Annotated in this window: 43 protein-coding genes and 3 tRNA genes (1 of these 46 running past the window's edge); 21 read left to right on the forward strand and 25 right to left on the reverse strand. The window is 61.7% G+C overall.

Translation table 11 applies throughout. The features are described from left to right. Positions 1-287 precede the first annotated feature (287 nt). Complete coding sequence (locus CSZ94_RS13505) at positions 288-1,220, forward strand: hypothetical protein (RefSeq protein ID WP_146009803.1); 933 nt, start codon at positions 288-290, stop codon at positions 1,218-1,220. Between the two features lie 136 nt (positions 1,221-1,356). On the opposite strand, the gene purL is transcribed toward CSZ94_RS13505, so the two are convergent. Continuing rightward, a complete protein-coding gene (gene purL, locus CSZ94_RS13510) occupies positions 1,357-5,394 on the reverse strand; it encodes a phosphoribosylformylglycinamidine synthase (protein WP_102121975.1) in 4,038 nt (1,345 codons plus the stop codon). Between the two features lie 201 nt (positions 5,395-5,595). Continuing rightward, a complete protein-coding gene (locus tag CSZ94_RS13515) occupies positions 5,596-6,663 on the reverse strand; it encodes a GGDEF domain-containing protein (protein ID WP_146009804.1) in 1,068 nt (355 codons plus the stop codon). 348 nt (positions 6,664-7,011) lie between these two features. On the opposite strand from CSZ94_RS13515, the gene CSZ94_RS13520 reads away from it, so the two are divergent. Then, positions 7,012-8,637, forward strand: a complete 1,626-nt coding sequence (locus tag CSZ94_RS13520; RefSeq protein WP_102121977.1) for a tetratricopeptide repeat protein — start codon at positions 7,012-7,014, stop codon at positions 8,635-8,637. A 348-nt stretch (positions 8,638-8,985) separates the two neighbouring features. On the opposite strand, the gene CSZ94_RS13525 is transcribed toward CSZ94_RS13520, so the two are convergent. After that, positions 8,986-9,288, reverse strand: coding sequence for an HNH endonuclease (locus CSZ94_RS13525; protein WP_102122007.1), 303 nt, complete (start codon positions 9,286-9,288; stop codon positions 8,986-8,988). Positions 9,289-9,545: 257 nt separating this feature from the next. Between CSZ94_RS13525 and CSZ94_RS13530 the strand changes: the two genes are divergently transcribed. Together CSZ94_RS13530 and CSZ94_RS13535 are read left to right on the forward strand one after the other, a co-directional pair. Next, a complete protein-coding gene (locus CSZ94_RS13530) occupies positions 9,546-10,091 on the forward strand; it encodes a LysE family translocator (protein ID WP_258000970.1) in 546 nt (181 codons plus the stop codon). A 10-nt stretch (positions 10,092-10,101) separates the two neighbouring features. Beyond that, on the forward strand, positions 10,102-11,571 hold the full coding sequence (locus CSZ94_RS13535) for an aminotransferase-like domain-containing protein (protein WP_102121979.1): 1,470 nt from the start codon (positions 10,102-10,104) through the stop codon (positions 11,569-11,571). Between the two features lie 145 nt (positions 11,572-11,716). On the opposite strand, the gene CSZ94_RS13540 is transcribed toward CSZ94_RS13535, so the two are convergent. Then, positions 11,717-12,763, reverse strand: coding sequence for an NAD(P)-dependent alcohol dehydrogenase (locus CSZ94_RS13540; RefSeq protein WP_102121980.1), 1,047 nt, complete (start codon positions 12,761-12,763; stop codon positions 11,717-11,719). A 176-nt stretch (positions 12,764-12,939) separates the two neighbouring features. Between CSZ94_RS13540 and CSZ94_RS13545 the strand changes: the two genes are divergently transcribed. Then, positions 12,940-13,887, forward strand: a complete 948-nt coding sequence (locus CSZ94_RS13545) for an AraC family transcriptional regulator (protein WP_180977460.1) — start codon at positions 12,940-12,942, stop codon at positions 13,885-13,887. Here CSZ94_RS13545 and CSZ94_RS13550 read toward each other — a convergent pair. Then, entirely contained in the window at positions 13,869-17,453 is a 3,585-nt protein-coding gene (locus tag CSZ94_RS13550; RefSeq protein WP_102121981.1) for a hydantoinase B/oxoprolinase family protein, read from the reverse strand. The two genes, CSZ94_RS13545 and CSZ94_RS13550, sit on opposite strands and share 19 nt — an antisense overlap. Positions 17,454-17,583: 130 nt before the next feature. Here CSZ94_RS13550 and CSZ94_RS13555 point away from each other — a divergent pair, with 130 nt between their 5' ends. After that, positions 17,584-19,128 carry an NAD(P)H-hydrate dehydratase gene (locus CSZ94_RS13555; protein ID WP_102121982.1) on the forward strand — a complete coding sequence of 515 codons (1,545 nt, stop codon included), beginning with the start codon at positions 17,584-17,586 and terminating at the stop codon, positions 19,126-19,128. Between the two features lie 8 nt (positions 19,129-19,136). On the opposite strand, the gene CSZ94_RS13560 is transcribed toward CSZ94_RS13555, so the two are convergent. Further along, entirely contained in the window at positions 19,137-19,910 is a 774-nt protein-coding gene (locus CSZ94_RS13560; protein WP_374703581.1) for an ABC transporter ATP-binding protein, read from the reverse strand. Here CSZ94_RS13560 and CSZ94_RS13565 point away from each other — a divergent pair. Next, complete coding sequence (locus tag CSZ94_RS13565) at positions 19,909-20,598, forward strand: arylesterase (protein WP_102121983.1); 690 nt, start codon at positions 19,909-19,911, stop codon at positions 20,596-20,598. The genes CSZ94_RS13560 and CSZ94_RS13565 overlap by 2 nt on opposite strands. Before the next feature lie 80 nt (positions 20,599-20,678). Here the strand turns inward: CSZ94_RS13565 and CSZ94_RS13570 are convergent, their stop codons facing one another. From CSZ94_RS13570 to CSZ94_RS13620, 11 genes are all read right to left on the reverse strand, one after another. Beyond that, a complete protein-coding gene (locus tag CSZ94_RS13570; RefSeq protein WP_180977461.1) occupies positions 20,679-22,601 on the reverse strand; it encodes a SurA N-terminal domain-containing protein in 1,923 nt (640 codons plus the stop codon). A 422-nt stretch (positions 22,602-23,023) separates the two neighbouring features. Continuing rightward, positions 23,024-23,100 (reverse strand) — tRNA-Asp (locus tag CSZ94_RS13575). A 17-nt stretch (positions 23,101-23,117) separates the two neighbouring features. Beyond that, positions 23,118-23,194, reverse strand: a tRNA-Asp gene (locus CSZ94_RS13580). A 125-nt stretch (positions 23,195-23,319) separates the two neighbouring features. Further along, positions 23,320-23,592, reverse strand: coding sequence for an HU family DNA-binding protein (locus CSZ94_RS13585; RefSeq protein ID WP_010398442.1), 273 nt, complete (start codon positions 23,590-23,592; stop codon positions 23,320-23,322). Between the two features lie 204 nt (positions 23,593-23,796). Beyond that, positions 23,797-26,208 carry an endopeptidase La gene (gene lon / locus CSZ94_RS13590; protein ID WP_102121985.1) on the reverse strand — a complete coding sequence of 804 codons (2,412 nt, stop codon included), beginning with the start codon at positions 26,206-26,208 and terminating at the stop codon, positions 23,797-23,799. A 273-nt stretch (positions 26,209-26,481) separates the two neighbouring features. Continuing rightward, positions 26,482-27,750, reverse strand: a complete 1,269-nt coding sequence (gene clpX / locus CSZ94_RS13595; protein ID WP_010398446.1) for an ATP-dependent Clp protease ATP-binding subunit ClpX — start codon at positions 27,748-27,750, stop codon at positions 26,482-26,484. A 199-nt stretch (positions 27,751-27,949) separates the two neighbouring features. Next, a complete protein-coding gene (gene clpP / locus CSZ94_RS13600) occupies positions 27,950-28,567 on the reverse strand; it encodes an ATP-dependent Clp endopeptidase proteolytic subunit ClpP (RefSeq protein ID WP_373629889.1) in 618 nt (205 codons plus the stop codon). A gap of 83 nt (positions 28,568-28,650) precedes the next feature. Then, positions 28,651-29,991 (reverse strand): trigger factor, encoded by a 1,341-nt coding sequence (tig, locus tag CSZ94_RS13605; protein WP_102122010.1) that lies wholly within the window; start codon positions 29,989-29,991, stop codon positions 28,651-28,653. A gap of 715 nt (positions 29,992-30,706) precedes the next feature. Next, a tRNA-Leu gene (locus tag CSZ94_RS13610) sits at positions 30,707-30,789 on the reverse strand. A gap of 185 nt (positions 30,790-30,974) precedes the next feature. Then, complete coding sequence (locus tag CSZ94_RS13615; protein WP_102121986.1) at positions 30,975-34,073, reverse strand: efflux RND transporter permease subunit; 3,099 nt, start codon at positions 34,071-34,073, stop codon at positions 30,975-30,977. Beyond that, complete coding sequence (locus tag CSZ94_RS13620) at positions 34,070-35,230, reverse strand: efflux RND transporter periplasmic adaptor subunit (protein ID WP_102121987.1); 1,161 nt, start codon at positions 35,228-35,230, stop codon at positions 34,070-34,072. Before CSZ94_RS13620 ends, CSZ94_RS13615 begins: the two co-directional genes overlap by 4 nt. A 292-nt stretch (positions 35,231-35,522) precedes the next feature. Here CSZ94_RS13620 and hpnC point away from each other — a divergent pair, with 292 nt between their 5' ends. From hpnC to CSZ94_RS13650, 6 genes are all read left to right on the forward strand, one after another. Beyond that, positions 35,523-36,404, forward strand: coding sequence for a squalene synthase HpnC (hpnC, locus tag CSZ94_RS13625; RefSeq protein ID WP_102121988.1), 882 nt, complete (start codon positions 35,523-35,525; stop codon positions 36,402-36,404). 46 nt (positions 36,405-36,450) lie between these two features. Then, on the forward strand, positions 36,451-37,284 hold the full coding sequence (gene hpnD, locus CSZ94_RS13630) for a presqualene diphosphate synthase HpnD (protein WP_102121989.1): 834 nt from the start codon (positions 36,451-36,453) through the stop codon (positions 37,282-37,284). A 7-nt stretch (positions 37,285-37,291) separates the two neighbouring features. Next, a complete protein-coding gene (gene hpnE, locus CSZ94_RS13635) occupies positions 37,292-38,656 on the forward strand; it encodes a hydroxysqualene dehydroxylase HpnE (RefSeq protein ID WP_308410562.1) in 1,365 nt (454 codons plus the stop codon). Between the two features lie 130 nt (positions 38,657-38,786). Next, a complete protein-coding gene (locus tag CSZ94_RS28020; protein WP_180977462.1) occupies positions 38,787-38,942 on the forward strand; it encodes a hypothetical protein in 156 nt (51 codons plus the stop codon). 19 nt (positions 38,943-38,961) lie between these two features. Then, complete coding sequence (locus tag CSZ94_RS13645) at positions 38,962-39,753, forward strand: DUF1700 domain-containing protein (protein WP_258000968.1); 792 nt, start codon at positions 38,962-38,964, stop codon at positions 39,751-39,753. 10 nt (positions 39,754-39,763) lie between these two features. Next, complete coding sequence (locus tag CSZ94_RS13650) at positions 39,764-40,570, forward strand: head GIN domain-containing protein (protein WP_102121992.1); 807 nt, start codon at positions 39,764-39,766, stop codon at positions 40,568-40,570. On the opposite strand, the gene CSZ94_RS13655 is transcribed toward CSZ94_RS13650, so the two are convergent. Next, positions 40,567-41,820, reverse strand: a complete 1,254-nt coding sequence (locus tag CSZ94_RS13655; protein ID WP_102121993.1) for a TIGR03862 family flavoprotein — start codon at positions 41,818-41,820, stop codon at positions 40,567-40,569. The genes CSZ94_RS13650 and CSZ94_RS13655 overlap by 4 nt on opposite strands. A gap of 165 nt (positions 41,821-41,985) precedes the next feature. Between CSZ94_RS13655 and CSZ94_RS13660 the strand changes: the two genes are divergently transcribed. Next, the gene (locus tag CSZ94_RS13660) at positions 41,986-42,219 is read left to right on the forward strand and encodes a hypothetical protein (RefSeq protein ID WP_102121994.1); all 234 of its coding nucleotides are present in this window, start codon (positions 41,986-41,988) and stop codon (positions 42,217-42,219) included. 42 nt (positions 42,220-42,261) lie between these two features. On the opposite strand, the gene moaD is transcribed toward CSZ94_RS13660, so the two are convergent. Genes moaD through thrC form a run of 3 tightly spaced genes read right to left on the reverse strand, consistent with a single transcriptional unit; the run spans position 42,262 to position 45,264 of the window. Beyond that, positions 42,262-42,516: a molybdopterin converting factor subunit 1 gene (moaD, locus tag CSZ94_RS13665; protein ID WP_102121995.1), complete on the reverse strand. Its 255-nt coding sequence runs from the start codon at positions 42,514-42,516 to the stop codon at positions 42,262-42,264. Positions 42,517-42,526: 10 nt separating this feature from the next. Beyond that, positions 42,527-43,753, reverse strand: coding sequence for a molybdopterin molybdotransferase MoeA (locus tag CSZ94_RS13670; RefSeq protein ID WP_102121996.1), 1,227 nt, complete (start codon positions 43,751-43,753; stop codon positions 42,527-42,529). 14 nt (positions 43,754-43,767) lie between these two features. After that, on the reverse strand, positions 43,768-45,264 hold the full coding sequence (gene thrC / locus CSZ94_RS13675; protein ID WP_102121997.1) for a threonine synthase: 1,497 nt from the start codon (positions 45,262-45,264) through the stop codon (positions 43,768-43,770). Between the two features lie 287 nt (positions 45,265-45,551). Here thrC and CSZ94_RS13680 point away from each other — a divergent pair, with 287 nt between their 5' ends. After that, positions 45,552-46,292: an AAA family ATPase gene (locus CSZ94_RS13680; RefSeq protein ID WP_180977463.1), complete on the forward strand. Its 741-nt coding sequence runs from the start codon at positions 45,552-45,554 to the stop codon at positions 46,290-46,292. 135 nt (positions 46,293-46,427) lie between these two features. On the opposite strand, the gene CSZ94_RS13685 is transcribed toward CSZ94_RS13680, so the two are convergent. The 3 genes from CSZ94_RS13685 to kbl are packed head-to-tail and all read right to left on the reverse strand — an operon-like array spanning position 46,428 to position 50,101. Next, on the reverse strand, positions 46,428-47,840 hold the full coding sequence (locus CSZ94_RS13685; RefSeq protein ID WP_102121998.1) for an L-serine ammonia-lyase: 1,413 nt from the start codon (positions 47,838-47,840) through the stop codon (positions 46,428-46,430). A gap of 48 nt (positions 47,841-47,888) precedes the next feature. After that, entirely contained in the window at positions 47,889-48,854 is a 966-nt protein-coding gene (locus tag CSZ94_RS13690; RefSeq protein ID WP_102121999.1) for an NAD-dependent epimerase/dehydratase family protein, read from the reverse strand. A gap of 20 nt (positions 48,855-48,874) precedes the next feature. Continuing rightward, on the reverse strand, positions 48,875-50,101 hold the full coding sequence (gene kbl, locus CSZ94_RS13695; protein WP_102122000.1) for a glycine C-acetyltransferase: 1,227 nt from the start codon (positions 50,099-50,101) through the stop codon (positions 48,875-48,877). 219 nt (positions 50,102-50,320) lie between these two features. Here kbl and CSZ94_RS13700 point away from each other — a divergent pair, with 219 nt between their 5' ends. From CSZ94_RS13700 to CSZ94_RS13725, 6 genes are all read left to right on the forward strand, one after another. Then, positions 50,321-50,896, forward strand: a complete 576-nt coding sequence (locus CSZ94_RS13700; RefSeq protein ID WP_034751403.1) for a helix-turn-helix domain-containing protein — start codon at positions 50,321-50,323, stop codon at positions 50,894-50,896. 172 nt (positions 50,897-51,068) lie between these two features. Further along, a complete protein-coding gene (locus CSZ94_RS13705; RefSeq protein WP_102122001.1) occupies positions 51,069-51,995 on the forward strand; it encodes an STM4015 family protein in 927 nt (308 codons plus the stop codon). 13 nt (positions 51,996-52,008) lie between these two features. Further along, the gene (locus CSZ94_RS13710; RefSeq protein ID WP_102122002.1) at positions 52,009-53,097 is read left to right on the forward strand and encodes an STM4014 family protein; all 1,089 of its coding nucleotides are present in this window, start codon (positions 52,009-52,011) and stop codon (positions 53,095-53,097) included. Then, positions 53,090-53,938 (forward strand): STM4013/SEN3800 family hydrolase, encoded by an 849-nt coding sequence (locus CSZ94_RS13715; protein ID WP_102122003.1) that lies wholly within the window; start codon positions 53,090-53,092, stop codon positions 53,936-53,938. Before CSZ94_RS13710 ends, CSZ94_RS13715 begins: the two co-directional genes overlap by 8 nt. Further along, complete coding sequence (locus CSZ94_RS13720) at positions 53,935-55,314, forward strand: STM4012 family radical SAM protein (RefSeq protein WP_219726004.1); 1,380 nt, start codon at positions 53,935-53,937, stop codon at positions 55,312-55,314. Before CSZ94_RS13715 ends, CSZ94_RS13720 begins: the two co-directional genes overlap by 4 nt. After that, positions 55,308-56,231: an STM4011 family radical SAM protein gene (locus CSZ94_RS13725; RefSeq protein WP_219726005.1), complete on the forward strand. Its 924-nt coding sequence runs from the start codon at positions 55,308-55,310 to the stop codon at positions 56,229-56,231. Before CSZ94_RS13720 ends, CSZ94_RS13725 begins: the two co-directional genes overlap by 7 nt. Before the next feature lie 15 nt (positions 56,232-56,246). Here the strand turns inward: CSZ94_RS13725 and CSZ94_RS13730 are convergent, their stop codons facing one another. After that, positions 56,247-57,671, reverse strand: the 3' portion of a protein-coding gene (locus CSZ94_RS13730) for a prolyl oligopeptidase family serine peptidase (RefSeq protein WP_102122015.1). It continues 705 nt past the right edge of the window; only the last 1,425 of its 2,130 coding nucleotides appear in the window; its start codon lies off the right edge, out of view; its stop codon occupies positions 56,247-56,249.

A 57,671-nucleotide genomic window follows, 5' to 3' on the forward strand; every position in this document is an offset into this window, starting at 1 on the left:
ACAAACCACGTTCACTTTCGCCGCTTACAACCTGACGCGCATGGCGACGATCTTTGGCTGGCGTTTATCGGCGGTGGTTGGATAACTCCGTCCATAGAGTACGGAAAGCGCTAAAAAATGTCAAAAAACGGCCTGAAAAGTGGCTGAAAACTGCTTTTTAGGCAAAATGCGGCTTCCAGCCCGAAAAATTCGCATGTCTGGCGACAAAATCCGAAGGACTGGGGTCCTTTTTCAACACCCTGTTAAAAAACAACTATCTACAAATTGGCTTTCCTGAAATATTCGCATTGGAGATACGCAATGAATTCAATATAATTTCCGAACAAAACAACAATAATTTCATAAATTCAATATTCTCAATATTAAATAGCAACATTACAGAAGGCAGCAATCAAACAAAACTGCAAATAGAAAACTCGCTAGGTTACTTAATTTTAAAAATAAAACTATGGCCTATCACAGAAAAAAATTCCATTGCAGCTATTGATTCACTAATAAAAATTGGCGACAACAAAGAAATTAATAGGGAATTAATATCCTGCATCAAAAGAACTACAGACTGGTTTGTAATTAATAAAATAACAACAGAAAATAAGCAAATATTTAACCTGATGAGAATTGCCTCAGAGTTTTTATCAAACGAATACTTGATTAAATACTTCAACGAATCACATATGCCGAGATTCCTAATTCCAGCGACTGAAAGCGAATGGATAAAACTATATGTTCGCTCCAGAAAATTAAAAAATGAGATAGATTTTAATAAATTTACCACAAACTTCAATAATAAAGAGCTCTACTTGTGGCTTACTCGTGGCAGCGATACGCTTGAAGCATTCGAAGTGATTTTCATTTTAAACTATCTAATAAGAAAAGAAGATGTAGAAATGGAGAGCGCAATTGAGTCGTTAGGTGACAGAATGATGCAAGACACTTCCTCTAGAAAAAGTGATTTATTACCTATCCTTACTTTCCTTTTGGAACTCAGTGAAAATAACAAAAAATACTCCAACTTATCAAATTCGATATTGGAAAAATATTTAATGAAAAAATTTTTCATTTGGGACATTGAAGATATTAGTTCTGGAGACTTAAAAAATTCAGACGTAGCGTTACTTTTTCACAGTATCTGGATTAAATTTTCCAAAATATTCACTCGCAAAGTATTCGAAAAAGAAAATATTGCAAAGATAAACAGCATTATAAGCGAACTCTCTTAATAAGATAAATTCATAAATAACTATTACCACAAGAACGAATAAAAAAACAAAAGCCGCTATCTCCCGACAGCGGCTTTCTCATTCCTCCCCCACCAGCAGCGCCTTGAACTCCAGCGCTGCCCTGCAAGCGAACTAATTACCCCACAAACTTCCGCGCATTCCTGAACATGCGCATCCAAGGCGAATCCTCGCCCCATGCTGCAGGGTGGTAGGACTGCTGCACCGAGCGGAACACCCGCTCCGCGTGCGGCATTAACACTGTGAAGCGGCCGTCTGGCGTGGTCACGGAGGTGATGCCTTCCGGCGAGCCGTTCGGGTTGTATGGGTACGCTTCGGTGGCGGCACCCTTGTTGTCGACGAAGCGCATGGCTTTGCTGACCTGGGTGATGTCGCCCGTTTGCGAGAAGTCGGCGTAGCCTTCGCCGTGCGCGATGGCGATGCCGGCTTGGGTGCCGGCCATGCCGTTGAAGAAGATCGATGGGGAGTCCATCACTTCGACCATGGCAAAGCGGCCTTCGAATTTCTCCGACTTGTTGCGCGTGAATTTGGGCCAGGCGTGGGCGCCGGGGATGATGGATTTCAGGTTGCTCATCATCTGGCAGCCGTTGCAGATACCCAGACCAAAACTGTCCGTGCGGTTGAAGAAGCGCGCGAATTGTTCCGCCAGGCTGGCGTTGAACAGAATCGTTTTCGCCCAGCCTTCGCCTGCGCCCAGCACGTCGCCGTAGGAGAAGCCGCCCACGGCGATGACGCCCTGGAAGTCGTCCAGCTTGACGCGGCCCGCAATCAGGTCGCTCATGTGCACGTCGACAGCGGTGAAGCCTGCCTGGTGCATCACGTACGCCGTTTCGATGTGCGAGTTGACGCCCTGCTCGCGCAGGATGGCAACTCGCGGACGCACGCCGGTGGCGATGAATGGCGCAGCGACGTTCTCGTTCTGGTCGAAGGTGACGATCGGCGACATGCCCGGGTCTTGCACGTCCAGCAGGCGGTCGTACTCGGCGTCGGCGCAGGCCGGATTGTCGCGCAGGCGGGCGATGCGCCAGCTCGTTTCGCTCCACAGGCGGTGCAGGGCTGCGCGCGGCTGGGTGTAAATCAGCTTGGCGTCGCGCGTGAATTCAATGACGTCGCGGTCGTTCAATTTGCCGATGATATGGCTGCAGGCGCCCAGGTTGAAGGTGCGCAGCACGTCCATGACGAGCGACTTTTCTTCCGCCCGCACCTGGATGACGGCGCCCAGCTCTTCGCTGAACAAGGCGCGCAGGGTCAGTTCGTTGCGGCGTTCCGCTACCTGGCCGGTCCAGTTCTTGGCATCGCCCCAGTCGCTGGAATGCTCGCCTTCCATGGTCAGCATGTCCAGGTTGACGGACATGCCGGTGTGGCCGGCGAAGGCCATTTCCGTCAGGGTGGCGTACAGGCCGCCGTCCGAACGGTCATGGTAGGCCAGCAGCTTGTCGTCGCTGTTCAACTTCTGGATGGCGGCGAAGAAGCCTTTCAAGTCTTCCGCGCTGTCCACGTCCGGCGTTTCATTGCCCAGCTGCCCCATGACTTGCGCCAGCGCGGAGGCGCCCAAACGGTTTTTGCCGCGACCCAGGTCGATCAGGATCAAGGACGTGTCGCCCTGGTCCGTTTTCAGCTGCGGCGTGAGCGACTTGCGCACGTCCGTCACTGGCGCGAACGAGGAGACGATCAGCGACACCGGCGAGGTGACGGATTTCGCCGCGCCCGTGCTCTCGTCTTTCCAGGTGGTGCGCATCGACAGCGAATCCTTGCCGACGGGGATGCTGATACCCAGCGCGGGGCACAGGTCCATGCCGATGGCTTTCACCGTGTCGTACAGGGCTGCGTCCTGGCCAGGCTGGCCGCAGGCGGCCATCCAGTTGGCGGATAGCTTGATGTCGGAAATGTCGGCAATCGCTGCGGCAGCGATGTTGGTAACGGCTTCGCCCACGGCCATGCGGCCCGAGGCGGCGGCGTCGATCACGGCCAGCGGCGTGCGTTCGCCCATGGCCATCGCTTCACCCAGGTAGCCTTCGAAGCTCATGGTGGTGACGGCGCAATCGGCCACCGGCACTTGCCATGGTCCCACCATCTGGTCGCGCACGGTCATGCCGCCCACGCTGCGGTCGCCGATGGTGATGAGGAAGGATTTGTCGGCTACGGTGGGCAGCAGCAGCACTTTTTGCGCTACATCCTTCAAGTCCATGCCCGTCAGGTCAATGGCCGGGAAATCGTTGGCCACGTGGACCACGTCGCGCTGCATTTTCGGCGGCTTGCCCAGCAAGACGTCCATCGGCATGTCGACCGGCTCATTGCCCAGTTCCGGGTCGATCAATTTGAGTTGACGCTCTTCGGTGGCCACGCCCACGGCGGCGAACAGGCAGCGTTCGCGTTCGCACATGGCTTTGAACAGGGGCAGGCTTTCCGGCGCGATGGCGAGAACATAGCGTTCCTGCGACTCATTGCTCCAGATTTCCTTCGGCGCCATGCCCGATTCTTCCAGCGGTACCTTGCGCAGGTCGAAAATCGCGCCGCGCTTGGCGTCGTTGGTGATTTCCGGGAACGCGTTCGACAGGCCGCCCGCACCCACGTCGTGGATCGAGATGATCGGATTATCAAGCCCCATTTGCCAGCAGGCGTTGATGACTTCCTGGGCGCGGCGTTCCATTTCCGGATTGCCGCGCTGGACGGAATCGAAGTCCAGGTCGGCCGTGTTGCTGCCGGTGGTCATCGACGAGGCGGCGCTGCCGCCCATGCCGATACGCATGCCCGGGCCACCCAGCTGCACCAGCAGGCTGCCGACGGGGATGTCGTTCTTGTGCGTGTGCTGCGCCGAGATATTGCCGATGCCGCCAGCGATCATGATTGGCTTGTGATAGCCAAATACGGCGTCTTTGTCTGCGCCGACGTTCTGTTCATACGTGCGGAAGTAGCCGCCCAATACCGGACGACCGAATTCGTTCGAGAACGCTGCGCCGCCCAGCGGGCCTTCGATCATGATTTGCAGCGGCGAAGCGATGCGCTCCGGTTTGCCATATTGATCGGCGTCAGTACGGCCAGCCAGCGGCGCCGTCACGGAAGCGGCCGTTTCCCAGCTGCGCACGGCGTCCGGCAGCGACAGATTCGAGACGGTGAAACCGGTCAGGCCTGCCTTCGGCTTGGCGCCGCGGCCCGTTGCGCCTTCGTCGCGGATCTCGCCGCCCGCGCCCGTGGAGGCGCCGGGGAATGGGGAAATGGCCGTCGGGTGGTTATGCGTTTCCACCTTCATCAGGGTGTGCGTCAGTTCGGTCGACGCCGCGTATTCGTGGTTTTCACCGCGCGGGTAGAAGCGCGACACCGTGGCGCCTTCCATGATGGACGAGTTGTCGCTGTAGGCGACGACAGTGCCCTTCGGCTGCAGTTCATGCGTGTTCTTGATCATGCCGAACAGCGACTTGGTCTGCGCCACGCCGTCGATGGTCCAGTCGGCGTTGAAGATCTTGTGGCGGCAATGCTCGCTGTTTGCCTGCGCGAACATCATCAGTTCCACGTCCGTCGGATTGCGACCGGCCTTGGTGAAGGCGGCGTCCAGGTAGTCGATTTCATCTTCCGACATCGCCAGGCCCAGTTCCGTGTTCGCCGTTTCCAGTGCGCGCTTGCCCTGCCCCAGCAAGTCGATCGATTCCAGTGGGCGCGCTTCCAGGGTGCGGAACAAGTCCTTGGCGTCGTCGGCGCTGCGCAGCACGGATTCGGTCATGCGGTCATGCAGCAGGTCGGCCACGGCTTGCACCTGCTCGTCCGTCAATTTGCCGGCGCCTATGGCGCTGCCCAGGATGCCCGATTTCAGGTTGATGCGGAAAGCGATGCCGCGTTCGACGCGCTTGATGTGCGCCATGCCGCAGTTGTGCGCGATGTCGGTGGCTTTCGAGGCCCACGGCGAAATCGTGCCGAAACGGGGGATGACGAAGAATGCTTCGGCAGCGCCTTCCGCATTGTCAGCCTGGGCCGGCTCGCCGTACGTCAGCAAGGCGCCAAGGCGCGTGCTGTCATCGTCGGTGAGAGGCGCGCAGGCATCGATGAAATGGACATAGCGTGCTTGTACGGCAACAATCGCAGGCGAGACGACTTGCAGTTGGCTTAACAGACGGTGGCTACGGAAATGGGACAGGGCATTGGAACCCGGCAGTATCAACATGATTGGAAGGTGGTTGATGCAGCGTGGCTGCGGGTTAAAGGTAGGTATGACAATATCTTTCGTACGGCAAATTTCCTTTGCGCGCATTATACCCGTTTTACCCCTGCCTTATGACCGCAACTTGCGGTTTTGCCGCCCTTTTGCCGCCCTTTTTCCCCGCACAGCGGCAGATTTTGACACGGCAGCAACACCCTCAGCTGATCATCTGGCGATCACGTAGCGGTTCTTGCCCTGGCGCTTGGCCAAGTACAGCGCTTCGTCGGCCAGCCGGTAGCTGTGGCCCAGCTCCTTGCTCCGGTCCAGCTCGGCCACGCCCACGCTGATCGACACGAACTGTGCGGCATGGAAAGCCTGGCTGACGGCCTCGACCAGGGCGCCGGCAAAGGTGCGCACGGCCTCGTGGTCGCCCGCGTAGACGACGCCGAATTCCTCGCCGCCCAGGCGGCCGCACAAATGGCCTTGCGCCTTGTCGGCGATGATGGCGGCCGTGCGCATCAGCACTTCGTCGCCCACATCGTGGCCCTGCTGGTCGTTGATGATCTTGAAATCGTCGATATCGATCATCAGGAAATGCAACATGCCGCCATGGGATGCGCCACGCATCTGCTGGGCGCGCTGCGTGAACATGCGGCGGTTATTCAGGCCCGTCAGGCTGTCCTGGAAGGCCAGCCGCGTCAATTCCAGTTTGGCGTGATAGTTGCGCAAGCGCAATAAGCTGAAGCTGACATTCAGCGCCAGGCCGAACAGCACGCTGACGGCGATCATCAATGGCACCCAGGATTGGTCGGGCAAGCCCGCGTTGACGGGGTACAGGCCGTGGCCCACGTTCCACCAGATGCCGGCCACCACGGCAAGGTAGCTGAGGCCGCCATTGAAGATGGAGGCAATCGCCAGGGTCAGGAAGACGCCCACGGGCAAGACCCAGAAGCTGGCATGCTGGACGGCGTCGGCCATGGTGCGCAGGCCAAAGGTCAGGGCCAGCACGGCGCAGGCGCCGGTAATGGTCAGCACGGGCAAGGTGGTGCAGCGGTAGCGCGCCACCAGGCTGGCCAGCATGCCTAGCAGCGCCAGCACGGCGTGCGTCAGGTTCGGATGATAGGGCTCTGGCATCAGCAGCCAGGTCAGGCAATAGGCGACGATGCCCAGCAGCTGCGTGACCAGGCCGACACGGTGCAATTCCGCAAAATAGGTATGCTGCTGTTCGCTGTTGCCGCCAAATGCAAGTGGAACGGCAACGCGCCGCAAAGTAGACAGATCAGTTACGCGCATGACGGGTATCGACACCAGAGAGGGATAAAGCGCCCGGTAAAGCCTTGCGCATGCCGTGCCGCAACATACTCGGCACGCAACAACTGTTGCATTTTTAGAATATTATCATGATAGTCAATGTATGGTCGAAAAAACACGTCGCACACCGCCGCAGCGGCCCCCGTGTCATGAAATACAACGCCGGACGGCGCCGGGCATCCCTGCCCTCGCTCTGCATGCCCGATTGCATGCATTTTGCTGGCAGTGTCGGGCGGCTTTGCAGTATGCTGATAAAAAACAATACTGCCAGGCAGATACCTATAAGAAGAGTTCCCGCAAATGACCGAACAGATGAACGAGAGCTGAACAATGCCAGAAACTAGCGACTTATCTGTCCTGATCGTCGATCCGAACCCCAGCATGCGGGGCAACCTGCACAATATGCTGAACCAGGCGGCCATCACCAAGGTGGAATATGCCGTCAATTCCGGCACGGCCATCCGCTTGCTGATGAAGAAACCGTTCGACATCATCCTGTGCGAGTACGATCTTGGTAGTGGCACGGACGGCCAGGATGGCCAGCAATTGCTGGAAGACTTGCGCCATCACAAGCTGATCGGCCTGTGGACGATCTTCATCATGCTGACCTCCGAAGCCATCCACAGCAAGGTGATCAGCGCGGCCGAACTGACCCCATCCGACTACATATTAAAACCGTTCACGGTCGACGTGCTGAGCGGACGCATCGCGCGCGCCATCGAGCGGCGTGCCATTTTCCTGCCCACGTATCAGCTGATCGACAAGGGCAACTTGCGCGAAGCCGTGAAAAGCTGCCGCACGGCCGAACTGCAGCACCCGCGCCTGGCGGCCGATTTCACCCGTTTGCGCGCCGAGCTGCACATCGCCCTCGATGAATGGAAGGAAGCGGAACAGTTGTACGCCGACATGCTGGCCTTGCGGCCCATGGCCTGGGCCCATTTGGGCCTGGCGCGCACCCTGTTCGAACAGCAGCGGCATGAAGATGCGCAGGAGGTGCTGCTGGAACTGGTGGAGACCTATCCCCGTTTCATGACCGCCTACGACCTGCTGGCGCAAAACCATGAAGCCATGGGCCAGCAGCTGCAGGCGAAGAAAATCCTCGAAGACGCGGTGGCCATTTCGCCGCACATGGTGCGCCGCTTGCGCCACCTGGGCGGCATCGCGTTTGACACGGGCGATATCGGCGCGGCCGAACGGGCCTACAAGCAGGTAGTCACCAAAGCGAAATACTCTGAATTCCGCGACCCGGAAGACCACGTCAACCTGGTCAAAACGCTGATCAAGAAGGGCGATGCGCCGCAGGCCAGCGGCGTGCTGCGCGACATGGAACGCTCGCTGCGGGGCGGCGCCAACGTGGAAGCCTGCCGCGCCATCTCGGCCGCCATGCTGCATGAGCTGTCGGGCAACGACATCGCCGCCGCCAGCGAACTGCAGCTGGCCGCCGCCGCCCTGGACACGGCGCGGGGCCTGTCGACGCAATTGAAGGTGGGGCTGGTGCAAAGCTGCCTGAAAAACAATCTGGAGCAGGCCGCCTCCGACGTCATGATGAAACTCGTCAATGAGGCGGACAGCGACGTGACGATGGAAGCGGCCGTCGACGTATTTGAAAAAGCCGGCCGCCATGATCTGGCGCAAGGCATGGGCCAGCAGATCACGCACCAGGTGCAGGAACTGATGCAGGATGCGGCCAGCAAATCGGAAAGCGGCGAGCTCAAGGGAGCCGTCTTCGTGCTGCGCCAGGCCCTGCGCAAGACCCCGGGCAACCTGCCCGTGCTGTTCGCCTCCGTCGAGGCTATCTTGCGCCAGCTCAATATGCTGGGCTGGGAAGCCCCGCTGGCCGAACAGGCGCAGCACCAGATGCAGATGATCCGCAAGATCGACCCCAGGCATCCGCAGCTGGAATCGCTCAAGCAGCAATACGCGGCGACCCAGCACAAATACGGTATCGCCAGCTGATTTGAGGGACGCACTGCAAACCTACTGCGCAGCCCATTTCCGATCCTTCGCGCAGGTCAGTCACGTAGGCCGGATTAGCGAGCGGCACGCGCTTCAAGCGGACCGCCGCTTGACTGTCCCCGAGCAAGGCGGCTCGATGCTGCCGTGTGGAACTCACTCTGCGCGCAAACGTCAGACATTACCCCCTTTTTTGAAACGGGCGGCAATGCCGGAGCGTACTGCTAAGCGGCTGTGGTGAAAGCCCGCACAGAGCCAGGATGAAGACATGAGTTACTTGGCCATGGGTTCGCTGCCACTGCAGCGTCACCATTTCCGCCAAGTTATAAACTGTTTCGAAGACGGCGATTTTCAACGCAGCAATTTATACCGTACCAGCAGCGTAGGTCCCTTGCCGCCGGGTGGCGTCAACAGTATCTCGTCACCCGGCTGCATCTCTTCATGCATCACCGTGCAACAGGTCGGCATCGAGTGGCCGCGCGCCGGATAAATGCCTACGTCGGTGTGCAGGTTCGCAGCGCGCACGTCGACACTGGTTTTGCCGGCATTGCCTGCTTCTTGCAGCAGCTTGCGCAGTGCGGTGACGAAATCCCCTTTGCTGAGCCTGGCAAGTGTCTGGTTTGCTTGCGGGCGAGCGCTTGCGTCGTTTTTCATGGCAATTTCTTTCAATGAGTACATTCCCGCCACTATATCATTTGCCCCTGGCGGCATCACGCCAAGTTTCTGAGGTTTGTCCGGGCGTGGCGGCCTGTATCGGCGCTGTAGCAGTCGTTCGACTGATACAGCATGTGCTTGTACGCGGCGCCTTGTGCCTTGTCCCTGCCGTGCCGCGCTTTTAGACTGGGGCCTTCTCCACGCTGCGACTGCCTGCCATGACCGAACTCCTGCCCCTGATGAGCTATTGCTTTGTGATGTCCGCCACGCCCGGGCCGAACAACGTCATGCTGGCCACCACCGGCGCCAATTTCGGCTATCGCGGTGCGCTGCCGGTCATCCTCGGCATCCAGGTCGGCATCTTTGTGCAGACCATGCTCATGTGCGTGGGGCTGGGCAGCGTGTTCGTCGCCTACCCGATGGCGCAGCAAATACTGCGGATCGCGGGCGCGCTATACCTGATGTTTTTGGCCTGGAAACTTGCCGGCGCCTCGGTGGCGGGAAGCAGCGCACCGAAGGCCGTGTCGTTTGCGCAGGCGGCGCTGTTTCAGGCGCTGAACCCCAAGAGCTGGCTCAAGGCAATCACCATGGCGTCGGTCTTCATGCCTGCGCAGGGCAACATGCTCGCCAGCGCGCTGCTGGTATCCGTGATCGGCACCATGGTGGGCATGCCGTGCAACGCCATGTGGGCGCTGTTCGGCGTCTCGATCCGCAGCGTGCTGAAAGCGCCGCGCAAGCAGCGCATATTCAATCTGGCGATGGGTGCCATCCTGCTGGTTCTCGCCGTGATGTTTTTACGCTAGACTTCCACCCATGTTCGCCATCGACCGCTCCTCACCCATCGCCCTGTTCAAGCAGATCGAGGCCGCATTGCGCCTGCAGATCGCGCAACGCCTCCTGCCTGGCGGGAGCAAGCTGCCGTCGATCCGCCAGCTCGCCACGCAGCTCGCGGTGAGCACCAACACCGTGGTGGTGGCGTATGACAGGCTGGTGGCCGCAGGCGTCATCGATACGCACGGCACGGCGGGCTTCTTCGTCTGCGCGCCAACTGACGCCAGCCACGCCATTCCCGACGAAGTGGCGCTGGAAGCGGGCCAGGAGCAGGAGCCCGTTTGGCTGAGCCAGCAAGTGAACGACCAGCGGCCGGGCGTGCTGCTGGCCAGCAGCGGCGCCCTGCCGCCCACCTGGCTGCAGGACGCGCTGCCGGCGGCCGCCGTGCAACGTGGCCTGGCGCGCAGCGCGGCCGGCATGGCCTCGCGCTGTCCGCCGCAAGGGCTGGCCGAACTGCGCGAACAGATCGCGCTGCTGTTGCGCGGCATCGGCATCGCTGCGGATGCCGGCCACATCCTCACCACGTTCGGTGGCACCCATGCAATCGATCTGATCTGCCGCACGTTTCTACAGCCCGGCGATACGGTGCTGGTGGAAGACCCCGGATACTTCCTGATGTTCGGCAGGCTGCGCCAGGACGGCGTGCGCCTGGTGCCCGTCAAGCGCCGCCCCGATGGCCTCGACCTGGACGAACTGGAAGCGGCCTGCCGCGTACACCGTCCGCGCCTGCTGTTCGTGCAGACGGCTTTGCACAATCCCACCGGCTGGAGCAGCAGCGCGGCGAACCTGCACAAGGTGCTGATCATGGCGCAGCAGTATGGCTTCCTGATCGCCGAAGACGACGTGCACGGCCATTTCCAGCCGGGCCACAGCACGCGGCTGGCATCGCTGTCCGGGCTGGACGGCGTGATCTACTACTCCAGCCTGTGCAAGGCGCTGAGCCCGGCCCTGCGCATGGGCTACCTGGCCGCGGCGCCCGCCCTGCTCACGCTGCTGATGCGCACCAAGATCCACGCCATCATGACTTTGCCTGCGCTGAACGAATACGTTTTGCTGGAAGTGCTCAAGGCCGGCAACCTGCGCAAGCACCTGGAGCGGCTGCAACGCAAGATCATGGTGGCGCGCAACACCTGCACGCAGCAACTGAGCGCGGCCGGCGTGCTGTTCGAGCAGCCCGGCGACGCATGCATTTTCCTGTGGGGCAGCATGCCCGAAGGGCTGGACGTGGACTTGCTGGTGCAGGACGCCTACCGCAACAAGATCCTGCTGATGCGCGGCGCCGCGTTCTCGGCCAACGACACGCCCGACCAGCATATCCGCTTCAACGTCGCCTTCAGCCAGCATCCCCGCGTGAGCGCCTACCTTGAAGAACGCCTGCGCGCAGTGGCAGGCGCGCGCTCAAGCCTGGCCCGCGCCAGCGGCGCCGACAGGCGTTCGACCACGTTTCAGTGAGGTACGTTGATAGTTTGTCAGCCGCTCTTGGGGCTTAATCCGCCCTGCGCGCCACGCGTGCCACCACCAGCTCGATCAGCTCCGCAATCAATGGCTGAAACGTACGGCGAGGCGGAGCAACAACGCCTTGGGCGTTTTTCGGATGTTACAAAGAGGCCATGTCGATGACGAAGCGATAGCGCACATCGCTCTTCACTACACGTTCAAACGCCTCATTGATATCCTGGATGCGGATGATCTCGATGTCGGAAACGATATTGTGCTTGCCGCAGAAATCCAGCATTTCCTGGGTTTCCTTGATCGAGCCGATCATGGAGCCGGACAGGCTGCGGCGCGCGCCCACCAGGCCGAAGGCGCTGATTGGCGGCACGGCGCCGTCCGGGATGCCGACGATGACCATGCTGCCATCGACTTTCAGCAGATTGATGTACTGGTTCCAGTCGATGGAGGCGCCCACCGTGCAGATGATCAGGTCAAACGTGCCGGCCAGCTTGCTGAAGGTTTCCGCGTCGTTGGTGGCGTAGTAATGGTCGGCGCCCAGGCGCAGGCCGTCTTCGCGCTTCGACAGGGTCTGGCTCAGCACCGTCACTTCGGCGCCCATGGCGTGGGCAATCTTGACGCCCATGTGGCCCAGGCCACCCATGCCCAGGATGGCGACTTGCTTGCCAGGGCCGGCCTTCCAGTGGTTCAGCGGCGAGTACAGGGTGATGCCGGCGCACAGCAGCGGCGCGGCGGCGTCCAGCGGCAGGTTGTCGGGGATCGACAGCACATAGCCTTCCTTGACGACGATGCTGTCCGAATAGCCGCCCTGCGTGGCCGTCTTGCCATCCGCTTCCAGGCCGTTGTAGGTCTGGATCAGGCCAGGCATGTATTGTTCCAGGTCCACGTTGCGCGTCTTGCAGGTAGTGCAGGAATCGACGAAGCAGCCCACGCCCACATGGTCGCCCACCTTGAACTTGCTGACGTTGGCGCCGACGGCCGTGACGACGCCGGCGATTTCATGGCCGGGCACCATGGGGAAGGCGGCGCCGCCCCATTCGTCGCGCGCCTGGTGGATGTCGGAATGGCACACGCCACAGTATTTGATCGAGATGGCCACGTCGTCTTCGCGCGGTGCGCGGCGCTCGAACGTGAACGGTTGCAGTGCGGAAGTGGGGCCCAGAGCGGCGTAGCCTTTGGCGATGGTGGTCATGAAAACTCCTGTATATATATGTGTGACGAAGGGGACGCGTGCCGCGCATGCGATTGCACAAGTGTGCCTGAGAAGCCCGCCCGCCGTTACCGCGATCCTGCAAGACCTTTGCACGATCCTCCAAATCTGCGTAAGATCAAGCCCTGCCCTTACCTACCTGACGCATACTGGCCCACATGTCTACCCTGTCCACACCACGCGCTGCGCAAGATGAAATCGCCGCCCTGATCAGCCGTCACGCGCCGCGCAATGGCGACTACACGACCGCCATCGGCAACCTCACCTTCCACCGCCAGTCCTCGGTCACCGAGTCGCTGTTCCATGCGGCGCGCCCCAGCGTGGCCATCATCGCCCAAGGGGGCAAACAGGTCACCCTGGGCACGGAAACCTTCCATTACAGCCGCATGCAGTATCTGCTGACCTCCGTCGACTTGCCCGTGCAGGTACGCGTGGTGGAAGCGAGCGTGGACCAGCCGCACCTGTGCGTGGTGCTGGGCATCGACATCGCCGACGTAGCGGCGCTGCTGGAGAGCGACAATGCGGCGCAAAAAATCCTGCCCGCCACGCGCGGCATTTCCGTCAGCGACGTCTCGCCCGAGCTGCTCGACGCCATGCTGCGCCTCGTGCGCCTGCTGGACAAACCGGAGGAGATCGCCGCGCTGGCACCGTTGATCCGCCGCGAGCTGACCTACCGCCTGCTGAACGGCCCTGTCGGCGCGCGCCTGCGCCACATGGCGCTGGCCAGCAGCCAGTCGCACCAGGTGGGGCAAGCCATCGACTGGATCAAGCACCATTACGCGCAGCCCCTGCGCATCGAGCAACTGGCCGGCATGGCGAACATGAGCATGTCGTCGCTGCACCACCACTTCAAGGCCATCACCGCCATGACGCCGATGCAGTACCAGAAGCTGCTGCGCCTGCAGGAAGCGCGGCGCTTGATGCTGGTCGAGCAGATAGACGCGGGCACGGCAGGCTACCGCGTGGGCTATGCCAGCGAATCGCAGTTCAGTCGCGAGTACAGCCGCCAGTTCGGCCGCGCGCCCATGCGCGACGTGGGCCAGGTGCGCGCGCAGCTCAGCGGTGCCAACGCCGGCGCCGGCAGAGCTTACGCCAACTTGCCGTAGCCGCCACCCCCGGGCGTCTCGATCACGAACACGTCGCCCGCCTGCATGTCGGTCTTGCCGATATGCGCCAGGTGCTCGACCGTGCCGTCCACCCGCTCCACATAATTGCGCCCCAGCGCACCCGGTGCGCCGCCGTCCATGCCGAACGGCGCAACAATCCGGTTGTTCGACAGGATCGCCGCCGTCATCGGCGCCAAAAAGCGCACCCGGCGCACGCCGCCATTGCCGCCGTGCCAGCGCCCCGCCCCGCCCGAACCTGCGCGGATGCTGTAACTGTCCAGGCGCACGGGGAAGCGCCACTCCAGGATTTCCGGGTCCGTCAGGCGCGAATTGGTCATGTTCGTCTGCACCACGTCCGTGCCATCAAAACCGGGGCCGGCGCCCGAACCGCCCGATATCGTCTCGTAGTACTGATACTTTGCGCTGCCAAACGTGAAATTGTTCATCGTCCCCTGCGACGCCGCCATGGCCCCCAGCGCGCCATACAGGGCGTTCGTGATGCAGGTCGAGGTTTCCACATTGCCCGACACGACGGAGGCCGGGTACTGCGGATTGAGCATGGAGCCGGGCGGAATGATCACGGTCAAAGGCTTCAAACAGCCCGCGTTCAGGGGAATCTCGTCGTCGACCAGGGTGCGGAACACGTACAGCACGGCGGCCATGCAGACGGCGGACGGCGCATTGAAATTGTTCGGCAGTTGGCTTGACGTCCCCGTAAAGTCGATGCTGGCGCTGCGCTGCACCACGTCGACCTTGATCGCCACCTGGATGCGCGCGCCGTTGTCCAGGTCCAGCACATAGCTGCCATCCTTCAGGGTGGTGATGACCCTGCGCACGGCTTCCTCGGCATTGTCCTGCACGTGGCCCATGTAGGCTTGCACGACGGGCAAGCCGAAATGCGCGACCATCTTATGCAGTTCTTCGGCCCCTTTCTGGTTGGCCGCCACCTGGGCGCGCAAATCGGCCAGGTTTTGCCGGGGGTTGCGGGCCGGGTAGCTGGCGCCCGCCAGCAGGGCCAGGGTCTCGTCTTCTGCTAACCGTCCCGTGGCGCCGTCGACCAGCTTGAAATTGTCGATCAACACGCCCTCTTGCTCGATGCGCGTGGAGTCGGGCGGCATGGAGCCGGGCGTGGTGCCGCCGATGTCCGCATGGTGGCCACGCGAACCGACATAGAACAGGATGGCCTCGCCCTTGTCATCGAAGACGGGAGAAATCACCGTCACGTCGGGCAAGTGCGTGCCGCCGTGATACGGATCGTTCAGCATGAAGACGTCGCCCGGCCGCATGGCGCCCGCATTGCGCGTCATGACGGTGCGGATGCTCTCGCCCATGGAACCCAGGTGCACGGGCATGTGCGGCGCATTGGCGATCAGCTGGCCTTGCGCGTCGAAGATGGCGCAACTGAAATCGAGCCGCTCCTTGATGTTGACGGAATGGGCCGTGTTCTGCAGGCGCAGTCCCATCTGCTCGGCGATCGACATGAACAGACTATTGAAAATTTCCAGCATCACGGGGTCGGCTTGCGTCGCTGTTGGCAAACCCTTGGCGCGCCGCTCCGGCAAGGCGGCGACCCTGCGCAAGATGAGATGCCCGTGCGCCGTGACATCGGCGCGCCAGCCCGGCTCGATGACGGTGGTGGCGTTGGCGTCGCTGACGATGGCCGGGCCGGTTATGCTGTCGCCGGGACGCAGCCTGTCGGCCCCATACAGGCCGCTGTCGCGCCACGCACCATCACAGTACATGGCCACCCTCTGCACGGGAAGCAGCGCGCCCGCGCGCGCCGCGTATGCCGGCATGGCTACTGCGGGCGCGTCGGATGCGCCGATGGCTTCCACGGAAATGGCTTCGACGATCAAGGCGCGCGCCGGCATCAAGAAGGAAAAGCGCTTTTTATACGCCGCTTCGAACTGCGCCTGCATGCCGGCCGCCGTATCGAACAGCACGACGAGGGCCGAATCCGTGCCCTCGTAGCGCAGGTGCACGCGCGACACGAGGGCGATGCGCTCCTGCGCCACACCCTGGCGCAGCAAGTCGCCCCGCGCCAGGTCGCCCAGGGCCGCGAAATCGCGCGCCAGGTTCACGCCCAGTGTCGCTTCGATGGTCTGTTCCCGCATGGCGCTCTGGTCGGCCAGGCCCATGCCGTAGGCCGACATCACGCCCGCCAGCGTGTGGATGAAGACCGTGCGCATGCCCAGCGCATCGGCCACCAGGCAGGCGTGCTGGCCGCCCGCGCCGCCAAAGCTGGTCAGGGTGTATTCCGTGACATCGTGCCCCCGCTGCACGGAAATCTGCTTGATGGCGTTGGCCATATTGCCCACGGCGATGGCGATATAGCCTTCGGCCACCTGCTCCGGCGTACTGCCCACCGTGCGCGCCAGCGCCGCGAACTGGGCGCGCACGCTGGCCGCGTCCAGCGCTTCATCGGCGTCGGGGCCGAAGACGCGGGGAAAGAAGGCGGGCTGCAGCTTGCCCAGCATGACGTTGCAGTCGGTGACGGCCAGCGGGCCGCCGCGCCGGTAGCTGGCGGGGCCGGGGTTGGCGCCCGCGCTGTCCGGGCCCACCTTGTAGCGGGCGCCGTCGAAATGCAGGATGGAGCCGCCGCCCGCCGCCACCGTGTGGACGCTCATCATGGGCGCGCGCATGCGCACGCCGGCGATCTGCGTCTCGAACACGCGTTCGAATTGGCCCGCGTAATGCGACACGTCCGTCGAGGTGCCGCCCATGTCGAAGCCGATGACTTTATCGAAACCGGCCAGCGCGCTGGCGCGCACCATGCCGACGATGCCGCCCGCAGGGCCGGACAAAATACTGTCCTTGCCCTGGAAGGCGCGCGCATCCGTCAAGCCGCCGTTCGATTGCATGAATTGCAGGTGCACGCCGGGCAGCTCGGCCGCCAGCTGGTCGACATAGCGGCGCAGAATCGGCGACAGATAGGCGTCGACCACCGTGGTGTCGCCGCGCGCCACCAGCTTCATCATGGGACTGACCTCGTGCGACACGGACACTTGCGTAAAACCGGCCTCGCGCGCAAGCTGCGCCACCCGCGCCTCGTGCGCGTGATAGCGGTAGCCGTGCATCAGCACGATGGCGATGGCGCGCACGCCGCGCGCATGGGCAAGTTCCAGCGCCGCGCGCGCGGCGGCCTCGTCGAGCGGGGTCACGATGTCACCGTGGGCGCCCACCCGCGCATCGATCTCGATCACGTCGCCATACAGCAGTTCCGGCAAAATGATCTGGCGCGCGAACAGCTGCGGGCGGTTCTGGTAGGCGATGCGCAAAGCGTCGCGAAAACCGCGCGTGATGGCCAGCACGGTGGGTTCGCCCTTGCGTTCGAGCAGCGCATTGGTCGCCACCGTCGTGCCCATCTTGATGGCGCCCACTTGCGCCACGGGCAGCGCCGCTTCAGGCGCAAGGCCCATCAGACGGCGCATGCCGGCCAGCGCCGCGTCGCGGTACTGGCCCGGGTTCTCCGACAGCAGCTTGCAGGTGGTCAGGCTGCCGTCAGGACGGCGCGCCACGATGTCCGTAAAGGTGCCGCCCCGGTCGATCCAGAATTGCCAGTCCATCGTCCTGCCCCCGTGCTTATGTGAGATGGCTATTGTAGCCGCCAAACAGGCGCGCGTTTCAGGCGTGTGCACCTTGCCTTTCACCCGGTTCGGCCGTATGTTGAAGGCATGCTGACTAACGGAACACCCCATGACCCTGATCGACTCTGCCGGTAACACCCTTGCGCTGTACTCCATCGCCGAACTGCGCGCCATCGAACAGGCCGCCATGCGCGACCTGCCGCAAGGGCTGCTGATGCAGCGCGCGGGCCAGGCCGCCGCCAGCGCCGCCCTGAAGCTGCTGCACGCCCAGGAAGATGCCGGCCACCGGCGCGTGCTGGTGCTGGCCGGCCCTGGCGACAACGGCGGCGATGCGCTGGAAGCGGCTGCGCACCTGGCTGGCAGCGGCACCGAGGTGCTCATATGGCTGGCGCCCGAGGCGCAAGCCACGTCGCCCGAACGCGAACAGGCGCTGAGCCGCGCGCGCAATAGCGCCGCCCGCTTCATGGACGCGACGACCTCCATGGCATCGGCCGCAGTGGGCGCAGCGCCATGGCACCTGGTCATCGATGGCCTGTTCGGCATCGGCGCGTCGCGCCCTCTGGACGGTGAATGCCGCGAAGTGGCGCAGCAGGTCAACAAGCTGGCATGCCCCGTGCTGGCGCTCGACGTGCCCAGCGGCCTGCATGCAGACACGGGCGCCATCGACGGCATCGCCATCCGCGCCACGCATACGCTCACCTTCATCGGCGACAAGCCGGGCCTGCACACGGCAAACGGCCGCGACTACGCGGGCGAGGTTGAAGTGGCGGCGCTGGCCATCGACCCCTCCCTGCTGCCGCCGGCCAAAGCCCAGCTGGGCGGCCTGCACCTGTTCGCCCGCCAGCTGCAACCACGGCGCCAGAACACGCACAAGGGCAGCTACGGCAGCGTGGCCATCATCGGCGGCGCGCAGGGCATGGCGGGCGCCCCCATCCTGGCGGCGCGCACGGCCCTGCATGCGGGCGCGGGCAGAGTGTATATCGCGTTTCCCGATGCGCCGCCCGCGTTTGACAGCGGCCAGCCGGAACTGATGTGCCGCCGCGCGCAGGACGTGGATTTCTCGGGCCTGCACTTTGCCGCCTTGGTAGCCGGGCCCGGCCTTGGCGACGACGTCGATACGGTGGAACTGCTGCAGCGCACGTTCGAGAGCGACAGCCCGCTGCTGCTGGACGCGGATGCCCTGAACCTGATGGCGGCCGAGCCGGAACTGCAATCGGCGCTGGCCGTGCGCACGGGCGCGGGCGCGACGATATTAACGCCCCATCCGCTGGAAGCGGCACGCCTGCTCGACCTGACGGTGGCCGAGGTGCAAGCCGACCGCCTGGGCGCGGCGCGCCAGCTGGCCACGCAGCTGGGCGTGATCGTGGTACTGAAGGGCTCCGGCACGGTGATCGCCGCGCCAGATGGTGGCATCGTCATCAACAACACGGGCGGCCCCGCGCTGGCCACTGCCGGCACGGGCGACGTGCTGTCCGGCCTGTGCGGAAGCCTGCTGGCGCAGGGCTGGCCGGAATGGGAAGCGGCCATCGGCGCCGTCTGGCTGCACGGCGCGGCGGCCGATGCGCTGGTGGCCGCAGGCAGCGGCCCCATTGGCCTGACGGCGGGCGAATTGATCCCGGCCATCCGCAAGCTGATCAATGCCTTGTCGGCGTAAGCACTGCGTTAGAGCAAACGTCCAGCTGAAATGGTAATCGTGCGCCCGCAACGGGCCGCGATCGAACTGTCATGCGTGACCAGCACCAGGGTCGAGCCACGTTCGCGGTTCAGCTCAAACATCAGCTGGATCACGGCCTCCCCTGTAGCCGCGTCCAGGCTACCCGTCGGCTCGTCGGCGAACAGCAGCGGCGGTTGCGTGACAAACGCGCGGGCCAGGGCCACGCGCTGCTGCTCGCCGCCGGACAGGTATTTCGGATAATGTTTCAAACGGCTGCCCAGGTTCACCCTGCCCAGCATGGCTTGCGCCTTCTCTTTCGCGTCCGGGTCGCCGCGCAATTCCAGCGGCAACATGACGTTTTCCAGCGCCGTCAGGTGGGCCAGCAACTGGAAGGACTGAAACACGAAACCAAGCTTTTCCTTGCGAAAACCGGCGCGGCCGTCTTCGTCGAGGGCGAAGATATCGGTGCCGTCGAGGATGACCTTGCCCTCGCTGGGCGTATCCAGGCCGGCCAGCAAACCCAGCAAGGTGGACTTGCCGGAACCGGAGGCGCCGACGATGGCCAGCGTCTCCGCCGTTTGCACGGTAAAATCGACTTGATGCAGGATGGTCAGCTCACCATCGGCATCGGGTACGCGCTTGGCCAGCTGGAGCACTTCGATGGCCGGCTGGGCATTTTGGCTGTTTTGGCTATTGGGTGCGGCGGGCCGCTGGGCTGCTCGCTGTGCTGCTGTCTCTGACGGGAGAAAACTGGTGGAAGTCGCTTTAGGGAATTCGGGCATGCTGATCTATCTTAAAAAATTTCGTGAACAAATAAGTGTCAAGGACAGCAGCCGCATGCGGCGGCGCGCGCTATCCCTGCTTCCTGCGGCAGCCCTGCTGCTGGTATCGAGCATGACGAACGCCTATTCTGCACCAAAAACGCTGCTGGTGCTCGGCGACAGCCTCTCGGCCGAGTATGGCCTGGCGCGAGGCACGGGCTGGGTGGCGCTGCTGGAACAGCGGCTGCAAGCGCAAAAGAACGATACGCGCATCGTCAACGCCAGCATCAGCGGCGAAACCACCAGCGGCGGACGCGCGCGCCTGCCGGCCCTGCTGACGAAACACCAGCCCGACGTCGTGCTGATCGAACTGGGCGCTAACGACGGCTTGCGCGGCTTGCCCGTGGCGGCCGCCGAAGCGAATCTGCGCGCCATGGGCGAGGCGGCCAGAAAATCGGGCGCGCAGGTGGTGCTGGTGGGCATGCGCATGCCGCCCAACTATGGCCGCGCCTATGGCGAGCAGTTTTATGGCGTATACGGCAAGCTGGCCAGGGAATGGAAGGCGCCGCTGGTGCCCTTCATGTTCGAAGGCATCGCAGACCAGCCACAGCTGTTCCAGGCCGACCGCATGCACCCGAATGCACAGGCGCATCCGACCATCCTGAAAAACATCTGGCCGCAACTGGCACCGTTGCTGAAAGCCAAGTAAGCCTGCGCCAAGCTCGTACATGCTGCAGACAAAAAAATAGCCGCTCGAAAGCGGCTATTTTTAAGCGTGGAAACTAGATCTTACGGTGCAGGCGCCGGGGCGGCTGGGGCGGTGAGCGGCTTGACGATCTTCACCTTGGCCTTGGATTTCAGGTACTCGACGTAATCGAACATTTCCTGTTGTGCCAGGATACCGCTGATCTGGTCTTTCTCTTGCTGGCGGCGCGCTGCATCGACTTGCGCCGGCTGCTGCACCTTGGCGATACGGTAGATGCCGTAGCCCAGGGCTGGCAGGTCCACGCCCACGTACGCTGGCAGCTTGCTCGTGTCAGCTTTCATGACTTGCGCGATGGCGGCACGGTTGATGCCGTCGAGCTTGCTGCGCGACACCCATTGTGCTACGCCGAAACCGCTCATATCCCCCGAGGCCTTCAAGGCGGCCAGCTTGGTTTCGCCGGCTTTCTTGGCCAGTTTTTCCGCTTCTTCCAGGGTCACGCGCTGACGGATCATCGCTTCGACTTCAGCCAGCGGACGCTTCGTGGCAGGCTTGAACTCCACCACGCGGCCGGCGATCAGCACGTTCGGCGCGACGGTGACGGCTTCCGTGTTGCGCTTGTCCTTCAAGGAATCGTTCGAGAAAATGGCGGTCAGGAACTTGGCGTTATTGAACGGTGCCTTGCCCAGTGCTGGCGACGGCGTGCGCGACAGGTTGGCGAAGGTTTCCACTTTCAGCTTCAGCTTGTCAGCCGCCGGTTTCAGGCTGTCCGATTGCTCGTAGACTGTGTTGGTGAACGTTTCGGCCATTTCCGAGTATTTCTTGGCAGCAAATTGCTTGCGCAGGTCGGCCGTGATTTCGCCGCGCACGTCATCGAGCGCCTTGACGTGCTGTGGCTTGAGCGAGGTGACGGTCAGGATGTGGTAGCCGAAATCGGAAGCGACGACATCGCTGATTTCGCCTTGCTTGAGCTTGCTTACCGCGCTCAGCAGTGGTGCCGGCAGGCCATCCTTGCCGATCACGCCCAGGTCGCCGCCTTGTTCGGCGGAGGCCGGGTCTTCCGACTTGGCCTTGGCCACGGCGGCAAAGCTGGCAGGCGTCTTGCGCACGTCAGCCAGGATGGCTTCAGCCTTGGCCTTGGCGGCTGCCTTGTCGGCGGCCGATGCGTCTTTCTTGACGGCTAGCAAAATGTGGCTGGCCTGACGCGCTTCTTGCGTCGTGTAGGCTTTCTGGTTCTTCGCGTAGTAGCCGGTCACGTCGGCGTCGGTGACGTCGACTTGCTCGCCGGCAGCGCTGTCGTCCAGCACGACGTATTCGATCTTGGCTTGTTCCGGGATCTCGAAGAACTTGCTGTTCTTATCATAGAAAGCCTTGATCATGGCGTCCGTCACTTTGACTTCCGGCACGTACTGGGCGATCGGCAGCAGCAGTTCCTGCACTTCACGCTCTTCCGAGGTGATGTCCGACAGGCGCTTGGAAACGGCGCTCGGTGCGAAGGCGGTGCCTTGCACGGCGCCGGCCAATTGCTGCAGGGCCATATCGCTGCGGCGGCGCGCATCGTACATCTGCGGCGTCATGCCTTGGGCGGCCAGCATGGACTTGTAGCGTTCCAGGTCGAATTTACCGTCCGGCAAGGTCAAGCCTGGAATTTCCAGCACTTCCTTTTGCAACACGGCATCGCTGATGACCAGGTGGCTACGGCCCACTTCGGCGGCCACGGCGCGCTCGGCGATCAGGTTGTCGAGGATGCTCTGGCGCGCTTCCGGCGTGTCAAACATTTTCTGGTCGAACTGCTCGCCCATCATCTGGCGGTAGCGGTCGATCTGCTGGCGTTGCGCCTCTTCATATTGCTGCTGCGTGACCACCTGGTCGCCGACCTTGGCGATGGTGTTCGCGCCTTCGCCGAAGCTTTGGTAGCCGCTGATACCGACCAGTGCAAAAGACGGGACGATGACCAGCATCAAGAGAAACTGCATCAAGCGTCGATGGGTACGAATAAATTCAAACATGGTCAGCCAATTCGGGATGAGTGGATCACTATAAAAAAAGGCGAACATGCGTTCGCCTTGATTTCTGCGGCGGAATGGACGGGACAGATGTCCACTTCCCCTTTAGATTCAACAACTTGGCGCTGGAACTAAAGCAGGATTCTGACGCCCAAGCCATAATCTCCTGATTCTACAATGCCCATAGCGCTATAGCAAGAGTAAATCAGGGCGCGCGCCCTGCCCCGCTGCCCCATGCTGCGCCGCCATGCCGGCAAGGCGCCAGCCTCGGGATTAAACCCGGTGAAGCTTAAAGCGGATTTAAATGACCCTGCGTTTGATTCAAAACGGCAGGCGGGAATTTCAAAATGGAAGCGCGTAGAGATAATCGGACGCATAAAAGAAAAACCCGCGCTACTTATTCAGCAGCGCGGGTTTCTATATTCTGGCGGAGCGGACGGGACTCGAACCCGCGACCCCCGACGTGACAGGCCGGTATTCTAACCAACTGAACTACCACTCCTTAAGAGCGTATTTTTTTGGCGGAGCGGACGGGACTCGAACCCGCGACCTCCGACGTGACAGGCCGGCATTCTAACCAACTGAACTACCACTCCGAAAAATACACAGTACTACTTGCATTTGCATCCAGTGTTGCGATTCGAAGAACTTCAACCCTGAAATCGCGGCACCCGGAGGCGCCGCCAAATGTTATCGGTGATTGTCACCTCACCGAAGTCCGTTAGTTTACAGCATCCTTCAAAGCTTTACCAGCTTTAAATTTTGGAACTTTTGCAGCTTCGATCGTGATCGCTTCTTTGGTACGCGGATTGCGGCCGGTACGCTCAGCGCGTTCGCTGACCGAGAAAGTGCCAAAACCAACCAGCGTCACGCTGTCGTTGTTTTTCAAAGTTTCCGTCACGCCGCCGATAACAGCGTCGAGTGCGCGCGCAGCGGCGGCTTTGGAAATGTCAGCTTTTTCAGCAATGTGGTCGATCAATTCAGTCTTGTTCACTAGCATCCCCAATTACAAAGGTATAAAACGTTTACCGTATCGTTGCGGCACTTTTGGCACCACAGCTGTCCGGCGAAAAAAATGTGCAGGCGTATTAAACAAGCCACACTGTATATGTGTCAAGCGCTTTGGGGGCGCAATTCACGTTTCAATATAAAACAAGCGCTCAAAAAGCGCTTGTTTGGGGAAAACAGGGGTAAAACGTTAGTGTTTTACTACCTCGCCAGCCGCGTCAGGCTTGGCTGCGGCGGCCGTGACAGCCTCCACGGCAGCGACTTCCACCAACGGTTCAGGCATGCGTTCAAGGGCGATTTCCAGCACTTTGTCGATCCAGCGCACAGGTACGATTTCCAGCTTGTTCTTGACGTTGTCCGGAATGTCGGCCAGGTCTTTCACATTTTGCTCTGGAATCAAGACCGTCTTGATACCGCCGCGATGGGCCGCCAGCAGCTTCTCTTTCAGGCCGCCAATCGGCAACACTTCGCCGCGCAAGGTGATCTCGCCCGTCATCGCCACGTCGGCACGCACGGGGATGCCCGTGAAGACCGACACCATGGCCACCGTCATGGCCGCGCCAGCCGAAGGACCGTCCTTCGGTGTCGCGCCTTCCGGCACGTGGATGTGGATGTCGCTCTTCTCGAACACGTCCGCCTTGATGCCCAGGCGCTGTGCCCGGCTGCGCACCACCGTGCGGGCTGCCTCGATCGACTCTTTCATGACATCGCCCAGGGTACCCGTGCGGATGATGCCGCCCTTGCCCGGCATCGACACGGCTTCGATGGTCAGCAGATCGCCGCCCACTTCCGTCCATGCCAGACCGACCACCTGGCCCACCTGGTTTTCTTTCTCTGCGACACCGAAATCATAACGGCGCACGCCGAGGAATTTATCCAGATTCTTCGAGTTGACGATGACTTTCTTGTCGGATTTCTTCAGCAGCAGCATCTTCACCACCTTGCGGCAGATCTTCGACACTTCACGCTCGAGCGAACGCACACCGGCTTCCCGCGTGTAATAGCGGATGATGTCGCGCAAGGCCGACTCGGCCACCGAGATTTCGTCTTCCTTCAAGCCATTGTTCTTGATCTGCTTCGGCAGCAGATAACGCTGCGCGATGCTGGTCTTTTCATCTTCCGTATAACCGGACAGACGGATCACTTCCATGCGGTCAAGCAAGGCTGGCGGAATATTGTAAGAGTTCGACGTGGCCACGAACATCACATCGGACAAGTCGAAATCGACTTCGATGTAATGGTCGGAGAAGGTGTGGTTCTGTTCCGGGTCCAGCACTTCCAGCAGGGCCGACGAAGGATCGCCACGGAAATCGGCGCCCATCTTGTCGACTTCATCGAGCAGGAACAAGGGATTGCGCACGCCGACTTTCGCCAGCGATTGCAAGATCTTGCCCGGCATCGAGCCGATGTAGGTGCGGCGGTGGCCGCGGATCTCGGCTTCGTCGCGCACGCCGCCCAGGGCCATGCGCACGAACTTGCGGTTCGTCGCGCGGGCGATGGACTGGCCCAGCGAGGTCTTGCCCACGCCCGGAGGACCGACGAAGCACAGGATAGGCGCTTTGAGCTTGTCGACGCGCTGTTGCACCGCGAGGTATTCCAGGATGCGTTCCTTGACCTTGTCGAGGCCGTAGTGGTCGCCTTCGAGCACTTTTTCCGCATTCGTCAGGTCGTTATTGACCTTGGATTTCTTTTTCCAAGGCAAGTTGACCAGGGTGTCGATGTAATTGCGCACGACGGTGGCTTCGGCCGACATCGGCGACATCAGCTTGAGCTTTTTCAGCTCGTTGGTGGCCTTGTCGAGCGCTTCCTTCGGCATCTTGGCCGACGCGACTTTTTTCTCCAGCTCGTCGAGGTCGGCACCATCTTCGCCCTCGCCCAGCTCTTTCTGGATCGCCTTGACTTGCTCGTTCAGATAATACTCGCGCTGCGACTTTTCCATCTGGCGCTTGACGCGACCACGGATGCGCTTTTCCACTTGCAGGATGTCGAGCTCGCCTTCGAGCTGGCCCAGCAGGTGCTCGAGGCGCTTGGCCACGCTGAAAATTTCCAGGATGACTTGTTTTTGCTCAAGTTTCAGGGGCAGATGCGCAGCCACCGTGTCGGCCAGGCGGCCGGCATCGTCGATGCCTGACAGCGATGCCAGGATTTCCGGTGGAATCTTTTTGTTCAGTTTGACGTACTGGTCGAACTGCTGCACGATCGCGCGGCGCATGGCTTCGACTTCCGACTCGTCGCCCGGCTCGGACTCGAGCGGCGTCAGGTCGGCGATGAAGTGCGTCGGCGAATCGCTGATGTGGTTGATACGGGCACGCTGCGCGCCTTCGACCAGCACCTTGACGGTGCCATCGGGCAGCTTCAGCATTTGCAGAATATTGGCGACACAGCCAATTTCATAGATATCCGAAGGGGACGGCTCGTCCTTCGCGGCTGCTTTTTGAGCGGCAAGCATGATGCTCTTGCCCTGCTCCATCGCAGCTTCCAGCGCCTTGATCGACTTTGGACGGCCAACGAACAGCGGTATCACCATATGCGGGAAAACGACGACATCCCGCAACGGCAATAACGGCAGTTGAGTTTGCTCAGTTAATTTGGAAGTTGTCATGGCGTACCTTATAGAAAGCGTGTTTACGATGTTGGCGCTCGCTGCCAAAACACAAGACCGGCGAGAATAAATAATTCTGTGAAACAAACATAGAGTCTATTTCGCAAAACACACCCGCATGACTGTAACAAATGCAGTTTTAACAGTAAAAAAGCCACGCGCAGCTAAGCGCCGCGAGTGGCTTTACGATTGAAGCCTGCACTCATTGATTTAAATTGTACTGCCATGCATTAAGGAATCAAAACCCTTTTTATGCATTTGTCTCGGCAGTTTTCAATTTTCTCCGGAGGCCTTGGCAGTCTCTTGATAAATCAACAAAGGTTTGGCGCCACTGGTGATGGTATTTTCGTCGATGACGACCTTCACCACATTTTGTTCGCTCGGCAGTTCGTACATGACGTCCAGCAAAGCATGTTCCAGGATGGAACGCAGACCACGGGCACCGGTCTTGCGCGCCAGCGCCTTCTTGGCGATCGCATGCAGGGCGGCCGGACGAATCTCCAGTTCCGCGCCTTCCATCTCGAGCAGCTTCGAATACTGCTTGATCAGCGCATTCTTCGGCTCGACGAGGATCTGGATCAGCGCCTCTTCCGTCAATTCCGCCAGGGTGGCGATGACGGGCAGACGGCCCACCAGTTCCGGGATCAGGCCGAACTTGACCAGATCTTCCGGTTCCGCTTGCAGCATCAGTTCGCTGGCCGAGCTTTGCGACTTGCTGCGCACCGTGGCCGAGAAGCCGATGCCGCTCTTTTCGGAACGGTTGGCGATCACTTTCGACAGGCCGTCAAAGGCGCCGCCGCAGATGAACATGATGTTGGTCGTGTCGATCTGCACGAAATCCTGGTTCGGATGCTTGCGGCCGCCTTGTGGCGGCACGGAAGCCATCGTGCCTTCGATGAGTTTCAGCAAGGCTTGCTGCACGCCCTCGCCCGACACGTCGCGCGTGATGGACGGATTGTCGGACTTGCGCGAAATCTTGTCGATTTCATCGATGTAGACGATGCCGCGCTGGGCTTTCTCGACGTCATAGTTGCAGCTTTGCAGCAGCTTCTGGATGATGTTTTCCACGTCTTCACCCACGTAACCGGCTTCGGTCAGGGTGGTGGCGTCGGCGATCACGAACGGCACGTTGAGCATGCGCGCCAGGGTCTGTGCCAGCAGGGTCTTGCCCGAACCGGTAGGACCGACCAGCAAGATGTTGCTCTTGGCCAGTTCAATGTCGTCTTTCTTGCCCAGGTGCTTGAGACGCTTGTAATGGTTGTACACCGCCACCGACAGGATGCGCTTGGCAGTCTGCTGGCCGATCACGTACTGATCGAGCAAGGCGGCAATTTCTTGCGGCGTCGGCAGGTCCGATTTGGTACCGGTGACCGTCTCGATGCTCGACGTTTCATCACGGATGATGTCGTTGCACAGGTCGATGCACTCGTCGCAAATGAACACGGACGGGCCGGCGATGAGTTTCTTCACCTCGTGCTGGCTTTTGCCGCAGAACGAGCAATACAGTAATTTTTCGCCGCTAGAGGATTTTTTGTCTGACATAAGGCATTTTGGTTGGAACTGCATTAACAATATTGCAAAATCGCAAGCCGGAGTGCGGTAGTTGCCCAAAAGACAGCCACCCATGGCGCAAGTCAACAACCTGCACAAGCTCCATGCTACCCGAAATAAAAGCGAAACGCCCGAACGTTTGATCGCCCGGGCGTTTACTTACAAGCTTAGCAATACCGGTAGGGGCTCGTCAAGCGCGGCTGGTCAACACTTTGTCGATCAAACCATACTCAACGGCCTCGTCGGCGGACATGAAACGGTCGCGGTCGGTATCCTTGGCGATCTGTTCGATCGACTGGCCCGTGCGCTCGGCCATGATGCCATTCAAGCGGGTACGCAGGTAAAGGATTTCCCTTGCCTGTATCTCGATGTCGGACGCCATGCCTTGCGAACCACCGGACGGTTGGTGAATCATGATGCGCGAGTTCGGCAGCGAGAAACGCTTGCCCTTGGCGCCAGCGGCCAACAGGAAAGCGCCCATCGACGCAGCCATGCCCGTGCACAGGGTCGAGACGTCCGGCTTGATGAACTGCATGGTGTCGTAGATGGCCATGCCGGCCGAGACCGAACCACCTGGCGAGTTGATATAGAGCGAGATTTCCTTCTCCGGATTTTCGCTTTCCAGGAACAGCAACTGGGCGACAACCAGGTTGGCCATCTGGTCATTGACCGGGCCGACCATGAAAATCAAGCGTTCCTTCAGCAGGCGCGAGTAAATATCATACGAGCGCTCGCCGCGACCGCTTTGTTCCACCACCATCGGCACCAGGCCGAGCATCTCTGTGTCCAGCGCTGGATTACGGTTCATACCTGTCATTTCATTTCCTTGTGAAGCAGTTAGCGGACACAGCCCCTTCCTTGCGGCGAGGCAGCATCCGGAGACCAACTGGTTTACGCTTGTGCGTTGCTTCCCATCAGTTCGTCGAAAGCAACTGCTTTCGCCGTGACTTTCGACAGGCCCAACACGTAAGTGACGACGTTTTCTTCCAATACAAGGGCTTCGATCTCACCCAGACGACGACGGTCGCTGTAGTAGTACTTCAGCACTTCGCGTGGATCTTCGTAGCTTTGGGCGAAATCTTCGATTTGCGCCTTGACTTGCTCAGGCGTTGCCTGCAAGTTGTTGTCGCCCACCAGTTGCGACAGGATCAAGCCCAGGCGTACGCGACGCTCGGCTTTTTCTGCGAACATTTCTGCTGGGAAAGGCACGTCCTTGACGTTCATGCCGCGCTGCGCCATGTCTTGGCGGGTCATTTCGGCCAGGCGCTCGGAATCCTGAGCGATCAGCGTTTTTGGCACGTCCAGCTCGGCAACTTTGATCAGCGCGTCCATGACGGCTTCCTTGTTGCGTGCTTTCACGCGGCCAGCGACTTCACGCTGCAGGTTGACTTTGATGTCTTCGCGCATTTTGGCCAGGTCGCCATCGGCAACGCCCAAGGACTTTGCGAATTCAGCATCGACTTCCGGCAGGTGCGCCCATTCCAGCTTTTGCAGGGTGATGGTGAACGAAGCGGTTTTGCCGGCCACGTCCTTGCCATGGTAGTCCTCAGGGAAGGACAATGGGAAAGTCTTGGACTCGCCCACTTTCAAGCCCAACGTCGCGGCTTCGAATTCTGGCAGCATGCGGCCTTCGCCCAGCACGAAAGCGTAGCCTTCAGCTTTGCCGCCTGGGAATTCAACGCCGTCGATGGAACCGACGAAGTCGACCGTCACGCGGTCGCCGTTGGCAGCGATCGGTTCACCGCCGTCGCCGTGTTCGCCAGCTTCGCCCTTGGTGTGGAAGTGCACGCGCTGCTTGCGCAGGATGTCGATGGTCTTGTCGATTTCGGCTTCCGACACGTCGGCTTGCACGGTGTCGATTTCAACGGCCGTCAGGTCGCCGATGGCCACTTCCGGATACACTTCGAACGTTGCATCGAAAGCCAGCTGGCCTTCGGCTGCTTCTTCTTTCGCCACGATGTTCGGGAAACCGGCCACGCGCAGATTGTTTTCGTTGGCGGCGTCGTTGAACGCGCGGCCGACTTTGTCATTCAGCACTTCCGATTCAATTTGGTAGCCGTATTGTGCTGCGACCATTTTCAACGGCACTTTGCCCGGACGGAAGCCCGGTGCCTTAGCCGTACGGGCTTGCACTTTCAGGCGCTTCTCAACTTCCGTGCGGACGTCCGTCAGCGGGAAGGAGATCGTGATACGACGTTCGAGTTTGCCCAAGGTTTCGACTGCAGTTGCCATGTAAAAAATCGTCCAAAAAATAAACACTGTTGGTGCGAGAAAAGAAGACCCGACCCCTTGCGCCATTACTGGCGGCAAGACATGGGTCCAGCTTCACTCGCTCGCATATTCATCTGTAAAAGCACTGGAAAACAGGACGATGGACCTGGTCTACCCGGCTGAGGGAAAACCCGCACCAGGCACCAAACAATCCGCCGCTTCCAGTACTGCGACAGGGCTCCGAGCGTCCAGCCTTGCTTTCAAGTAAATGCAAGGCCGGCCATCATTCGGTAAAGCGTGGCATTATAACAAAGGACTTCGGGAAAGTGGCTGGCTTTGCAGCCCGGCCACAGAGGATGCCAGCGGCAGCGAACGAATCGCTACAGCCTGGGTTGCCCTGTCTTTACTCTTGCCCCGGCATTCTTTATTTCGCCAGAGACAGGCTTTCCAGCCTGCTTCGTTCATTAGTATATGCGAACTGTCGCTCCGTCCGAAACAAAGAAATGCGCTCACAGCGAAGATTTCAGGCAAAAAGCCTTTGATATACCTCAATTTGGCCATTTTTCAGGCAAATCTCCGTCCGCGACCTGTCCTGGCACCCGATCTGCGGCGAAAAACAGCGCGCAGACAGACATCCGGGCCGACGAAAAAAGCAAAAGAAAAACAGCGAAGACGCCTGCAAGGAGGCTGAGAACAACTTGATGGTGCTGCACATCCGGGCTGGAACAACCCGGATTGGTGCGGATGGGGAGACTCGAACTCCCAAGCCGAAGCACTGGCTTCTAAGACCAGCGTGTCTACCAATTCCACCACATCCGCATTTTGTACTATTTACTGCAGGCTACACACCTGCCGTCCCTGATTTTAACAACTCGGGAACGATCTGGCTACCTTGGACTTGTCGAGCAAGCCCGGAGCAAGCCCTCGCCAAAGCAAAGGCGGCATTCTACTGGATTTCCCAGAGGAATGCCGCCTTTTTTATATCAGCTGGCTAACACTGATCGTCAAGCAGCATCCTTGTCCAGCGCCACCGGCTTCCTGACCCGGAACCAGGCCGCATACAGGGCGGGCAGGAACAGCAGGGTCAAGGCCGTCGCGAGGATCAATCCGCCCATGATGGCGACTGCCATCGGTCCCCAGAATACGGAGCGCGACAAGGGAATCATGGCCAGCGCGGCGGCGGCCGCCGTCAGCACGATGGGGCGGCAGCGGCGCACGGCCGAGTCGATGATGGCATCCCAGGGAGCCGAGCCATCGTTGATGTCTTGCTCGATCTGGTCGACGAGGATCACCGAGTTGCGGATGATCATGCCGAACAGCGCGATGATGCCCAGGTTGGCCACGAAACCCAGCGGGCGGTGCAGCAGCAGCAAGGCAAACGCGGCGCCCGCCACGCCCAGCGGCCCCGTCAGGAACACCAGCAGGGAGCGCGAGAAACTGTGCAGCTGCAGCATCAGCAAGGTGAAGATGATGAAGATGGCCAGCGGCAAGTTGGTCGCGATCGACGCTTCCGCCTCGCCGCTGTCGGCCGCCACGCCCTTCACGGTGATGCGGTAGCCGGCCGGCATCTTGGCGCGCAAGGCGTCCAGTTGCGGCGCCAGCTGCGTCGAGACAGTGGCGCCCTGGATGCCGTCGACCACGTCCGATTGCACGGTAATGGCCCATTCACGCTTGTCGCGCCAGACTACGCCCGGTTCCCACACGAAATGTGCGCGGGCCAGTTGCGAGATGGGCACGGACTTGCCCGTTGCCGTGGGAATATTCGTGTCATTCAGCACGGAAATCGTCGCCCGTTCGGCCAAAGGCTGGCGCACCTGGATATCGATCAGCTTGTTGTCTTCGCGGAACTGGCCAATGACCGTGCCCGACAGAATTGTATTGGCCGCCTGCATCACCGTTTTCGAGGTGACGCCCAGCGCGCGCATCTTGTCCTGGTCCAGGTCCAGGCGCAGCACTTTCACCGATTCATTCCAGTTATCATTGACGCCCAGGGTGCTCGGATTGGCGCGCATGATGTCCTTGATCTGGTCGGCGATGGCGCGCACACCCGCCACTTCGGCCCCCGTGACACGGAATTGCACGGGATACGGCACCGGCGGCCCGTTCGGCAACAGTTTTACCCTGCCCCGCACTTCCGGAAAATCCTTCTTGAAGACATCGATGATCTTCTGGCGCAATTGCTCGCGGTCCGCCAGGCTTTTCGGCAAGATCACCACTTGCGACACATTGGTCTGCGGGAAGATCTGGTCCAGCGGCAAGTAGAAACGGGGGCTGCCCGTACCCACGTAGCTGGTGACGCTATCCACGCCGTCGAGCTTGCTGACGAACGCCTCGAATTTCTTCACCTGCTTTTCATTCGCAGCAAAGGTCGTGCCCTCGGGCGACCACAGCTCCACCATCAGTTCCGGACGGCTGGAATCAGGGAAGAATTGCTTCTCGATAAAGTTAAAGCCATAAATGCCCAGCGCAAAGATGGCCAGCGTGGCGGCGATCGTCGTCTTGCGCCATTCCACGCACCAGGTGACGGCGCGGCGGAAGCGGCGGAAGTTCGGCGTATCGAACAATTCATGGTCGTTATGCGCGTGCGGTTTTACTTTCAGCAAGACGTAGCCGATGTAGGGCGTAAAGACGATGGCCACCACCCAGGAAATGATCAGGGCCAGCGCATTGACGGAGAACAAGGAGAACGTGTATTCGCCGGCGGTCGACTTGGCCAGCCCGATGGGCAAGAAACCCGCCACCGTGATCAGGGTGCCCGTCAGCATGGGCATGGCCGTCGACGTGTAGGCGAACGTGGCCGCATCGAAACGCGACATGCCCTCTTCCATCTTGCGCACCATCATCTCGACGGCAATGATGGCGTCATCGACCAGCAAGCCCAGCGCGATGATCAGGGCGCCCAGCGAGATCTTGTGCAAGTCGATGTCGAGCAGACGCATGAACAGGAAGGTGACGGCCAGCACCAGCGGGATGGTCAGCGCCACCACCAGGCCCGGCCGCACGTCGATGCGCAGCGGTTTCGTGTGCAAGCCCAGCGCGACAAAGCTGACGGCCAGTACGATCAAAATGGCTTCGACCAACGTGTGCACGAATTCGCCCACGGAAGCGGACACGGCTTCAGGCTGGTTCGACACGCGCTGCAACTCTATGCCGACCGGCAATTCTTTCTTCATGCGCGTCACCGTCGCTTGCAAGGCCTTGCCCATGTCGATGATGTTGCCGCCCTTTTCCATCGACACGCCCAAGCCGATCACTTCCTTGCCATTGAAACGCATCTTGTCCTTGGGCGGATCGATAAATTCGCGTTTCACGGTGGAAAAGTCGCCCAGGCGGAAGGTCGTGCCGTTGGCGCGCAGCTCCAGGTTTTCCAGGTCCTTGACGGTCACCATGGCGCCCGTCACGCGTACTTGCAGGTTATCCGTGGGCGTCACCAGCACGCCCGTGGCGTTGATGCTGTTTTGCTCGGACAATTGCTGCACGATGGCGTCGAAAGGAATGCCCAATTGGGCGAATTTCTTGTGCGAAAAGATGATATTGATCTTTTCGTCTTGCACGCCGAACAGCCCCACCTTCGATACTTGCCCCACGGCCAGCAGCTCCTGGCGCACCTTGTCCGCGTAATCCTTCATTTCCGCGTAGGTAAAACCGTCGCCGGACAGGGCAAAGATGGAGCCATAGGTGTCGCCGAACTCGTCATTGAAGAACGGGCCCACGACGCCGGCCGGCAAGGTGCCCTTGATGTCGCCGATCTTCTTGCGCACCTGGTACCAGGCGGCCGCCGTTTCCTTGGGCGGCGCCGATTCGCGCAGTTCCAGCAAGATCAAGGTTTCACCGGGCTTCGAATAACTGGTGATTTCATTGATGTAGGGTGTTTCCTGCAGCTTCTTTTCCAGCTTGTCCGTCACCTGCTCGGCCATCTGCAGCGCCGTGGCGCCCGGCCAGTACGCTTGCAGCACCATGGCGCGGAAGGTAAACGGGGGATCTTCATCCTGGCCCAGGCTGGCATAGCTGAGCATGCCGCCGATCAGCAGCACGGCCATCAGGTAGCGCGTCAGCGGGATATGTTCGAGGGCCCAGCGCGACAGATTGAAACCGCCCTTCATTTGGCAGCACCCGCGCTGACGGCGGCAGCGGCAACATCGGGCTTGCTGGCCAGCTCGGCGCCAAGGATGGACACTTTCTGGCCAGGCTTGAGCAAGTTGACGCCGGCCGTGACCACCGTCTGCCCCGCTTTCACGCCCGAGGTCAGCAGCAGCTCATTGCCCGCCACGCCGCCCACCGTCACCGGCACCAGCTTCACGGCGCCGTTTTCCACCACCCACACGGAGCTTTGCGACTTTTCATTGAACAGGGCCGTCAGCGGCACCTTGATCTGCGGCGTGGCCGTCTGCGAGGCAAACTGCACCACGGCCGTCATGCCCAGGCGCGCTTGCGGGGCGTCCGGGATGCTGACCTTGGCCAGGTAGGTGCGCGTGGCGGCATCGGCCACGGGCGACACTTCACGTATCTTGCCCGGCAAGCCCTGCTTCGGGTCGGCCCACAGGCGCACCACCACATCCTTGACGCCGCGCAAGGTGTCCACCTTGTCTTCGGAAATACCGATCACGACTTCCTTTTCGCCGCTCCTGGCCACTTGCACCACGGGCGTGCCAGGCGCCACCACCTGCCCCACTTCGGCCTCGATGCGCGTGACGACGCCATCGACGTCGGCCAGCAAACTGGCATAAGCGGACTGGTTCGCCTGACCCCGGTACAGGGCCTGGGCCGCTTCCACATTCGCCTGCGCCGCCTTGTATGTGGCATCCTTGCCATCGAGCACAGCCTGGCTGACGAAATTTTTCTCGCGCAAATCCTGGTAGCGCTTCAGTTCGGCGCGCGCCAGGTCGCGGTTCGTTTCCGCGCTGACCAGCGAGGCCTTGGCCTGCGCCTGCGACAGCTGCAAGTCGGCCGGATCGAGCTGCATCAGCACTTGCCCTTTTTTTACGCTGGCGCCGACGTCGACCTTGCGCGCGACGATCTTGCCGCCCACGCGGAAACCCAGCTGCGACACCACGCGGGGCACGACTTCGCCCGCCAGTTCGGCACTCACCTCAACATTGCTGCTAGACAACACCATCGCGCGCACGGGCCGCACGTCTTCCACTTTGACGGCAGGTTTGGAACAGGCCGCCAAACTCAGCGCCAGGGCGGCGGCGATCAGCCGCAGGGCGGGCAGTGCAGGTGCGCCAGTCTCACGGCGCAGGGTTTTCAGGGCAAACAAGGTATTTTCCTTTACTATGCGGGCTGTTAGATTTTTGCGTGAGGAAACTTTTCGCTTGCTAAGTGATGCTAGCCAAACTTTTTCGCACGCGATATCCTTAAATTTGTGACAATATCAGCTTGGTCATGACAGGGAGTGATTTTCCCTAATGACTTTCTGGTTATTAATTATAATCGTGCGTAAAAGCTTTTAGTGACTTTTGCGTCATTAATCTTGAGACATACAACGTCCGGCCACATTCCAGCGTTTGGGGGGGGGGGCCGCACAAACGCAAGACTAGAGAAGCGTGTTCATGCCTGTAGACCATTACGAAAATTTTCCTGTTGCATCATTCCTGCTGCCGCGCCGCCTGGTGCCCGCCGTCGAAGCCATCTATGCCTTCGCCCGCAGCGCCGACGACCTGGCCGACGAAGGCGACGCCACGCCGGCCGCACGCCTGGCTGCCTTGCACGCCTATGAAGAGGCGCTGGGCCGGATCGCCCGCCACGAAGGCCATGCCGGTGAGAACGCCACCATGTTCGAACGCCTGGCCGCCGTCATCGCCAAGCACCAGCTGCCGCTGAAGCCATTCCACGATTTATTGTCCGCCTTCAAGCAGGATGTGCAAACGACGCGCTACGCCAGTTACGACGACCTGCTCGATTACTGTGCCCGCTCCGCCAACCCCGTGGGACTGCTGATGCTGCACCTGTACGGTGCGGCCGATGAACAGAATGTACGCGATTCCGATGCGATATGTTCAGCTTTGCAACTAATTAATTTCCTGCAAGACGTCGCCATCGACCAGCAAAAAGAGCGCATCTACCTGCCGATGGACGACTTGAGCCGCTTTGCCGTCTCCGCCGCCGCCTTCGAGCGGCCCGAAGCGCACGGCAAGTGGAGCGCCATGATGCGCTTTGAAGTGGCCCGCACGCGCGCCCTGATGCTGTCGGGCGCGCCGCTGGCCCTGCGTTTGCGCGGGCGCATCGGCTGGGAACTGCGTCTCGTGGTGCAAGGGGGCTTGCGCATCCTCGAAGCCATCGAAGCCGTCAATTACGACGTGTTCCGGCGCCGCCCGAAACTGGAAAAGCGCGACTGGCTGATCATTTTCTGGCGCGCCCTGCGCATGTCGCGTAAAAGCCTGCATCAAGAGACACAAGTAAAAACGGCTTTTCCCCCGTCACCCACTCTGTAAGACGCTAGAATAGCGGCTTCGATCTGCAACCCTTGCTCTTTTGACTATGTCTCCCGACGAATACTGCCAACAAAAGGCCGCCCAGAGCGGCTCCAGCTTCTACTACAGCTTCCTGTTCCTGCCTGCCGAACGCCGCAAGGCCATCACGGCCCTGTACGCCTTCTGCCGCGAAGTCGATGACACGGTCGACGATTGCACGGACGAAGCCGTGGCACGCACCAAGCTGGTCTGGTGGCGCAAGGAAGTCAAGGCCATGTACGAGGGCAATCCCACGCATCCCGTGATGCGCGCACTGCAGCCGCACCTGGACATCTATAAGCTGGAAGAAAAGCATTTGCAGGCCATCATCGACGGCATGGAAATGGACTTGAACCAGACCCGCTACCTCGATTACCAGGCCATGAGCCGCTATTGCTGGCATGTGGCCAGCGTGGTGGGTATCTTGTCGGCCAGCATCTTTGGTACGACCCGCCCGGAAACGCTGCTGTACGCGGAAAAGCTGGGCCACGCCTTCCAACTGACCAACATCATCCGCGACGTGGGCGAAGATGCGCGCAAGGGGCGCATCTACCTGCCGATCAGCGAGTTGCAGCAATTCAATGTGACGGCGGCCGACCTGCTGAATGCGCGCCACAGCGAAAACTTTGAAAGCCTCATGCGTTTCCAGGTGGCGCGCGCGCAAAAGGCGTACGACGAAGCGTTCGCCCTCCTGCCTGCCGAAGACCGCCGCGCCCAGCGCCCTGGCCTGATCATGGCGGCCATCTACCGCACGCTGCTCAATGAAGTCGAGCGCGACGGTTATCACGTGTTGAAACAGCGCATCTCGCTCACGCCGATCCGCAAACTGTGGCTGGCCTGGAAGACCTGGGTTCGTGGCTGAGAGTAGCGTGAAGCAACACTACGCCGTCATCGGCGCCGGCTGGGCCGGTTGCGCGGCCGCCATGGAACTGGCGCGCGCCGGTCATGCCGTCACCGTGTTCGAGGCGGCGCGCATCCTGGGCGGACGGGCGCGCCGGGTCGAACGCGAAAGCACCGTGCTCGACAATGGCCAGCACATCTTGCTGGGCGCCTACACGGAAACCTTGCGCCTGATCAAACTGGCAGGACAAGACCCCAGCGAGCTGATCCTCACCCTGCCCCTGCAGATGCGCTATCCGGCCGGTTCTGGCGGCATGGATTTCATCGCGCCGCGCCTGCCCGCGCCGCTGCACCTGGCATGGGCCCTGCTGCGCGCCAAAGGTTTGCAGGGCGCCGACAAGCTGGCCCTGATGCGCTTTTCCACCGCCATGCGGACGATGGGCTGGCAGTTGTACAACGATTGCACGGTCAGCGAATTGCTGCAGCGCTTCGACCAGACGGACCGCTTGAACCGGTTGATGTGGTATCCGCTGTGCCTGGCTGCGCTAAATACCCCGCCCGAACGTGCCTCGGCGCGCGTCCTCCTCAACGTGCTGCGCGACAGCCTGGGGGCAAGCCGCCGGCGCGCCTCCGACATGCTGATCCCGAAAGCGAACCTGAGTGCCCTGTTTCCCGAGGCGGCCGCCCGCTACCTGGCCCAGCATGGCGGCACAGTGCGCACGGGCGCCAAAGTTGCCGCCTTGCAAGCCTTGCCCGATGGCCGTTGGCGGCTTGATGACGGCGTCGATGACGGCGAGCACTATGATGGCGTGATCGTCGCCACCTCGTCCGTGCAGGCGGCCAGCCTGTTGCAAGGTGTGCACGACGCACGCCTCGATGACGCTATTGCCAAAATGCAAGCTTTCACGTCGGAAGCCATCAGCACCTGCTACCTGCAATACGCTGCCCCGGTGCGCCTGGACTTGCCCCTGTACGCCCTCGTCGATGCGCCACAACGGCAGCACTGGGGCCAGTTCGTCTTCGACCGGGGCCAGCTCGACAGCAACCAGGCGGGCTTGCTGGCCGTCGTCATCAGCGCGTCCGGCCCTGCCGCCGAGCAAGGCCACGCACCGCTGGCGCAAGCCATCGCCGCCCAGTTGGCGCAGGTGCTGCAGCGTCCGGACCTGGCGCAGCCCGTCTGGACCCAGCTGATCACGGAAAAGCGCGCCACCTTTGCCTGCACGCCGGACCTGGCGCGCCCCGGCAACGCCAGCGGCGTGCCAGGCTTGCTGCTGGCGGGCGACTATACGGCCAATGCGGACCGGACGCAGGATTATCCGGCCACCATCGAGGCGGCCGTGCGCAGCGGCGTGGCGGCGGCCAGGGTCGTCACCACGGGCAAGATGGCCAAGTAGACTAGACGGTGCATCCTGCCCTGGCGTCGCTCGCCCCCGCAAAATTGCATTCTGTCGCACCGCGCTGGTGCGCCTGCCTGCGTTTGGGTACAGTCTGATCATCGACAACGGCCATGCCACGGGGAATACCATGCACACCACCTTGCACTTGAAAAACAGCTTGAAAGCCGTGGCGCTGCTCGCTTGTGTGGCGCTCGCCACCCTGATCGTCATGCAGGTACAGCAAGCGCCACATGCGCCATTGCTGCTGAGCCAAGCAAGCATGTTGCTGCCGGCCATGGGCTGAAGCGGCGGACAGGAAGAATATGATGAACAAACAAGATTATCTCGACGCGCTGCGGCGCGCACTGGCAGGCTTGCCACCGGATATGGTGGCCAAGACGCTGGACTATTACGAACAAACCTTTATCGAAGGGGCGGCGGCGGGCCGCAGCGAGCACGAGATCGCCGACGACCTGGGCGAGCCTAAAAAAATCGCCCTGACCTTGCGCAGCAGCACCCACCGCCAGGCTTTCGAACAGAAGAAAACCCCGGTCAACCTGCTGCGCCTGCTCGTCTCGCTGCTGGGACTGGCCATCTTCAACCTCTTCATGGTCGTGCCTGCCGCCGTCTACGCGGCCCTGCTGGCCACCCTGTATGCCGTCGGCCTGAGCTTTTACCTGGCCGGCATCGCCATCACGGCCAGCGGCTTGTCCGGCGCCAACGAACTGGTGCTCGATGGTCCACTGCGCCATGTCTTCATCCATGACGATAACGACGGCGAAGACGGCGAGCGGCGCGAGACGCGCATTACCATCGGCGACACGGGCATCGAAGTCGATCATCTGCCCGACCCCTCGCAGCGTGAAGCGGCCGACCCCGGGGCGCCAGGCACTTCATCGCGCATGATGGAGCGGGCCGAAGCGCTGGCCGGTGGCGGCATCCGCATTTCCACCGACATGGACCGCGATGCGCGCACCACGCAAACCGTCTTCGGCGTGGGCATGCTGCTCGGTGGCATCGCCATATTTCTGCTCAGTCTGGTGGTCACGCGCTATACCTTGATCGGCATCAAGCGCTACATCGCCATGAATGTCTCCCTGCTCAAAGGTCACTAGAAAGGCTGCCATGAAACGCTTGCTCAAAGTTGGCCTGTCCATGCTCTTGCTGGCACTGGTCCTGATCGCCATGTCGTATGCGGCGCTGCGCGCCAAGGGAATCAGCAATCCCAGCAGCGCTGCCGGCCGCGCCGTGCGCAGCGAAACGCGCCCGATTTCCGCCGATATCAACAGCATCGACCTGGCCGGCCCCATCGACCTGGTGCTGCGCCGCGGCGCCACGCCATCGATGAAGGTGAGCGGCGAGCAGCGTTTGCTGTCGAACGTCGCGACCACCGCCGATGGCACGACCCTGCATATCGGCCCGAAAGGCATGCTCTTCCACCATCGCCAGCCGCTGCAGGTGGAACTGGTGCTGCCATCGCTGGTACGCGTGGAATTACACGGCAATGGCGACAGCAAGATCACGGGATTTTCCGGCGACAGCTTCATCCTGGAATTGACGGGTTCGGGCGACGTCAGCTTCACGGGACGCTACAAGCAGGTGTCGGCCACCGTCAACGGCAGCGGCGACCTCGACATCAACGGCGGCAACAGCGACAGCGTGGTCCTGGAAATGGTGGGTTCGGGGCGCATCGCCGCCAGCGGCAACACGAAATTCCTGCGTGCTGACCTGAGCGGCTCAGGCGATATCGATGCCGAACACCTGGCGGCCGACAAGGCCAGCGTCAGCCTGCAAGGCTCGGGCACGAGCACCGCCTTCGTACGCGACGCCGCCAACCTGACCTTGCGCGGCAGCGGCGACATCCACGTCCACGGCAACCCGCGCCAGCGCGATGCACAAAAGAGCGGTTCAGGCGATATTATCTGGCATTAACTTTCAGCATTCGCTTTATCTTCCAGCCAACTGACCGCCTGCTCGCCGGCCGCCTTGCCTTGCGCCAGGCAGGCCGTCAGCAGGTAGCCGCCCGTGGGCGCTTCCCAGTCCAGCATTTCGCCGGCCACGAACACGCCCGGCATGGCCCGCAGCATGCAGCCGTCGACGCCGTCGAAAGCCACGCCGCCGGCGCTGCTGATGGCTTCATCGATGGGGCGCGCACGCTGCAAGGTAACGGGCAGCAGCTTGATGGCGTCCGCCAGCCTGGCTTCGTCGGTAAAGTCGGCCGCGTTCAGGCATTCGCGCAGCAAGCCCGATTTCACGCCCTTGATGCCCAGCCGGCTTTGCAAATGGCTGGACATCGAGCGGGAACCGCGCGGGCGCGTGACTTCCTCGAACACGCGCTCATGACTGTGGTCAGGCGCCAGGTCGAGCCAGATGGTGGTGTGGCCGTCACGCGCGATCTGCTCGCGCAGTGCGGCCGACAGCGCATAAATCAGGCCGCCTTCGAGGCCGCCCGCCGTGATGACGCACTGGCCCTGGCGCTTGACCGTCAAGCCATCGATGTCATGCGCCGTGATGGCCAGCGTGGCCAGGTGTTCGCCCGCGTAACGGCTGCTGAAATACGCGCTCCAGTCCACGTCGAAGCCGCAATTGGCCGGCGCCAAAGGCGCCACAGCCACGCCCTGCCCTTGCAGCAACGGCACCCAGGCGCCGTCGGAACCAAGGCGCGCCCAGCTGCCGCCGCCCAGCGCCAGGATCACGGCGTCGAAGGAGCGCAGGCGTTCGCCGTCCGGCGTGGCAAAGGCCAGCTGGCCATCTTGCCAGCCCGTCCAACGGTGGCGCGTGTGAAATTGCACGCCCGCTTCGCGCAAGCGGTGCAGCCAGGCGCGCAGCAAAGGCGCGGCCTTCATATCGGTGGGAAAGACGCGGTTCGAAGAGCCGACGAAGGTCTCCACGCCCAGGCCGTGCACCCAGTCGCGCACCTTTTGCGGGCCGAACTGGTCCAGCGCCGGTTTCAGGCAGTTGGCCTGCCTGGCGTAGCGCGAGACAAAGGCCTGGTAGCCTTCCGCGTGCGTGATGTTCATGCCGCCGCGCCCGGCCAGCAGAAATTTGCGGCCGACGGAGGGCATGGCGTCGAACAATTCCACCTGTGCCCCCTGGTCGGCGGCCGCCTGGGCGGCCATCAGGCCGGCGGGACCGCCGCCGATGACGGCGATGTGAAACGGAGGGGAGCTGGAATGGGTCATGGCAAGCTGGGAAGACGGTGAAAACCCCGGCATTTTAGTCGAGATTGGCCCGGATATGGCCCGCCGATGGCGATCCCGCCCAAAAATGAGGCATACTGCGCCAGGCATACTGCAACGATGAGCAGTTTCATACCACTTGACGACGCGACACGAGAGGAGCAACACATGGGCGCAGGATTCTGGATTTCCCGCTATTTGCTGGCCAGTTCGATTTTATTCATCATTCTTTCAGTGGTCGAGTACAGCAAGGGCACGACCAGCCAGGCCGATATCCTCAGTGCCCTGGCATGGTCGCTGGTGGCGTCGGCCATCTTCATCGGCTCGAAATACTGGCGCCACAAGAAAGCCATTGCCTGCGCCACGTGCAGCGGGGACAAAGCAAAAACCAAATCGTCATAAAAAAACGGCCGCTTCAGCGGCCATTTCCTTAAGTGGGCATTCTCAGCCGCCTGTCACGGGCGGGAAGAATGCCACTTCATCGCCGTCCGCAATCACGGTGCCGGCATCGCACATCACCTGATTATGCGCCATGCGCAGCGCACGACCCTGCGCCAGCGCATATTCCCAGTTGCCGCCGCGGGCGATCAGGCGATTTCTCAGCTCGCCCACCGTCAGCGGCTCGGCCACTTCCAGTACTTCCTGAGCCGTGCCCACCAGCTCGCGCACGCTGGCAAAAAAACGCAGATTGATCTTCATCGATACTTCCTTAGTACAGCAATTCGTTAAACGGGATAAAGCGCAACATGTCGCCGCGCGCAATCGACAGCCCAGGCGGACAGTCGATCAAGCCATCGCCCCACACGGTGGACGTCAGCACGCCCGAGCTCTGATTGGCGAATAGTTCCAGCTCACCGTCGTCATTGACCTTGGCGCGCAAAAACTCGTTGCGCTTGTCCGCCTTCAGGCGCTCAAACGCGGCTGGCAGCTTGTAGCTGCGCGGCGCCAGATTTCCCGCCACGCCTTGCAGTCGCAGGATGAACGGGCGCACGAACAGCAAGAACGTGACAAAGCTCGACACGGGATTGCCGGGCAAGCCGACAAAAAACGCATCCTGCACTTCGCCAAACGCCAGCGGTTTGCCCGGCTTGACGGCGATCTGCCACATGTTCAGCCGCCCTTCCGCTTCCACGGCCGGCTTGATATGGTCTTCCTCGCCCACGGACACGCCGCCCGAGGTGATGATCAAATCATTGCCCTGGGCCGCCTGGCGCAGCACGGCTTTTGTCGCTTCCAGGCTGTCGGGCACGATGCCCAGGTCCGTGATGTCGCAGCCGAGGTTTTCCAACAGACCGCGCAGGGTAAAACGGTTCGAGTTGTAGACGGCGCCCGGCGCCAGAGGTTCACCGGGCATGGCCAGCTCGTCACCCGTGAAAAACACGGCCACGCGCAGCTTGCGCAGCACGGGCACTTGCGCCAGGCCCACCGAGGCGGCCAGGCCCATTTCCTGGCTGCGCAGGCGCCGGCCCGCGCCCAGGATCTCGCCGCCGGCGCGGATATCCTCGCCCTGGCGGCGCACCCACTCGCCCGCATGCGGCACGTGATTCACCGTCACCACGCCGTCCGTCGCCGTGCACTGCTCCTGCATCACCACGCAATCGGCGCCGTCGGGGATCAAGGCGCCGGTAAAGATGCGCGCCGCCGTCCCCGGTTGCAGGGGCTGGCCCACGTGGCCGGCCGCGATACGCTGCGACACGGGCAAGCTGGCCGCGCCGCTGGCGCAATCGCGCGCGCACACGGCGTAGCCATCCATCTGCGTGTTGTCGCGCTCTGGCACGTTCAGGGTCGACGTTTGCGCGGCCGCCAGCACGCGGCCGTTGGCACGCATGGTCTCAATGTGCTCCACCTCGGTCACGGGGCGCGCCGCGCCCAGCATGAAGGCTTGCGCCTCGGCCACCGACAGCATGGGTTTGCGTGGTGCCGCCGGATCGCTCATTACAGGCCCGCTCATCACAAGCCCGTATTGGCGGCGATATACGCCTTCATCTTTTCCACGTCGGCATCCATCACGACGAACTTTTGCGGCAAGTCTTCGATGTTTTCGAAACCGGCCGGGCGCTCGGCGTCCACGCCCAGCGCATCCAGGATGGTTTCGTTGAACTTGGCTGCCAGCGCCGTTTCCAGCACGATCATCGGCACATTCGGCTCCAGGTGTTCGCGCGCCACCTTGATGCCGTCGGCCGTGTGCGTGTCGATGGTGATGCCGTAATCATCGGCCACGTCGCGGATGGTGTCGAGGCGGTCCTGGTGCGTGGATTTGCCCGACTTGAAGCCATACTTGGCCACCAGTTTGAACTCGTCGCCGTCGCTGCCCGGCTTGCCGGACAAGTCGAAGCCGCCATGCGTTTCCACTTTGGTAAATAGCGCACGCACACGGTCGCTGTCGCGGCCCACCAGGTCGTAGACGAAGCGCTCGAAATTCGACGCTTTCGAGATATCCATCGACGGGCTGCTCGTATGGTAGGTCTCGGCCGACTTGCGCACGCGGTACACGCCCGTGCGGAAGAATTCGTCGAGCACGTCATTTTCATTCGTCGCCGCCACCAGTGTCGAGATGGGCAAGCCCATCATGCGGGCGATATGGCCGGCGCAGATATTGCCAAAGTTGCCCGACGGCACCGTGAACGACACTTTTTGCTCGTTGCTGGTGGTGGCTGCCAGGTAGCCGCGGAAGTAATACACGACTTGCGCCACGACGCGCGCCCAGTTGATGGAGTTGACGGTGCCGATCTTCTGTTTCGCCTTGAACGGCAAGTCGTTCGACACGGCTTTCACCATGTCCTGGCAGTCGTCGAACACGCCTTCGACGGCGATGTTAACAATGTTCGGGTCTTGCAGGCTGAACATCTGCGCCGTCTGGAAGGCGCTCATTTTCTTGTGTGGCGAGAGCATGAAGACGCGGATGCCCTTCTTGCCGCGCATCGCGTATTCGGCCGCACTGCCCGTGTCGCCCGAGGTAGCGCCGAAGATATTGAGTTCGGCGCCCGTCTTGGCCAGCGTATATTCGAACAGGTTGCCCAGCAGCTGCATGGCCATGTCCTTGAAGGCCAGGGTCGGGCCGTTCGACAGCGCCTGCAGCATCAGGGTGGTCGATCCGCCCTTGACGAGGTTTTCTTCGAGCACGCGCAGCGGCGTGATGTCGGCCGCGTTTTCGCCGGCGCGGGCGTTCTTGTAGACTGCCTTGGTATAGGTTTTCGCCGTCAATGCCTTCAGGTCCGCGGCCGGGATATCGGTGGCGAACTTCTTCAGGATTTCGAATGCCAGGTCGGCATACGACAATGTGCGCCAGGCGTTGAGCTCGGCACCAGTGACTTGCGGGTAATGTTCTGGGAGATACAGTCCGCCATCGGGGGCCAGGCCGCCCAGAAGGATGTCGGAGAATTGCTGCAAAGATGACTGTTGCGACTGCAATGGCGCTGTATCAGCGCGGGTAGACACGTAATGCATAGATTTGAAGAGTCCAGTTGAGCTGAGAGCGGTTGATCATGAATGGCAGCGGATATTATAGTGCCAGCCGCTCCCCAAGGCGAATCACATGCGTACGCAGCGGGCCCGGCCCCCGCGCCTGTTGTCAAACAGCAGCGCCTGGCAGAGCTGAAACCATTGCACTTTGGCATTTTTTTATGGTGAGATCAACGCCCCTCGTCAAGGTGCGTCCGCAGACTGGCGTGCGCGCCTGATTTGCGCCACACTGGTACTTGTCGGCCGAATTGCGGCCATTCATGGAACAGGCCATGTCGCTGAGTAAAAAACCGTATCTGCAAAGCGCCACGCTGCGCGCTGACGCCGTCGTCGACCTGGATCACTATCCGTTCACCATCCCCGCCATCCGCGACTTCGTGCACATGGACTTCCACCGCGACGTGACGTTTTTCGTGGGCGAGAATGGCAGCGGCAAGTCGACCATGCTCGAAGCGCTGGCCGTAGGACTGGGTTTCGGTAAGGATGGCGGCACGCGCAATGTGCGCATTGCCCTGCCGTCGGACGAGGAATCGGGCTTGCATGCGCATTTGCGCCTGAGCAAGAGCTACAAGAAACCCGATGACAGCTATTTTTTGCGGGCCGAGAGCTTTTTCAATGTCGCCACCTACATGGACGACATGCCCGAATACCTGGGCAGCTATGGCGGCAAGTCGCTGCACGCGCAATCGCACGGCGAAGCGTTCATGGCGACCCTGATCAACAAGCTGCGCGGCAAAGGCTTGTATCTGCTGGACGAACCCGAGGCGGCGCTGTCGCCCAGCCGCCAGCTGGCGGCCCTGTCGGTGATCCACCAGCTGGTGCAGGACGACTCGCAGCTGATCATCGCCACCCACTCGCCCATCCTGCTGGCCTACCCGAACGCGAAAATCCTGATGTTTACGGGCGGTGGCATCCACGAAGTGGCGTATGAAGACACGGAACACTACGCCGTGACGCGCGATTTCCTGAATAATTATCCTCGAAGGCTGGAACAGCTGTTTGAGGAGGAGTGAGGTGTTGGCTTGCTGCTTTGGTGATGTCGGCTTACGCCCTGCGGGCTAATCCGACCTACGCCGACCTACGCCGACCGTTGCATAGCGTAGGTCGGATTAGCGCTGCGCGCGTAATCCGACAACACCACCGGCGCATCAGCAAGCGGCGTGGTTCACCGTGATCACGTGGACCGCCAACCCGCCCAGCGACGTTTCCTTGTACTTGTCCTGCATGTCCGCGCCCGTCTGGCGCATGGTTTCGATGACTTCATCGAGGCTGACGAAATGCGTGCCGTCGCCTTTCAGCGCCAGCGAGGCGGCCGTAATGGCTTTCACGGCGCCCATGCCATTGCGCTCGATGCAGGGGATCTGCACCAGGCCGCCGATGGGGTCGCACGTCATGCCCAGGTGGTGCTCGATGCCGATTTCGGCCGCGTTCTCGATCTGTTCATTCGTGCCGCCCAGGGCGGCCACCAGGCCGGCCGCCGCCATGGCGCACGCCACGCCCACTTCGCCCTGGCAACCCACTTCGGCGCCCGAGATCGAGGCATTGCGCTTGCACAACATGCCGATGGCGGCTGCAGTCAACATGAAGCGACGCACGCCGCCCACGGGGTCGCTGGGGCGGCAATCCTGCGCGTAGTAGCGCAACACGGCCGGGATGATGCCGGCGGCGCCGTTGGTCGGCGCCGTCACCACGCGCCCGCCGGCCGCGTTTTCTTCGTTGACGGCCATCGCGTACAGGCTGACCAGGTGCACGGCGTCGTGCGGCAAGTCGTTGGCGCGGTTGTCCGACGCCTTCGCCTCCTGCGCCAGACGCCATAATTTGGCGGCGCGGCGCTTGACGTTCAAGCCGCCTGGCAGGTTGCCCGTCGTTTCCAGGCCATGCGCAATGCAGTCGCGCATGACCTGCCAGATGCGGTCCAGGCCTTCGTTCAATTCAGCGTCGCTGCGCTTGACGCACTCGTTCGCACGCAGCATTTCCGGGATCGACAAACCGCTTTCCACGCCGTGCGCCAGCAACTGCTCCATGGTGTCGAAGGGGAAGACGACACGCGCGCTGGCGCCCGATTCCACGGCAGCCTCCGACTGCGCCGAGGTTTGAGCTTCTCCGGCTTCACGGATAAAACCGCCGCCTATCGAGTAATACACCTTGTCGACGCGGCTGCCGTCCGCCAGTTTCAGGGTAAAGCGCATGCCGTTAGGGTGTTCGGGCAGGGATTCGCTTTTGTGCCAGAGCAAGCCCGTGGCGGCCGTAAACGGCACCACGTGCGTGCCCAGCAACGCGATTTCACCGGCCGCCTCGATGGCGGCCAGCTTGCTGTCGACGGCATCGGGCGCCACGTGCTGCGGGGTTTCGCCCATCAGGCCCAGAATGACGGCCTTGTCCGTGGCATGGCCCACGCCCGTCAGCGCCAGCGAGCCATACAGGGCCGCCTCGACGCCCACTACCTGGTCCAGCGGACCGTATTCGACCAGAAAACGCCGCGCCGCTGCCATTGGCCCCACCGTATGGGAACTCGACGGCCCGATGCCGATCTTGAACAGGTCAAATACGCTCATATCCATGTAGTGTCTCTTTATATTAGTATGTTTTTAGGAATGCTGGTGTGGGACTCAGGCTGCCTTGGCCGCCGGCCCCGCGTCGACATTGGCCAGCATGTCCGTGACCATCTGCTCGACGCCGATCTGCGCCTTCCAGCCCCAGTCCGCGCTGGCCTTGCTGTCGTCCAGGCTTTGCGGCCAGCTGTCGGCGATGGCCTGGCGGCTGTCCGGCTTGTAGCTGATCTTGAAGTCCGGCACCATGTGCACGATGGCTTTGGCCAGTTGCTCCGGGTTGAACGACACGCCGGCCACATTGTAGGACGAACGGATCTTGATCTGCGCCACGGGCGCGTCCATCAGTTCGATGGTGGCGCGAATCGCGTCGGGCATGTAAATCATCGGCAAGGTGGTGTTCGCATCGAGGAAGCAATCATAGCGCTCGCCGCGCAAGGCCGCATGGAAGATGGCGATGGCGTAATCGGTGGTGCCGCCGCCCGGAGGCGATTTGTAGCTGATGATGCCCGGGTAGCGGATGCTGCGCACGTCCACGCCATACTTGTTGAAGTAATACTCGCACAGGCGCTCGCCGGCCAGCTTGCTGATGCCGTACATCGAGGTCGGGTCCATCACCGTCATTTGCGGGGTGTTTACTTGCGGCGTGTTCGGGCCGAAGGCGGCGATCGACGATGGCCAGAAGATGCGCAAAGGTTTGCCCGCTAGGCCCCGCTCGCGCGCCAGTTCCAGGATATTCAGCAAGCCATCCATGTTCAGGCTCCACGCCTTCAAGGGTGCCGCCTCGCCCGTGGCCGACAGCATGGCCGCCAGCTGGTACACCTGGGTGATGTTCTCGTCGGCGATAATCTTCGCCAGGCCGTCCTTGTCCAGCACGTTCAGCTGCGCGTAGCGCTTGGCCTGATACAGATTATTCGTGCCAATATCGCTGGCGATGACGTTGTCCGCGCCGTGCTGCTGCGCCAGTGCGCCCACCAACTCACTACCGATTTGGCCGTTTGCGCCAATGACTAAGATGCGTTCCATGCTATTTTCCTGAATTCTTATTAGTTAGTAGTAGTGGCAGTGGTCAGCAGACCGAGTTCCTTGCCGGCCTGCTCGAAGGCGGCCAGCACCTGCACCAGTTGTTCGCGCGTATGCGCGGCCGACAGCTGCACGCGCACGCGGGCCTGGCCCATCGGCACGACCGGGTAGAAAAAGCCCGTCACCAGCACGCCCAGTTCATACAGGCGGGCGGCGAATTGTTGCGCCACGGGGGCGTCGAACAGCATCACCGGGACAACAGGGTGCGTGCCAGGCTTGATGGTAAAGCCGATGCGTTCGATTTCGCTGCGGAAGAAGGCCGTGTTTTCATGCAGGCGGTCGCGCAGTTCCGTCGACTTGGCCAGGCGGGCCAAAACCGACAGCGAAGCACCGGCAATCGATGGCGCCAGGGTGTTCGAGAACAGATAAGGGCGCGATTTCTGGCGCAGGGTGTCGATGACTTCCTTGCGCGCCGAGGTGAAACCGCCCATGGCGCCGCCCAGGGCCTTGCCCAGGGTGCCCGTGATGATGTCGATGCGGCCCATCACATTGTGGTGTTCGTGCGTGCCGCGGCCCGTTGCGCCCATGAAGCCGGATGCGTGGCATTCGTCGATCATCACCAGCGCGCCGTATTGGTCGGCCAGGTCGCAGATCTTGTCGAGTTGCGCAATCGTGCCATCCATCGAGAATACGCCGTCCGTGACGATGACTTTATGGCGCTTGCCGGCTGCAACGGCCGCTTTCAGCTGCACTTCCAGGTCGGCCATGTCGTTGTGCGCATAGCGGTAGCGGCCAGCCTTGCACAGGCGGATGCCGTCGATGATGGAAGCGTGGTTCAGCGCGTCCGAGATGATGGCGTCGTTTTCATCGAACAGGGGCTCGAACACGCCGCCGTTGGCGTCGAAGGCAGCCGCGTACAGAATCGTGTCCTCGGTGCCCAGGAAACTGGAGATGGCCTGCTCCAATTCCTTGTGCACGGTTTGCGTGCCGCAGATGAAGCGCACGGACGACAGGCCGTAGCCGTATTTTTGCGTGGCAGCGATCGACGCTTCCTGCGTCTGCAGGTCGCCGGACAGGCCCAGGTAGTTATTCGCACACATATTGATCAGGGTACGGCCATCGTCGCACACCACTTCAGCGCCCTGGCGCGAGGCGATCACGCGCTCGGACTTGTACAAGCCCTGCTGGCGCAGTTGATCGAGATTCTGTTGCAGACCGCTGAAAAAGGTGTTCTTCGCTTGTTCGCTCATGATGATCCTTGTGTGTCCCTGTTGTATGGATGGTATCCGGGTGACCTCAGCCGCCATAGGGGAGCAGCCGCTTGACCGGTGCGCGCAGTATGCTGTACCGTGAAGCGCTGTTTGAAGTCTACACGTTTCCGTGTTTTTCCTCAAAATCCATTATGTCGAACTGAAATTCAATATAGTGGATATTACCCAAGCCTATTGAACTTTGCAAGCCACCTGCCGATGAAAACCAGCGTTTCGACCAATTCCCCCCCTGAAGTGGGTGCCACCCTGCAAAGGCTGCGCCTGGCGCGCGGCCTGACACTGGAGGATTTGTCGCGCATTGCGGGCGTATCGAAGTCCATGCTGTCGCAAATCGAGCGCGAAAAAGCCAATCCCACGATCGCCATCACGTGGCGCCTGGCCAACGCCCTCGGCGTGCAGATCGGCGAATTGCTCTCCAGCGCGGAAAAAGCCGTGGAAACCATCCGCATCACGGACGCCCACGAAACGCCCACCCTGCCCGGCGACCATGCGGGCTATGTGCTGCGCATCCTGGGGCCGATGGAACTGGCGGGCAAATATGAATGGTATGAAGTGACGCTGGCGCCGGGCGGCGAACTGGCGTCGCAGCCGCACGACCCGGGCACGACCGAGCATTTGACGGTCATCCACGGCAACCTGGAGCTGGAAGTGGGCACGGCAAAGAAAAAGGTCAAGAATGGCGGCACGGCACGCTATCCGGCGGACCAGCCGCATACGATACGCAATCTTGGCAAAACCGAAGGAAAAGCTTTGCTGGTGGTGATCCACAGATAAGCATCGCCAGCGGTGCGCAATATGTCTATATGCCTATGCTAAGATTTTAGAATAGACAAGATTTCCAGGCCTGGATGTCTTCGCAGAGCGTCGCGGCACCTCCCGGCTCGTCCCAGCTCCGCCACACCGCGCACAGCATCCAGGCCTCAACCGCTTACACGGAGCCCCTGCGATGACCATTTCCGACAGCACCACCACCTTCCACAACAAGCGCGTCGTTCAGTACGACCCGGACCTGCCGTTCGATGCATCCCCCGACATCGTCTACCGTTTGTCGCTCGAGTATGACGACGAACGCAAGATGGACGAGCTGATTGGCGGCTTCCTCGCCAAGGCTGACAAGAGCGCGCTCGAAGCGCTGATCATCGGCATGTGGGGCGACCCGTATGAATCGGGCGCCGACGAAGTGATGGCCGCGCTGATCGCCCGGGCGCCGCAGCTGCCCAACTTGCGCGCCCTGTTCATCGGCGACATGACGTATGAAGAATGCGAAATCTCGTGGATCGTGCAAGGCAGCTACAAACCCCTGCTGGACGCCTTCCCGCAGTTGCAGGAATTGCGCATCCGCGGCGGCAATGAGCTCGTCATCGAACCGTTCGCCCACCAGCACCTGCGTCGCTTCACTATCGAAGCGGGCGGCCTCGATCAAAAGATCGCCGAAGCGCTGGCGCAATCGAGCATGCCGCAGCTGGAACACCTGGAACTGTGGCTGGGCACGGACGACTATGGCTTTTCAGGCGACGTGGCGCTGTACCGCAAGGTGCTGGCGCAGCTGACCGTGCCGACCCTGCGCTACCTGGGCTTGCGCGATGCGCAAATCGCCGACGACCTGGCCGTGTGGCTGGCGGAAGAACCGCTGGTGGCGCAGCTCGACACCCTCGACCTGTCGCTGGGCACCATCGGCGACCTGGGCGCCGTGGCCGTGCTCAATCACACGCAACTGGGCAAGTTGAAGCGCCTGGACCTGTCGCACCACTACATTTCCGAGGAAAACCAGGCCAGGCTGAAGGCGCTACCCTTCGAGGTGGCACTGGACGACCCGCAGGAAGAGGACGAAGACGACGGCGAAAGCTACCGCTACGTGGCCGTGGGCGAATAGGCGGATTCCCACTTTGCCAACGCCTCTCGTCCTGCTGGCCACCGTTGGCAGCAAGCGCGTGCACCTGATGCAGGCGGCGCGCGCGCAACTGCGCCTGCCACCCGCGCAAGTGCTGGAATGGCGCGACTGGCTGCGTCAGCCTGCCTTGCTCGATGCAGCCTTGGCGCATCCTGGTCTCTTGAAGATCGAGCCACCGGGCGACGATCCCGCTGCCCACCTGCTGCTGTTGCAGGCGGGCTGCCGGCTGCTGGACCGCCCGCCGGTCGCTGCGCCCGCGCATGGCGAACTGCTGGCCATGGATGCCTGGTTTGCCGGTTTTACAGCCGCCATGGCATCCCTTGCGCTGCAACTGGCTGAGCGGCCGCAAACGCGCGTGGTCAATGCGCCTGGGGAAATCAGCCGCATGACGGACAAGCTGGCCTGCCAGCACCATCTGGCCGCGCACGGCGTGCCCATACCTGCCTTGCTGGGCCCCGTGCATGGCTACGACCATCTGCAGTTGCTGCTGCACGAACATCAGCTCGACCGCGTGTATTTGAAACCACGCTACGGCTCGTCCGCGTCCGGCGTCGTCGCCTACCGGCGCAACAAGGCGGGCCGCCAGCAAGCCACCACCTCGGCCGCCTTGTCGCGGGCGGACGGCCAGACACGTTTGTTCAATGTCAAGCGCATGGCGCGCTACGAGACGCAGCACGATATCGCGGCCCTCGTCGACGCGCTGGCCGCGCAACAGCTGTACGCGGAAGCATGGCTGAGCAAGCCGCGCTGCGGCGACAGCCACTACGACTTGCGCGTCGTGACCGTGGCGGGCCAGCCCGCGCACCGGGTGGCGCGCATCGGCGACCAGATGATGACCAATCTGCACCTCGACAACCGGCGCGGCGACGCGGCCTTCCTGCTGAACACTGCCGACATGCAGGCACTGGAGGAAACCGCCGTCCTGGCCGCGCGCGCCTTCCCCCACAGCCACGTGACGGGCTACGACCTCGTGGTGCGCCAGGGCCAGGCCCGCGTGCTCGAAGCGAATGCCTTCGGCGACCTGTTGCCTGGGCTGCTCTGGCAAGGCGCAGACACTTACACAGCGCAACTGACACATGTTTAAAGATACACCGACCATCCCCGACATGCACGCCGTCGTGGGCAGCCACGACATCGTCTTCATCACGCTAGACACTCTGCGCTTTGACGTGGCGCAAGCACTGTATGAGGCAGGCGAACTGCCCGTGCTGGGGCGTTTTTTAGCACCTGGCGGCTGGGAACGGCGCCACTCGCCGGCCACGTTCACGTATGCGGCGCACCAGGCCTTCTTCGCGGGCTTTTTGCCCACGCCGGCCGCGCCGGGCCACCACCCGCGCCTGTTCGCTGCCGCCTTCGCAGGCAGCGAAACGACGTCGCCGCACACGTTTGCCTTCGAGGAAGCGAACCTTCCCGCCGCGCTGGCCGCGCGCGGCTACCGCACCCTCTGCATAGGCGGCGTGGGTTTCTTTAATCAACAGACCGCGCTGGGCACGGTGCTGCCGTCGCTGTTCCAGGAAAGCCACTGGAGCGCGGGCATGGGCGTGGCCAGCCGCCACTCGACGCAAAAACAGGTGGCGCTGGCCATAGCCCGCCTGGCGGACGGCGCGCAACGCACCTTTTTGTTCATCAACGTGGCCGCCCTGCACACGCCGAACCGCGCCTACCTGCCCGGCTGCCGCGCCGACTGCCTGGAAAGCCATGCGGCGGCCCTGCGCTATGTGGATGGCGCGCTGGCGCCCCTGTTTGCCGCCTGCGCCGCGCGCGCGCCCACGTTTGCCATCGTCTGCTCGGATCACGGCAGCGCGTATGGCGAAGACGGCTACCGGGGCCACAGAGTCGCCCACGACAGCGTGTGGAACGTGCCGTATGCGCACTTTTTCATCTCCCCCGATACCGACACACCTCCCAAGGAATCCCCACCGTGAACCCAACCGAACAGCCTGGCACCCTGGCGCAGCGCATGCGCCACACGCCCTACCAGGCATATTCCTACTCGTATCCGCACAAGGCGGCTTACCGCGCCTTGCCGCAGGCGGCGCCCCTCGCGCCGCTGTGGGCGCAGCAAGACCGCTGCGCCCTGTTCGCGTATATCCACATCCCGTTTTGCGAAATGCGCTGCGGCTTTTGCAACCTGTTCGCCATGGCGCGCCCCAGCGCCGACATGGTCGAACGCTATGTGCAGCAAGTGCTGGTGCAGATGCGCGCCCTGGCCGGCGCGCTGGGCGAACGGCGCTTTGCCCGCTTCGCGCTGGGCGGCGGCACGCCCACCTATCTGTCGCCCGCGCAGCTCGGCACCCTGCTGTGCGGCGCGCGCGATATCCTCGGCATTGATTTGCAACACACACCGGCCGGCATCGAAGCGTCGCCCGAAACCATCACGGCCGAACGGCTTGCGGTCTGCCGCGCGCATGGCATCGACCGGGTCAGCCTGGGCATCCAGAGCTTTGCCGCCGGCGAGATGCGCGCACTGGCGCGGCCCCAGCAAAACGCCACCGTGCAGCACGCCATCGGCCTGATACGCGCGGCCGGCTTTCCCACCCTGAATCTGGACCTGATCTACGGTATCGCGGGGCAAACCGTCGCCAGCCTGCTGGCCTCCGTCGACAGCGCGCTGGCCTTCCGGCCCGAGGAAATCTATCTGTATCCGCTGTACGTGCGCGAGCAGACGGGTCTCGGCAAGGTGGCGCGCCGCCAGGGGGCGCAGTCGCTCAACCCCATCATGCTGGCACGCGACGGCGACAGCCGTTTGGCCCTGTATGCGGCTGCGCGCGACCATTTGCGCGCCCAGGGCTACGAGCAGGTATCGATGCGCATGTTCCGCGCTCCCCATGCGCCGGAACAGAACGGGCCTTCGTACTGCTGCCAGAATGACGGCATGGTGGGCTTGGGCGCGGGAGCCCGCTCCTACACCTCGCGCCTGCACTATTCAAGCCAATATGCGGTGGCGCGCACGGACACCATCAACATCATCGACGGGTATCTGGCGCGCGATGAAGCGCGCTTCGCGCAGGCAGAACACGGCTACCAGCTTGATGAAGAAGAACAGCGCCGCCGCTACGTGATCCAGTCGCTGCTGACCGAACCGGGTCTGGACCGCGACGCCTACACGGCGCGCTTCGGCACGCGCTGCGAGATTGATCTGCCGCAGCTGGCCGAGCTGCACGCGCTGGAATTGGTGCAAGAGGATGGCCCGCTGCTGCGCCTGAATGACCGGGGCTACAGTTACGCCGACACCATCGGCCCCTGGCTGGCCTCCGATACGGTGCGCGCCCTGATGGCTGAAGGCGGCCAGGCGTGCTGACAACTGAGCCTGACACTTTATCCCTGCTGTACCGGGGCACGCTATCGAGCTGCAACTACGCCTGCGGCTACTGCCCGTTTGCCAAGAAGCGCGACAGCCGCGCCGCGCTGGCCCGCGACGCGCGCGAAGTGGCGCGTTTTACGGGCTGGGTGGCGGCGCAAAACCGGGCCATCAGCGTCCTGTTTACGCCCTGGGGCGAAGCGCTGGTGCGGCGCCACTACCGCACGGCCATGCAAACGCTGGCCAGCCTGCCCCACGTGCGCCAGGTGGCGCTGCAAACGAATCTGTCCGGCCCCTTGGGCTGGCTGGAAAACATGGACGGACTGGAGAAAGTCGGCCTGTGGTGCACCTACCACCCGGACCAGACGACACTGGCGCGCTTTCTCGCACGCTGCGCCCGCCTGGACGCCATGGGCGCGCGCTATTCCGTGGGCGTGGTGGCGATGAACGAACACCTGGAGGCCATCCGCGCCCTGCGCGCGGCCCTGCCCGCCCACGTCTACCTGTGGCTGAATGCCTACGACCGGCGTGGCCCCGGCTACTACAACAGTGTGGAAGAGCTGGCCTGGCTGGACGCCATCGACCCGTGGTTTGCGCAAAACCGCCGCCCGTCTGCCTCGCGCGGCAAACCCTGTCTGGCGGGCGAGGCATCGCTGTCCGTCGATGGCGATGGGGAGCTGGCGCGCTGCCATTTCGTGCCCGAACGACTGGGCAATTTGTACACGGACGAGCTGGAAGACATGCTGCAAGAACGCCGCTGCCCGCGCTTCAAGTGCGACTGCTATATCGGCTATGCGCAGCGCAAGGATTTGCCGTTTCAGGCGGTGTTTGGGGAAGGGGTGCTGGCGAGGATAAGCCCAATGCAAATACCGGGGTGGTACCCTGAGGGTACGACCCCGGTTTCTGCTGCGGGTTAAAAGATTACAGCGAGATTACTGCGCCGCCACCTTGGCCGGCTCCGCCACTAGCGGCGTCATCTTCAGCGAACGGCTGAGGAAGCCCCAGCGGTCCGCCACTTCTTCGATCTGCTTGGTCATCGGCTTGCCGGCGCCATGGCCGGCCTTGCTGTCGATGCGGATCAGCACGGGCGCCGCGCCGCCTTGCGCTGCCTGGGCAGCGGCGGCGAACTTGAAGCTGTGGGCAGGCACGACGCGGTCGTCATGGTCAGCCGTCGTGATCATGGTGGCTGGATAGCAGCCGCCCGCCTTCAGGTTGTGCAGTGGCGAGTATTTCACCAACGCCTTGAACTGCTCGGCGTCGTCCGACGAACCATAGTCAGGCACCCAGCCCCAGCCCACGGTGAACTTGTGGAAACGCAACATGTCGAGCACGCCCACTTGCGGAATGGCTGCGGCGAACAGGTCGGGACGCTGCGTCATGGCCGCGCCCACCAGCAGGCCGCCATTGCTGCCGCCGCCGATCGCCAGTTTCGATGGCGAGGTGACCTTGTTGTCCACCAGCCACTGCGCCGCGCCTATGAAGTCGTCGAACACGTTTTGCTTGTTCAGCTTGGTGCCAGCCTGGTGCCAGGCTTCGCCGTACTCGCCGCCGCCGCGCAGGTTGGCCATCACATAGACGCCGCCCATTTCCACCCAGGCAAGATTGGCCACGGAGAAGCTAGGGGTCAGCGAAATATTGAAGCCGCCATAGCCGTACAGATAGGTCGGATTCGTGCCATCGAGCTTCATGCCTTTTTTCGAGACGATGAACATCGGCACCTTGGTGCCGTCGCGGCTGGTAAAGAATTGCTGGCGCGTTTCAAAGGCGTTCGGGTCGAAATCGACCTTCGGCTGGCGGTACACGCTGCTCTTGCCCGATTTCATGTCGTAGCGGTAGATGGTCGCTGGCGTCGTGAAGCTGGTAAACGAGTAGAACGTTTCCGTGTCGCCACGCTTGCCCGCAAAGCCGCCCGCCGAACCGATGCCCGGCAAGGCCACTTCGCGCACGAGTTTGCCGTTCAGGTCGACGATCTTGATTTGCGTTTGCGCATCTTTCAAGTAATCGAGCACCAGCTGGTTGTTGATCAGGTTGACGGCAACCAGGGTTTCCGCGCTTTGCGGCACGATTTCCTTCCAGTCGGCCGGCGCAGGTTTGCGCGTATCGATGGCGATCACGCGCGATTTCGGCGCATTATTATCCGTCTTGAAAAAGAATACGGGGCCGTCATTGTCAATGAAGGAGTACGAAGCGTCGAACGCTTCCAGCAAGCCCACCACCTTGGCGTTTTTCTGGCGCAAGTCCTTGTAGAAGACGCGGTTCTTGCGTTCCGTGCCCTGCGTGGCCGTAATGATCAGATAATTGCCATCGTCGCTGACGGTGCTGCCGCCAAACGCCCATTCCTTCTGGTCGGGACGGTC

Origin of the sequence: Janthinobacterium sp. ROICE36 (assembly GCF_002869965.1) — a bacterium.
Lineage (GTDB): Bacteria > Pseudomonadota > Gammaproteobacteria > Burkholderiales > Burkholderiaceae_D > Janthinobacterium.

What these genes read in the sequence shown, in the direction of transcription:
- CSZ94_RS13520 (WP_102121977.1), top strand. Translation starts at nt 7,012, where the DNA reads ATGCCAGAAACTAGCGACTTATCTGTCCTGATCGTCGATCCGAACCCC.
- CSZ94_RS13700 (WP_034751403.1), top strand. Translation starts at nt 50,321, where the DNA reads ATGAAAACCAGCGTTTCGACCAATTCCCCCCCTGAAGTGGGTGCCACC.
- CSZ94_RS13545 (WP_180977460.1), top strand. Translation starts at nt 12,940, where the DNA reads ATGTCTACCCTGTCCACACCACGCGCTGCGCAAGATGAAATCGCCGCC.
- CSZ94_RS13685 (WP_102121998.1), bottom strand. Translation starts at nt 47,840, where the DNA reads ATGGATATGAGCGTATTTGACCTGTTCAAGATCGGCATCGGGCCGTCG.
- CSZ94_RS28020 (WP_180977462.1), top strand. Translation starts at nt 38,787, where the DNA reads ATGCACACCACCTTGCACTTGAAAAACAGCTTGAAAGCCGTGGCGCTG.
- purL (WP_102121975.1), bottom strand. Translation starts at nt 5,394, where the DNA reads ATGTTGATACTGCCGGGTTCCAATGCCCTGTCCCATTTCCGTAGCCAC.
- hpnD (WP_102121989.1), top strand. Translation starts at nt 36,451, where the DNA reads ATGTCTCCCGACGAATACTGCCAACAAAAGGCCGCCCAGAGCGGCTCC.
- CSZ94_RS13645 (WP_258000968.1), top strand. Translation starts at nt 38,962, where the DNA reads ATGATGAACAAACAAGATTATCTCGACGCGCTGCGGCGCGCACTGGCA.
- CSZ94_RS13655 (WP_102121993.1), bottom strand. Translation starts at nt 41,820, where the DNA reads ATGACCCATTCCAGCTCCCCTCCGTTTCACATCGCCGTCATCGGCGGC.
- CSZ94_RS13540 (WP_102121980.1), bottom strand. Translation starts at nt 12,763, where the DNA reads ATGACCACCATCGCCAAAGGCTACGCCGCTCTGGGCCCCACTTCCGCA.
- CSZ94_RS13670 (WP_102121996.1), bottom strand. Translation starts at nt 43,753, where the DNA reads ATGAGCGATCCGGCGGCACCACGCAAACCCATGCTGTCGGTGGCCGAG.
- CSZ94_RS13690 (WP_102121999.1), bottom strand. Translation starts at nt 48,854, where the DNA reads ATGGAACGCATCTTAGTCATTGGCGCAAACGGCCAAATCGGTAGTGAG.
- CSZ94_RS13530 (WP_258000970.1), top strand. Translation starts at nt 9,546, where the DNA reads ATGTCCGCCACGCCCGGGCCGAACAACGTCATGCTGGCCACCACCGGC.
- clpP (WP_373629889.1), bottom strand. Translation starts at nt 28,567, where the DNA reads ATGAACCGTAATCCAGCGCTGGACACAGAGATGCTCGGCCTGGTGCCG.
- CSZ94_RS13660 (WP_102121994.1), top strand. Translation starts at nt 41,986, where the DNA reads ATGGGCGCAGGATTCTGGATTTCCCGCTATTTGCTGGCCAGTTCGATT.
- CSZ94_RS13525 (WP_102122007.1), bottom strand. Translation starts at nt 9,288, where the DNA reads ATGAAAAACGACGCAAGCGCTCGCCCGCAAGCAAACCAGACACTTGCC.
- CSZ94_RS13535 (WP_102121979.1), top strand. Translation starts at nt 10,102, where the DNA reads ATGTTCGCCATCGACCGCTCCTCACCCATCGCCCTGTTCAAGCAGATC.
- CSZ94_RS13565 (WP_102121983.1), top strand. Translation starts at nt 19,909, where the DNA reads ATGCTGATCTATCTTAAAAAATTTCGTGAACAAATAAGTGTCAAGGAC.
- CSZ94_RS13650 (WP_102121992.1), top strand. Translation starts at nt 39,764, where the DNA reads ATGAAACGCTTGCTCAAAGTTGGCCTGTCCATGCTCTTGCTGGCACTG.
- CSZ94_RS13680 (WP_180977463.1), top strand. Translation starts at nt 45,552, where the DNA reads ATGTCGCTGAGTAAAAAACCGTATCTGCAAAGCGCCACGCTGCGCGCT.
- CSZ94_RS13715 (WP_102122003.1), top strand. Translation starts at nt 53,090, where the DNA reads ATGTTTAAAGATACACCGACCATCCCCGACATGCACGCCGTCGTGGGC.
- moaD (WP_102121995.1), bottom strand. Translation starts at nt 42,516, where the DNA reads ATGAAGATCAATCTGCGTTTTTTTGCCAGCGTGCGCGAGCTGGTGGGC.
- CSZ94_RS13570 (WP_180977461.1), bottom strand. Translation starts at nt 22,601, where the DNA reads ATGTTTGAATTTATTCGTACCCATCGACGCTTGATGCAGTTTCTCTTG.
- lon (WP_102121985.1), bottom strand. Translation starts at nt 26,208, where the DNA reads ATGACAACTTCCAAATTAACTGAGCAAACTCAACTGCCGTTATTGCCG.
- CSZ94_RS13555 (WP_102121982.1), top strand. Translation starts at nt 17,584, where the DNA reads ATGACCCTGATCGACTCTGCCGGTAACACCCTTGCGCTGTACTCCATC.
- tig (WP_102122010.1), bottom strand. Translation starts at nt 29,991, where the DNA reads ATGGCAACTGCAGTCGAAACCTTGGGCAAACTCGAACGTCGTATCACG.
- hpnC (WP_102121988.1), top strand. Translation starts at nt 35,523, where the DNA reads ATGCCTGTAGACCATTACGAAAATTTTCCTGTTGCATCATTCCTGCTG.
- CSZ94_RS13560 (WP_374703581.1), bottom strand. Translation starts at nt 19,910, where the DNA reads ATGCCCGAATTCCCTAAAGCGACTTCCACCAGTTTTCTCCCGTCAGAG.
- CSZ94_RS13615 (WP_102121986.1), bottom strand. Translation starts at nt 34,073, where the DNA reads ATGAAGGGCGGTTTCAATCTGTCGCGCTGGGCCCTCGAACATATCCCG.
- kbl (WP_102122000.1), bottom strand. Translation starts at nt 50,101, where the DNA reads ATGAGCGAACAAGCGAAGAACACCTTTTTCAGCGGTCTGCAACAGAAT.
- CSZ94_RS13515 (WP_146009804.1), bottom strand. Translation starts at nt 6,663, where the DNA reads ATGCGCGTAACTGATCTGTCTACTTTGCGGCGCGTTGCCGTTCCACTT.
- CSZ94_RS13705 (WP_102122001.1), top strand. Translation starts at nt 51,069, where the DNA reads ATGACCATTTCCGACAGCACCACCACCTTCCACAACAAGCGCGTCGTT.
- thrC (WP_102121997.1), bottom strand. Translation starts at nt 45,264, where the DNA reads ATGCATTACGTGTCTACCCGCGCTGATACAGCGCCATTGCAGTCGCAA.
- clpX (WP_010398446.1), bottom strand. Translation starts at nt 27,750, where the DNA reads ATGTCAGACAAAAAATCCTCTAGCGGCGAAAAATTACTGTATTGCTCG.
- CSZ94_RS13550 (WP_102121981.1), bottom strand. Translation starts at nt 17,453, where the DNA reads ATGGACTGGCAATTCTGGATCGACCGGGGCGGCACCTTTACGGACATC.